This is a genomic window from Chloroflexus sp. MS-G (assembly GCF_000735195.1).
Taxonomy (GTDB): Bacteria; Chloroflexota; Chloroflexia; order Chloroflexales; family Chloroflexaceae; genus Chloroflexus.
Map to the genome: position 1 here is coordinate 1 of NZ_JPIM01000009.1, position 57671 is coordinate 57671.

The window sequence follows — 57671 nt, forward strand, 5'->3', positions numbered from 1 at the left end:
CAAGGCCCGCGCTACTCAGGCTCCGGCGGATGTCAAGACGCGGGCTAAAGCCCGCGCTACTCAGGTCCGCGGCCGATGTCAAGACGCGGGCTAAAGCCCGCGCTACAGGGTATAGAGCGGTATTTCCAGAAACTCTCTCAAACCATCCGCCGCCCCTTTACCACTTGATCGTCAGCAATCAGCCCGTCACGCACACTGATAATTCGCTCGGCGTATTGTGCAACATCATGCTCGTGTGTGACCAAAATGACAGTAATTCCCTGTTCGGCGTTAAGTCGCTGAAAAATACCCATAATCTCAGCGCCGGTACGGGTATCGAGCGCGCCCGTTGGCTCGTCAGCCATAATGATGCGCGGTTCATTCACCAATGCCCGCGCAATCGCGACGCGCTGCTGTTGCCCACCCGACAACTCATTCGGACGGTGATGCAGACGGTCTCCCATACCTACTGCTTCCAAAGCGCGCTGTGCTCGTTCCCGGCGATCAGGACGCCCTCTGCCATAGAGCATCGGTAATTCAACATTCCGCAACGCCGTTGTGCGTTGGAGCAACATATATTGCTGGAACACAAAGCCAATCTTCTCGTTACGAATAATTGCCAGTTCATCGTCACTCAGTTCGCCAACATTGACCCCTTCCAGCAAATACTCGCCTGACGTTGGTCGGTCAAGACAACCGATAATATTCATCAGTGTGCTCTTTCCACTGCCCGACGGTCCCATAATTGCGACCATCTCACCCTGTTGAATACTGAGCGAAATACCCCGCAGCGCGTGGACTTCGGTTTCGCCCATAATGTACACTTTTGTGATGTTGTGTAGTTGGATAAGTGGGATCATAGTTCCTCAAATGCTCATCAAGCCGTCTTGCAACATCGTCTGATCACATTGTACTTGAAATCATCTTGTGCCAATCTGCTAGGGATGCTAACTGCCAGTTCCCGATCCGGTCTCAGCCACCGTTACCACACCGTGTAATGATAGGTGAGACAGGTTCCTTCAATAGTACGGCCAACAACTGTCTGACACCGATTTGTCGCAAAGACTGGTATAATAATGTCAATAATATGACGTGATACAATTGCTTTTTGTTGAGGTATTTATGACCGATTCGACTGCTGCCCGTCCTTTAGAGATGGATAAAGCCTACGAACATCGTCTCGTCGAGCAGCGACTCTACGCATGGTGGGAACGGAGTGGTCTTTTTGCACCGCGTGACGATGCGCCGCGGCCACCGTTTGTTATTTCCATTCCTCCACCGAACGTTACCGGTGAGTTGCACCTCGGTCACGCGATGTTTGTGGCGATTGAAGACCTGCTGATCCGCTGGCGCCGTATGCAAGGCTACCAGACGCTCTGGGTACCTGGTACCGATCACGCCGGTATTGCTACCCAAACTCAGGTTGAGAAGTTGCTCGAACGTGAAGGTACCTCGCGCCAGGCAGTTGGACGTGAAGAGTTTCTGCGCCGTACCTGGGAATGGAAGGAAAAGTACGGCGGTGAGATTACTCGTCAGTTGCGCAGACTCGGTGCCTCGTGCGACTGGTCGCGTGAGCGGTTTACTCTCGATCCCGGTCTTTCGCGGGCAGTACACACCGCATTTAAGCGGCTCTACGATGATGGTCTGATTTACCGCGGTACCTATCTAGTCAACTGGTCACCGAAATTACAGACCGCAGTTAGCGACCTTGAGGTCGAATACGAAGAACGTCAAGTCTCGATCTGGTACGTGCGCTATCCAATTCGTACTGCGGATTGGTCTGGCCCAACAGTACCCTGGGGATCGGGACAATGGGCAGCCGGTGCAACCGAGTTTATCACCGTGGCGACGACACGCCCTGAAACGATTCTGGGTGATACAGCGGTAGCCGTTTCACCCGGTGATGCACGGTATGCTCACTTGGTTGGCAAGGAAGCTATTCTGCCGGCGTTAGGCCGTCCTATACCGATTATTGCCGATGAGTACGTCGATCCCGAATTCGGTTCTGGGGCGGTCAAGATTACGCCAGCCCACGATAAGAATGACTATGAAGTCGGTAAGCGCCACCACTTACCGATGATTAATATTTTCAATCCTGATGCCACGATCAATGAAGCGGGTGGACCTTACGTGGGCCTAGATCGCTTCGAATGTCGCAAGGCCATCCTGGCCGATCTCGAACGTGAGGGTCTCTTGGTTAAGACCGAACCGCATAAGATGAATGTTGGCATCAGTCAACGCGGTGGCGAAGTGATCGAACCACTCCTTTCTGAACAGTGGTTTGTGCGTACCCGTCCGCTAGCCGATCTGGCAATTGCCGCTGTGCGCGATGGGCGGGTGCGGATCGTACCTGAACGATTTGAGAAGGTCTACTTTCACTGGCTTGAAAACATTGAAGACTGGTGTATCTCGCGTCAGCTCTGGTGGGGGCATCGCATCCCGGTCTGGTATATGCCTGATGGCTCGATCGTCGTCCCCGACCCCGATGAGCCGCCACCGGCTGAAGGTGTGCAAGACCCCGACGTCCTCGATACCTGGTTCAGCTCTGGCCTTTGGCCCTTCAGCACGCTTGGCTGGCCCGATGATACTGAAGATTACCGTCGTTTCTATCCCACCAGCGTGATGGAAACCGGGTACGACATTCTCTTCTTCTGGGTAGCCCGGATGATGATGATGGGGTGCTATTTGACCGGTCAACCACCCTTCCACACGGTTTATCTCCATGGCCTGGTGCGCGACGAGCATGGCCGTAAGATGTCGAAGACGTTTGGCAATGTGATCAATCCTCTCGACATCATCGAGCAGTACGGTGCTGATGCGCTGCGTTATACCTTGGTCACCAGTGGTACACCTGGCCAGGATGTCAATCTCAACCCGCAACGGATCGAGTCGGCTCGTAATTTTGCTAACAAAATCTGGAATATCACTCGCTTTGTGATCGGTAAACTGGATGGTCTGCCGCGTGACGAATCGAGCAAGGTTAGTCTCGAGTCGTTGCAGACGGAACCCTATACCCTCGCCGACCGTTGGATTCTCTCACGCTACGCCCGCCTGGTGGCCGAAGTGGATCGCTTGCTGGAAGGGTACAATTTCGGTGAAGCTGGGCGACAAATTCACGATTTTCTCTGGGGTGAGTTTGCCGATTGGTACGTCGAGATTGCTAAAGTTCAGCTCGAAGGTGATGAGCAGCGTACCTTGTTGACCCGCAAGGTTCTCTATACCGTTCTCGACGGAAGCTTACGTTTGCTACATCCCTTTATGCCCTTCGTCACCGAAGAGGTTTGGCGGTATTTGACCGAGGCCTACCAACGCTCTGATCCAGAACCAACGATGCCGTTCAACGAACTTGGTCTACGTACCTTGAGCTACGCATCGTATCCGACACCGATGGTAGGTTTTCAGGAAGAGGCGGTTGAAGCCGATTGGAAGCTGGTGCAGGAACTCATTGTTGCCATTCGCAACGTGCGCAGTGAGTACAAGGTCGAACCGGCAAAATGGGTGGCAGCGACTATCGTAGCCGGTGAACGTACTGACCTCTTACAGTCACAGGCACCACTGATCAGTCGGTTGGCTCGCATAGCTATCAATGATCTGGTGATTGTTCCTGAACTCAACGAGCGTCCTGCGCAGGCAGCATCAATCGTGATCGGGGCGGTCGAATGTTTCCTCCCCCTGGCCGGTATGATCGATCTGGCTGCCGAACGGGCACGGCTGCAAAAAGAACTTGCTCAGGCTGAGGCTGATGTGGCTCGTCGCACTGCACGCCTGAATAACGAGAGCTTTACCAGTAAAGCCCCCGCACACGTTATTCAACGTGAACGTGAAGGACTGGAAGCAGCGCAAGCCGCTCTGGCCCGCCTCCGTGAGCGTCTTGCCGAACTTTCCTGAAAGGTGAGATTCCTCCGGTAGCTTTCTGCTCTCCCAGTTGCATTTGTAGGGGCGATGCGGTACATCGTCCCTACGATCCTTCAACGATAGTATCGGCTGTAATGTGCCATTCTGCCGGCGTATGAAGCCGGTAGAACAGCATACCGCACAGGATCGTGACTTCAACGACCCCACTGGCAACTGTGGCAATGGGAACGGCCAGAACACCGACTGTTGGCCACAACGCCATCGCTACCCCCAGCCGACTGAGCAATTGGGCAGCATTGGCCATCAGTGGTGTGCGGGCATCACCAAGCGCAACCATCGCCCGTCCGCTGATCTCAACAATGACGTAAATCGGTAGGCCAAGGGTAAATACCTGGAGAATAGCAAAGGTCAGATCGCCAGCCGCACTATCAAAGGCTCCACGCTCGAAGATCAGTCGGATCAACCAGCGACCGCCACCGATTAAGGCCAGCGCACTGAAGGTGGCGAGTATGACGGCGATCCCAACAGCAGTAAGCCAGCGCTGTCGAAACAGGGCACGATGACGGTTTACCGCAGCCGCAGCCAGATAGGGAAACGCAGCCTGACCAATTGCCATGCCACACAGCCGTTGCGGTAAGTTACCGAGCAAGAGGGCGTTGTGCATTGCGCCCAATCCAGTTGCCTGGCCGCCTAAACTGGCAATCGCAGTATCTACGATAGCGTTTCCATAGTTGATCGTCCCTGAAATCGCACCAGGTATCGCCAGGTGGAGAGTCCCTCGTACCAGTGGATCGCGCAGATGCCATGCCGGTCGCAGCTTGAGCCGATGATGCCAGAGGCCGGGGATCAAGATTACCAGTTGGATCACCGAATCTCCCAGCGAACCAATAGCCGCCGTCACGATGGTCGGTTCTGGCATAAGCAGAGTCAGAATAATCATCGTGTTACGTAAAGCAATTCCTGCTGCTGGTAAAAAGAACTGACCACGAGCAATCAATACCGCACTGAGAACACCTTCAGCAGTGAGGAGCACGATTTCGGCAATCAGGATGCGCGTCAGTAACGTCGCGAGTGCTTGTGTTTGCGGATCAAGACCCGGCGCAACAATCCAGCGCAGGAGTGACGGTGCACTGAGCCAGAGGGTAAAAGTAACCGGTATGGCGACCACCAGCATCAGGGTTAACATCCGGCTGACCAACAACGAGATGGCACGTCCATTCTTGCGCGCTGCGATCAGAAGGTGGGGAACAAGGGCATTGGTTAAGGCACCACCGGCAATCAATGTGCTAACCGTTTCCGAAAGTCGAAACGCCGCGTAGAGCGCTGCTGCTTCTTCACCTACTCCGAAATGAGCATTAAAGAGGATTTGCCGGACTACGCCTAGCGCTGCTGAAATGAGAAAGGCTGCCATGAAGATAAGCGAGCCTTCTGCCGTTGAAAGGCTAAGCGTTGGCCAGGCGTACCACGGCGTTGTTCTGAGACGTTGCCAGATCATAAATGAATGCAGTCCTGATGTAACACAATGGCTTTTCCTGACAATGACGGCTTTTGTTGCCGAGAATGAGCGATAGTCTGAACCGCTCTCTATCGTAAGGTTCGGGTAAGCGTCTCTTTCTGAACGAGGCAGTACAACCGCTCACGAAAGTGCCATTGGCTCTAGATGCGTACAATTTCCCCCTGCCAATATGCGTGCTGGTTGTCATCATAGCAGATATTTGATCCGTGTCGATTATAATAGAACCAAATCATACCTGACCGTATCTGTCAGAGTATCAGTGCGACGAACACAATTCTTTCAAGACTGCTATGATCTGCCATCGCATCGGTGAGCAGCAAAGGGCATCATGCACATGGGTTCTATCCTGCCAACCCCCCGACTCTTGTTTCTTGTCTTACTAGCGACCCCACTGATTGCCGGTGCAGCATTTGTCTCTTTTCTCAATTGGATAGCAGTGCTCTATTTGCTAGTGGTCGGCGGTATTCTGGTCAGCGATGTTCTGTTATCGCCACAACCCGATCAGATTGAAGCTGAGCGATTGCACGACACTCGCTTTTCACTGGGAGCCGACAATCTTATCACCATACTGGTAACCAACACCAGTGCTCAGCCACTACGGTTTACATTGCGTGATGAATACCCAGTTGAGCTGCCGGTTGATCGTGATCTGTTGTCGGGTGTTGCCGAACCCTTTGGTCTGTGCGAATTACGCTATCACGTGCGTCCACAACGGCGCGGTGATTATCAATTTGGCGACATTGTCATGCGCTACGAAGGCATACTCGGCTGTCACCAACGCCAGGTACGCTTTCCGGCCTCCCGACCGGTGCAGGTGTATCCGAATCTGCTTGAAGCGCGCAAGTACGATCTATTGGTGCGACGTGGTCAATTGCAGACCATAGGCTTGCGTTCGATCCGACAGTTAGGTCAGGGGGGTGAGTTCGAGCACTTACGTGACTACACAACTGATGATGAGTATCGTCGAATTAACTGGAAGGCAACCGCTCGTCGGGGCAAGCCGATTGTGGCCGAGATTGAAGCCGAACGCAGTCAACATATCATCTCGGTGATCGATGCCGGTCGATTAATGACTACTCCGGTTGCCGATCCGTTAAATCCAGCCGATCCCGGTTTAACCCGCCTCGATTACGTGGTCAACACAGCCCTGATGCTCAGCTTTGTGGTTCTCAGGAAGGGTGATCAGGCCGGGATGCTGACCTTTGCCGGTAAGGTTGAGCATTTCATTGCCCCACGTAAAGGCAAAGTACAATTTCAACGCCTGCTCGAAGCGCTCTACAATGTGCAATCACAGCCGGTTGAAGCTAACCTGAGCGCTGCCTTACATTACATCGAACAGCACCAACCACGGCGAGCATTGATTGTCATTTTTACCGATGTGACGAATCCATCGGTCGTCCAACCACTGATCACGCAAATTCGCCGCCTGGCGCGTCGTCATTTACCGCTTCTGGTTACGATCAGCGATCCCAACATAACCGGTGTAGCCGGACGTCCGGTACGTGATAGTCAGGGTCTGTTCCGCCGTTTGGTCGCTGAGCAGTTGGCCGATGAGCGCCGCACCCTTCTCGAGCAGATTCAGCGCAGTGGCGCGCTCACTCTTGATATACCGGCGACTGAGTTGACCGTTTCGGTCGTCAATACCTATCTGCGTCTGAAAGAAGAGGCACGGTTGTAAGGAATATGATTCATGTTGTTCTGATGTTGCTGCTTGTATTCAGTCATCTGTACCGTGTGGTGCCTGTGCAGGCGCCACCGGTACGAACCATCGAGATTGGTCGTTCCGCTGAAGGACGCCCAATCGAGGCGGTAGTGTTTGGTGATGGTTCCCGTAAACTGGTGGTCGTCGGCGCCACTCATGGCGCTCCTGAAGCCAATACCTATCGCTTAGCACTGGCCCTGATCGAGCACTTTCGCGCTCATCCCACTGAAATACCGCCAGACGTGCGGTTAGCGATCATTCCGGTGCTTAATCCTGATGGGCTGGCCCGTGGATGGCGTTTCGACGCGGCTGGAGTGGATTTGAACCGGAACATGGACACCTCTCACGATACCTGCCCAGAGAATGACTGGCGACCTCGGGTGCAGGGTGCACGCGGTATTGTCTCGGATACTGGTGGACCCTACCCAGATTCGCAGATTGAAAGTCGTATCATCCGGGCTTTTCTCCTCGATGCAGCAGGTGCCATCTTTCTCCACTCTAACGCAGGGCTGGTCTTTCCGGCCAGTTGTGAGCACTCACCTTCGATTGCGATGGCACAAATTTATGCCGCGGCAGCCGGTTATCAATACACCCGTTTCTGGGATCGGTACACGATCACCGGTGGAATGCACGATTGGGCTGCCGGTTTGGGAATTGCAGCGATTACTCCTGAACTGCTGACCGGCGACCAAATCGAGTTCACCGAGAATCTGGCCGGTTTGCGCGCCGTGCTGAGGCATTCCGCTGAAGTATTACCTTTGCCTGAAGCGGGAATGATTAACGAAATACCGGTACCGCCTGTCATCTACCGTTTCTGGCGAGCAATGGGTGGTGAAGACCGTTTTGGGGTACCGTTGGCTCCGGCGACGGAAACAACCACTGGTATGCGTCAACGCTTCACACGAGTAGTCATCGAAGTTGATGAAACCCAACGCGACACGATAACCTACGTTCGTCTGGCCGCAGTGGGTAAGGAGGCAATGATCGCGCTGGCCTACGGTGGTGCTGACGCCACAGCGCCACCCATCGACTGGTCATCAGGACCCTTCGCAGAGTTTTGGCAACGTGGCGGTGGCCAATTTGTATTCGGTGATCCACTCAGCACACCGTTCACAGGCCGGCTCAGCGATGGCACGAGTCGCCTGACCCAATATTTTACCCGTGCTGTGTTTCTCCTCGAACCGGCGAATGGTCGGATTGAGCTTGCTCCACTTGGACTGTGGGATGCTGCTCGCAACCAACTGGCAGTGCCGGTCGTGCAACATACTATTCGCTAGTTGTTTCACCAACAACTGTTACCCGCCCACATGCCGGACAGGTCCGCGCTTCAGGCTGCTGCACCGGTCCACCGGGTAATCGCACACCGCACGGGCACACATAGCCAACCAACCGGGCCGGGTTGCCCATCACTAGCCCGTAATCGGGAATGCTGCGCGTCACTACCGAACCGGCTGCGACCATGGCAAAACGCCCAATCGTGATACCACACACAATTGTTGCATTAGCACCAATGCTCGCTCCATACCGCACCAGCGTCGGCGTCACCGTCCAATCCTCTAACCCCTTGAGTGTGCCATCGGGATTAATCGCACGCGGTGTCTTATCGTTGGTAAAACAGGCGTGCGGGCCTACAAACACCCCATCTTCAATCGTTACCCCACGAAAGACGGAAACATTACTCTGAATCTTAACCCGACTACCGACTTTTACACCGGCATCGAAATAACAGCCTTTACCGATGATGGACTCACTCCCAATGCTCACATCCTCGCGAATCTGAGTCCAATGCCAGACACGGGTATTATCACCGATGGCGGCTTTCGGATCGACAGTTGCAGTTGAATGAATAATTGCCGGACTCATTATGCTTTCTCCTTAACAAATGCAATATTAGGACAACCGACTGCTAATTCTACTTTATCACAATGGAATCGATCCTGAACAGAACGATAGGAGCAGGTGTCTAACCCGCTCCATTGGAGTAAGGTTCAACCGAATTACCACGGTCAACTTTTCAGAGCCTGATCAAAAACCGGAATTTCTTATTGGGAACGTACCGTGCCCGTGTACCCATTGCGTGAGGGGCCAACGTTCTTCTTCTCCAGCCCCCACCTTCCCCCTTCCGCTTGCGACAGGGGACAACGGCGAACGGTGCGGCCCTACCATCCCCCCTTCCTCGCCCCGTGGCGAAACGACAGGAGACAACGGCGAACGGTGCGGCCCTACCATCCTTCCTCGCCCCGTCGAGAAACGGCAGGGGACAACGGCAAAAGGTACAGCCTCCTACCATCCCCCCTTCCTCGCCCGCAGCGCGGGAGAGGAAGGGGGGCTAGGGGGGAAGGTGAGGGCCGCCAAGCCCGCTCCGCAGCACCAGCGCTGACACCGGTTCCCCCCGTTCCATCCATCAGGATGCGGGCCAGCGGCACGCACTCCCAGCACGCAACCATTGCGTGAGGGGGCCAACGTTCTTCTTCTCCAGCCCCCACCTTCCCCCTTCCGCTTGCGACAGGGGACGAGGGGGAAGGTCAGAAGACACTATAGATACCCCCTTATCCAGTGCAAAATCGCCGGCACATCAACCTGTTCAGGAAACGTTGTATCTACCGTAAGGAGCGGTCCACCGAGTGGTAATGGCTCAATAGCACCCCGAGTTCGCACCAGCTCGAGATCGGTGGGAGAGCAATCGTCGCAGTGACCGGGATGCCGCTGCTGCTGTACAACGCGCCTGAGAATACGTTCAACTAACACTTCACCATCGGCAGTACAGCGAATTTGGATGGGCTTAAAAGGAGCAACAGCGTGCAAGTACAGCATCCGTGCTGTATCCAGATCAGCGCGAAAGTTGCTTTCTGCAATGAGCGATTGACCACTGCTCAGAATCGTTGCAGCCGTATGGTAAAGGATTGAAATCGCTGTAGCCCCAACGCTTCGTGACCATTCCCGATCCGACCAGCCCAGCCCATCAAACATCAACTCTTTGAACGTATCCTTGCTCAACAACGGCAGGCGCAGGCCACTGGCCAGCGCCCGTGAGAGCGTTGTCTTACCCGTTGCCGGATGACCGGTAACGATGATCAACGTTGGTGTCTGTACATGTTTCATCATCCGTAGGGGCAACGCACCGCGTTGCCCCACCATTGTCTGCGGAAAAGAACCTTCCCTTCCTGACAAGGAAGTAAGGGTAAGGTCAACCCGCTAACGATGGATAACCGGCACAAAAATTTCGTAACTAGATGGCAGTGGATTCGGCGGCGCGGTAATCGTAATCGTGCGAATAATCCCATTCGGCGGTGAGACATTTTCACCACGATTATTACTGCGTCCTTGTGCATCTTCACCCGCCATAGTGTTGTAGTCAACTACGATACCGATATCATACGTCCCCGGTTCACCGAATATCTCATTCCAATTAACCGCGCCACCACCCTGCGCCTTTATCCACTCGCTCAGCGCAATGGAGTATGTTGCACCCGGTTCCATCGCACTTTTCGGCACCTGGGCACTGACGGTCGCGCAGGAAGGTGTAGCACTATCCCCAGCATTCGGATCTGGCGCCGGTACGGCCGTTAGTGCTGGCGTGCTAGGATTGGTGCGACGTGCAATGCAGAGATCGACGAAGAAACTACCTCCACCACTCGCCGCAACGACACTGCGCGTTGCTGAAAGACTATTGTTACGCAAATTGCGCAACCTGAGCACAATGTTGGCAAATCCCCCACTGTTTGTTTGCACATCAAACTCGTCGATCAGAATATCGGGTTTGGCAGCAACTACCTTCTCGACCGCAAAGTAGCGCAAACGTGGCGTAAAGGTAGGTAGTCCAGGGTCCTGTAAAAATTGCGCCCGATACTGCATACAGGTTGCTTTGATCTCTTCATCAGGGAAAGCATTGATCAAGCGTACCTCGTTTTCACCATTCATTGAACGCAGAGGCGATGACGTATCACCATCAAGATCACGCCAGCGCGAGGGATTTGTTGATGACGTGGACGGATCAAAGTCACTCTCACGGCAGGTACCGCTGGTCACCACTGCCCGGAATTGTATCCGAATGTCAGCATCAGGGTTTTGTGTTGGCCGATTCAAGTCCGTAGCCCACTTGATCGCCAGCAATCGCGAGGTTTCGCCACTAGTCAGCACCGGAAACGGCTTCGAGTAGTACCAACCTTCCGAGACGCGGGTGGTACCGGTTGTCTCATTTGCACCGCCAACACCACCAACGAAAATGGTTTTGGTCGGTTGGTTACTTTCATTTGACCCACCAATGACGTACATCCATGCTGCATTGGCCTGAGTTGTGCCATTAGAAGGGGGAACCGCTGGCACCAGCGCAACTGCCGCATTAAGCCGCCTATTTGGTAATGGTAGGACATAGTCGCTGGTTTCATTGGTCCCAACGAAATAGTTGCCACTCGCAGTCAAATCCTCAAGCAAGAACTGGTCATTATAAATAGCGACCGGAATCGTGGCAGTAGCTCCAGAAGCACCTGGCGTACCGGTCGCAGTTGAGCCGGTAACATAGTAGAGCCGATTGTTAAAGCTGATACCAGTCACTCCTTGCCGGCCCTGAATATTGATCGGTTGCGTACCACCACCGCTCGTGCGAGCAACCTGATTGGTCCAGGTTAGCGTGCCGTCGGTCGGGTTCACATCGGCACGGCGTACTGACGTGTTGAGCGTATTACATTCAATATCAATGCATCCGCCCAGCAAGAAGATAGCATCTTTCTGTACCGGAACACCACTTTCAATGCGGGTGGTGCTAGTAGCAATTGCCGTGCCAGAGTGGATCGTAAATGGGAGATCGGGGAGTCTGGCCCATACGGTCGCCGCGCTAGCGTTGGTCGGATGGACGAGATTGCCGTTATTATCAACTTTTGTATAGAAGACGTGTGGATATATATCCTCCTGCAAAAATTGACTCGGGGCAATACTAAGGCCACCGATAGCATAGATGTAATCAGTACCATTGCTGGTGCGTACATGCACAACCTGTACGTTCTGAATGCCGCGCAGATCGGGTGAATCGGGATTAGTAATGATATTTCCGTTAATATCCAGCGTTGGGAAGCGCCAGTTATTGGGTGCGATCCAACTCACGATATTGCCACTTGCGTCAATAGTGGCCCGCTGCACGATGTTGGTGGAGAAATCGTAGGTTGCGCAACGCTGATCGTACATACTTCCGCCGATAATAAAGATATACCCCAAGTTGGAGCCGGTCGTCGCTGGAACGGCTACCGCTCCGGCCCGTGAACGTCCGGCCAGTGGTGTATCTGTAACACATTCAGGGCCGGGATCAACGGCGGGAATGGAAAATGCGGTGAAGGCATCATTACCTGGTGGAACTGGATCGCGAGTTTCCAGACTCCCAGTCTCTTGATTAACTACCCCACGGTAAACGTATCGAGAACGGTTTTCTTCTCCTGGATTCGGGCTGGTTGCGCCGCCAATCACAAACAAATATCTGCCAAGGCTCACCACCGACGCATCGCTGAGCGGCTGGGGTAACTGCGCCGCGGCGATTGACCATTTGTTGCGATTAAGCGCACCGGCTGGCGCTAGTTCAACTGCACCAACTACATCAGGGTTACTGGGCGATCCTGGCGATGCAGCAACAACAGTGCGCTGAAAAACGCCATCAGCAAAATCGGCCTGGGAGTTATCAATGATTTCCAGTGTTCCATTCTCGTCATCAAGGGCACGAACTGCCGGCGGCAGAGAGACCAGCAGCCAGACCATGACCATACCGATCACTGCAATAATGCATAGCGTGAGTGATCGCTGAAATTGCCGGGACATTCTCATAGGGTTCCTCCCCAGGAAGTCGTGGGAAATGTGAAGTTGAACTGGTTGAGATCAGGGTATCTGGACTTACCAGCCTCTGGCCAAGCTATGGCTTATACCAGATGTAAACCTTCAGCTCCTTGCAATAGAGTACTTTTCCGGTTTTCGATAAGATAATACCGCAGAGACGAAGGTCATCCGTCTCTGCGGTATGCGATCCTGGCCTAATTCACACTACAGACGTTCCCATCGAGGCGTAGGCGTAGATTCTGCTCGATGGTTGAGATGAAACCCACGCCCTGTCCATTAGGCTCAAGGACAACCACCATGTCAGACTGGCTCGAGCTACCATTGAAGAGCTGACTGTACATGCGCGGCAGCGCCGTAGGTGGATCGAGCGGATGGCGGTAGAAGAGGTAGGCTTGCAAGCGGTACGTACCCCGCGGGATCGACTCGAAGGTATACCGCACACGACCATCCGTACCGGCTACAATCGGTGCTCGATACACACTTCCGGTCGAGGAATCTTCCAGAATAACCTCGCCCACGTTCGGGTAACTGAGACCATTCACTGACTGGAAGTGGTTGCCTGGAATGGTTCCGCGCCACTCGCCATCGCTGCCACTAATACACGGGCCTCTTTCGACCTGATCATTGATTGCCAGCATGACCCGATCAACATTATTCAGGCCATCAGAACCACGTTCGAGTGTTGTTACCTGGTAATAGTGATTAGGTGTCGTTGCCACACCATCTTTGAGACCCGTTGCCGGAATGTCGGCAATAGCCAACACATATATATCAGTCTGTGCTGCTTGATCCGACTTGATGGTCATAGCCATGTTCACCATCTGAGTGATTGGGCGATCCATACCATTATATCTACCGCCCACCTCTGTCGTCTGACACGGTGCATCGTCAAGGACTGCATCATGATAACAGGGGCTATTAAGAGGATAGGTGTTTTTGTTACTTGATCCTCCTCTCAGGTTTGATTGACTCGCGGAGAAGAAGTTATTCGTTACACCATCCGTAATGTAGATAATAGCCCGCCGATACACCCATTCACGTCCCTGATGATTCGTCGTGCTAGCAGCGTTTTTGATAAGATTGTACGCCCGATAGAGACCTGCTGTTCCATTAGTACCCCCAGTCGGTTGATATGGCCCCCAGGCGCCATTGCCGTTAGCATTATGAATCGTATCTATAAGCGCGTTGACATTATCCGTGAATGACCGAACGTAACCTGTTGGCACCTCGTGCGTGAACCATACTACTGCCATCTGATCATTCGGAATGCGCGGATCATACCCCTGATTACCAGGCATGTTGGTCTGGCGGACAAGCAATTTCAGCGCCTCTTTCGCTACATATATGCGTCGCTCTTCTAGCGGGGTCCAGGCAAACCATGGTTGTCCTGAACACTGTGAAATACCTGGTGTGGGGGGGCCATCTATATTGCATACCTGATTACCATTCTTCCCCCACCCAGCGAAATTTGCATTCATCGAACCGGATACGTCGAGAACAATCACATATTGTACAGGCCGACGTTCATTATTCTGCACCATATACTCCGGCCAAAACTCCACGCTCCCCGTCAAACGAACGACACTCGTGTCTTCAGGTGGTGGCGGTGTAGCCGAACATGCCGTCCCCTGGCGATTCGGCGTGCCGAGGAAGATGAAATCCATGTAGGGGCGATTGCGCTCACGACCGTATTCGGTTAAGACAAACAGACCAAATCGAACGACGCGGTAGACTGCATTCGACCCTTGACCGGCGGCGACATCGTAAATTGGTAGCACCATTCTTGTCTGGTTGCTGATATGGGCATCCAGGGCAGCGCGCCGATCATTACTTGCAGTGAAACCTGAACTGCCGTACACCCAATCACCGACGTTCAGCTCACCGGGACGCTCGGGGTAGTTTTCCGGTCGTGGAAGATTGATGTTCGGCCACGGTGCTTCCATGAAGCCCTTCGAGAGCGTACCGGTACCGGAAAGCGCCATCTCTAACTCTTGGGCGCTATTAGCATTGGCGCCACTGGCACCCCGGCCATCAAGCCAGCGCAACCAGCCAAACTGGCCTGGTTGATTGTTGTCGGCCAGGTAGAGCCGCATTTTGGTAAAGCCTTTAAAGGGACCGCTCGTCAACCTTGTCCAGTTGTTGTCAGGCCGACCATCACCATCTGCATCGCCGGGATTGCGGAATTCGTTACCACTGATATAGTCATTATTGATACCGATGGGGTACACACCATCAGTTGGCGGGCAGGTACCGGCGTAAGCGGTAGCTGCAATCGGCAACTGATTTTGATTAACGACCCGTGCAAAGAAGGTGTCAACGTTGCCGCTCAGATTAACCTGAATGTAGGCAACGTTATCCGGTGCGACAGTACTATCACTGGTGATACGGGCGCCACCCTCGATCGGTTCACCGCGTGCGTTCAAATAGAAGGCTTCCAGGCGAATATTTGGATTGTTATCTACCTCAATTCCATTGGAACGCAGTGAGTTGACGATTGAGTTGTAGATAACCGTGTTCGTAGTGTTGACTGTTCGGCGGATGTAGGTGTTCATCGCTGCAAGTGAAGCTGCATTGGCCGCAGCAACAGCGCGACGTTCTTCGGCAAAGGTACGCCCTACATCGACCGAAAGTGCCACCATTCCGATCAGGACGACGATCATAAGGGCCAGCAATGGAATACTCTGCCCCCGTATTCGCCGTAATGAACGGTGTGTACTCCATCCCTTTTTCATACATTTCCTCCATGTGCTGCATTGACGCTATAACGCACGGTGACATTCAACAAAACGTTACATCTTAACCAACAAATTGACTACGGATGGGCATTGTGTGCGTTACTCGCAAGATAATCTCTTGCCCAAAAGCTGGTGCAAATGGGAAGAAGAGCCGGTAACGGTAACGAATAGTGACCCTGATCCAACAATTCTGACCCGCATTGCGCATATCAGTACGTGGGGTAGTTGTTGAACAAGTACCGCTTAAATCAGCCGGATTGGGTCCTTTGGGATTTTCAATAATGACAAACCCGTTAGGATTGGTTGGATTGTTAGGGTTAAAAACGGCTGTTTGATTCGCATCATCAATCCCATCACCGTTGAGATCAAGAAGGTTTGCTACACCTGTCGGACGGGTGCCACCAGCGGTGCGGATACGATTGAAGATTTCGCGATAGTTGAGACGTACTTCAGTGACCTGGCCGCTGCTGTTGGTAACTACTAGTGGGTAACTACCGTAAGTAGCCCCTTCTTGCGCGGCAGCCCGCAATGCCTGCATCGTGAAGAAGATGAGACCAAGATCAACCGCTGCCGAAAGTAAGAGAAAAATCACCGTTGCCGAGAGGGCAAATTCGACGATTGCCTGACCAGTTGTTTTGCGTCGTTGTTTCATAGCATCACCCCCTCTCTACTTACGGTTGCCTGAAGTTCTGATTCCAGTCGTTAATATCACGAGCACAGGCTACTCCACGTGGGCGCGTTGGGTCAACGCCCAGGTTTTCAATGGACCGGCGCTGAACAACGCGCAGATTGAGAGTTCCATTTGGAAGACCGATCATATCAAAGAGTGGTGTAATACTGCGTACCGGGTAGTTGATTTCAATTTCAATTGGACCTCGATCACTAAGGTTTCGGGTTTGACTGCCATTTGGATAACGAATGGTGACATAATCTTCGATTCGTCGCCCTTCATTAGCAGTACCATCAAACAAGACAATATCCGAGCGAATTGCTTCCATAATTCCGCGAGTGCAGGGATCGGCGGTAAAGCCAGGATAGTTGGCCGGTGGATTATTCCGTAAGTCCAACCAGGTCTGATAGGGTGGGAGCTGGGCTGCTGCCTCGGCGCCGTTACGTGCCGCTTGCGATACCATTGAGTAAGCAAAGATTAGATAGCCAAACTCAATGATACCAAAGAGCACCATCAACATCACCGGCAGCAAGAGTGCCATTTCGACAATCGATTGTCCAGATTTGGTCTCCATCGCACACACTCCTGCAAAAGCTTTTGCTCTGCTTATCAGTATATGGCAATCGGCAGAACGGCAAAATAGTCCGAAGGTACCGGATTTCAGATGCGCTTGCGTATTTCTTAGTGATTCGGGTTGTGCCCAACTACGTACCACTGATGCCGCATTGCCCGCATCAACAATTTGACGGTCAACGTCATCGCCGATATGGACGGTCAATAGGCGGTAAGAGCGAATTTTCCGCTCCTACCTGCCGTCGGCCTCGACCACACCCCCGTCACAGCTTGTAGGGGCACAGCGGCGCTGTGCCCTGCCGCTGTGCCCTGAAGCGCTATCGTCGTGGATAGCGGTAGGAGCGAGGCGGCGCCTCACCCCTCCTCGTGAATCGTCTTGCCTCCATCAACGGGGCCGCATCGCATGCATCAACAATTTGATGGTCAACGTCGTCGACGATATGGACGGTCAATAGGCGGTAGGAACGATTTTTTTGCCCCTACCTGCCGCACCACCCGTCACAGCACGATGGGGCACGGCAGGTAGTTCTGTAGGGGCACAGCGCCGCTGTGCCCCTAATCTAATCGTGACCACCAATGTATTGCACGATCATGCGTTGCCAGTACGGCCAATCGTGGCACCACCCATCCCACATCCGCAGGGCATTGCCAATGCCTTTGCCCCACAATTGGCTCGACAGCAGCTCATTAGACCAGGCAGCAGGGTCTTCACGGCCGATTGCCAGGATAATGTCAGTCTCGCGCAACCGATCAATTGTCCATTGGTCGCTCAAGTTGGGCACAAAATCTACCGGATTGTGAAAATAGACTCCCTGGGTGTAGTGAGTGAAAAAGCGCTTCAGATCGTATAACCCTGATAGACCGATCACCCGCCGTACCAACCCTGGATGGCGTAAGGTAAAGATGACTGCCTCGCTGGCGCCGAACGAACAGCCGGTTGCAATCAGAAATGGGTTAGGATTGAGATGGCGAACCAGTGGTAAGACTTCGGTGATCAGGTAGTGTTCGTATTGTTCTTCTCGCCACATACGGGCATCCGTATCGGCCGCGTAGTTATACCAGCTTTCGCTGTACACACTATCAACGCAGATCAATTGAATCCAGCCCTGATCTACATGATGGCTCAGCACTCCGACCATCCCACGGTCTTCGTACTCGTAGAAGCGTCCGTGCGAGGTGGGAAAGACCAAAACGGGGGCACCGGAATGACCGAAAATGAGGAGTTCCATCGTTCGATTGAGGGCAGGGCTGTGCCATGCGTGGTATTGGCGTTGCATAATTACACGGTATTCATTACAACATTGGCGATTGCAGTACGTAAAATGATAGCCTGCTGAAGTCGGCCTGTCAACCGAGGAGTATCTTTCGTTATGACCACACTTTCGACAACATCATCTCAAACATTATCCTGGCCTCATATAGCAATTCTGGTCTGGATGCGATGGCTGATCAGTCTGGTCTTTCGTCTGGTGTATCCCTTATTGACATTTCTTGCGACCAGTTTCGCGGTCAATCTAAGCACAGCCAGCTTACTCATCACCATTCAGGTGGGAGCATCATTGCTGAGTCCGCTGGGTGGTATGCTGAGCGACCGGTTTGGCGATCGGAGTACCATTTTCTGGAGTGGGGTACTGTTCGCAATCGGCACAGTTGTTTGTGCATGGAGTCAGCACTTTGAGTTGTTTCTATTCGGATACGGCATTATTGGGTTGGCGGTTGCCATTGCAATGCCGGCATTGCAAAGTTATGTGAGCGCACGTAGTCATTATACGCAGCGCGGACGTATGCTCGGTATTCTGGAATTGAGTTGGGCGTTGTCGGCTCTGATCGGCGTACCCTTGGTGACGTGGACGGCCGATCATTTCGGTCTGGCAACGGTCTTTTTTGCATTAGCTGTTGTTGGAGCAGTAAATGTTGCGCTTACAATGACGCTCCCGAATGACGAACAGATTCACGCGCCACACATTCGTTCCGCTTCTGAGCATCGTTTGTGGCTTCTGGTGCGTCAACCGGTGATCCTGTCTGCACTGGGGTTTATCTTTGTTCAGATGGCAGCGGTTGAACTGATCTTTGTGAGCTATGCCGGTTGGTTAAGCAGTACGTTTGGTGCAACAACAACCGAATTGGGGTTCGTCTTTGGCTTATTGGGAATCGTTGAGCTGGCCGGGTCTCTCATGGCAACCCTCTTCACCGATCAGATAGGCAAACGACGAGCGGTGTTGGGTGGTTTTGCCCTGGTCGGTGTATGGTTACTGCTGTTACCACACAGCACATCCTGGTTCCTCTTTCTTACGCTCCTCCTAGCGTTTGATCTTTGCTTTGAGTTTGCGATTGTCTCTACCTTTCCGCTGGTCAGCGGCCTGAGCGCTCAGGGACGTGGGACGGTACTCGCCGCGATGACAGCCTCTATTGGAGGTGGCCGTATTCTAGGCTCGTTGATCGCGCCATGGCTGAGTATCACAATTGGCTATGGATTCAATAGTATATTGGCCGGAATCCTGGTGCTCGGTGCAGTCGGTTTTGGTATCATGACAATACGCGAAGGCCGTGCATAAGATCGGCAATGTAACCAAACGCACCGGCTTTGCATCTTGTTAGCAGCAACGGTAATTATCTTGATGGCGTGAAAGGAATGAAACAATGGCGCTCATGCAGGAAAAAGATCGCAAGGCGGTGCGGGAAGCATTTGCCGGACTGAATCGACCGGTAGAGATCGTGCTCTTTACCTCGGCTGAGAGTGGGGAATATAGCGAGGTAACGCACGAGCTGTTACAAGAGGTTGTGGCCCTCAATCCGCTGTTGAGCCTGCGGGTATTCGATCTTGAACAGGATCAAGCATATGCTACCGAACTGGGTGTCGATAAAGCGCCCGGAATCGTCTTTCTCATCGGTGAAGAACGAAAGAATCACGGGTTGCGCTTTGCCGGGTTACCTAGTGGCTATGAATTTGCTTCCCTTATTGAGGCGATTCGCCTGGCCGGTGGGGCTGCTCAACCCGATCTCCAACCGGCAACGATGGCCATGCTCGAAACGATTCAGGCCCCTATGCACCTCCAGGTCTTCGTCACCCCTACCTGCCCTTATTGCCCACGGGCGGTGGTTATGGCCTACCGGTTAGCGTTGGCGAACCCATACATTTCTGCCGAAGGAATTGAGGTGACCGAATTTCCTGAATTGGGCGATCGCTATGCAGTGATGGGAGTTCCTAAGACCGTAATCGACGATCTGGTACATGTTGAAGGAGCGGTACCGGAAGGGATGATGGTCAACAAGCTCCGTGAAGCCATCGCTGCGGCGGCCTAGATTGGCAGCCTGACAGACACTCCACCGTAGGCGTGCTATACTATCCTCTGAAAGTGTCTGAACAACGGTGTTGCTAGCGGTTCTGTGCCTCCCTCTCCCCTCTCCCGCTACGTGACGCGGGAGAGGGAACATGAGCAGAGCCAGGCTTGCGTCGGGAAAGAACTGTTCAGACGAACGTTCCCATCTGTCTGCTGTCTGCGATGGAGACACTGCTGTGCCGGGACCAATCATTGATCTTTCCCTGTATGACGATGAGCAGGCACTCCTCGAAGGATTGCGTCGTGGCGATCCTGATGCCTGTACATGCTTTGTCAAACGGTTTGCTCCCTTCGTCTACGCACGCGCTCTTAACCTGCTAGGTGATGCCGATGAGGCCGAGAATGTCTTGCAGACAACCTTTATCAAAGCCTGTGCTGCTCTATCTGAATTCAACGGTACCGGGAGTTTGCGAAGTTGGCTTTACCGGATAGCCTCGAATGAAGGGTTGATGCTGTTGCGACAGAAACGACCACAGGTCGATCTTGATGACGTAGGCGACATCAATGTTGAGACAACGTCACCGCAGCCCGCGCAGCGCTGGAGTATCGATCCGGCACGGAGCGTGCTTGATGACGAATTACGGCAAGAAATTGCCCAGGCTATCGCTGCTTTACCTGATGCATTGCGGGCGGTGATTGTATTGCGCGACATCGAACATTTGAGTACCGAGGAGACAGCAGCTCAGTTGGGGATTAGCCCTGGTGCAGTAAAGGTACGCCTGCATCGCGCCCGCCTACGCCTGCGTGAGCTGTTGGCTCGTTATGTCGAGCCGACTGAGGAGGGTCACGATGATACCGAATGATCATTATCATTGTGAAGATCTCATTGATCTCCTGAATGACTATCTTGATGGCGAATTGAGCCTTACTGAATGCAGCGAACTGGAAGCGCACCTGCGCGAATGTCCAGAGTGTCAATCGCTGCTCGCCTCGTTACGGCAGACGCTCTCTCTCCTTCATCAGTTTGAAGAAGCCCCTCCGTCACTCCCGCCTGGTTTAGAAGAACGACTAATTACCCGAATGCAGCGCCTTCTGGTAGAACGCCACTAGCGTCCATAGTGCGCCATCAAGAGCTGACGGAAAGCGTAGGCTACTGGTGAGAGTGGTCGGGTCGCCCGCCACAACAAACGTAGGGTGCGTCGTAGCGGCCGACCTTGAATCGGGATTGGATGTAACGCGCCTACTTCTTGCTCGGCTGTAATAGCGTAGAGGGGAAGAATTGTCAGACCGGTACCGATCATCACCATTCGCTTGATCGATTCGAGGTTATCAAGCTCGGCGATAATCCGCGGTGTCAATGATTGCTCGCGTAAAGCCTGATCTAGCCATACGCGCGTCTGGCTGCTCGCTTGGCGCATGATCATCGGCTGATCGGCCAGTTCGCTCAGATGTACTTCACTGCGTCCCCACCACGGATGCCGTCGTCCGACAACCACATACTGATCAAATTCACGGAGGGACTGTTGTTGCACATCCGTTATCGTATGATCAAGCTCGCCTTCGATAGCGCCCAGATCGAGGCCACCACTACGCAATTCGTTCACAATCGCAAATGTGGTACCGGTCTGGGCGCTCACTGCGAGGTTGGGATAGCGTTGTCTGAACATCTGCACCCATTCGGGTAGCAGGTAGGCGCTCACGCCAGGCGTCACACCAATCAGCAACTGACCATCACGTAGTCCGGCAACATTGGTAACGGCCAGTTCGGCTTCAGCCACCAGCCGAAAAATCCCCTCGCAATAGGCGAGTAATCGCTGACCAGCCGGAGTCAGCTCAACGCCACGGCGGCCACGCACGAACAGCTCTGTCCCCAGGCTATCTTCGAGCGCCCGAATGTGCTGACTGACCCCCGATTGAGTCATATGTAACTGCTCAGCAGCTTTACTGAGACTTCCCGCAGCAACCACCCGCGTGAAGATATCGAGTTTGTAGAGATCGAGCATCGTTGCTCCTGTATGGATGCATCATTGGTATCGCAGCACGGGTTCATCCTTATTCTTCGCCAAACCCGCGCCAGGCTGTATCCAGATCGGTGTTCACCGATCAGCGAATACTGCTCCGACGCCCAAAAGTATTTATTACTGGATGCAATAGACGACATACTCCCAAGCTATAAGTTGTCACTTAGAGATAGTATAAGCATGTTTCGGCTTCTGGCAAGTGGCATTTCTGCGTACCATATAAGTACGAAAACTCCCAACACTCTCAATAAGCAGTTGGCGCCAATGCTGCGATGTACGAGGGAAGCTGCTGATTAACGGGACAAATGAAGAAAGGGACGTAGAGCAATGTTGCTGAAGTATTTCTACGACGAGATGCTAGCCCAGGCTTCGTATCTGATCGGTTGCGCCAAGACTGGCGAAGCGATGGTTATTGATCCGATGCGAGACGTTGAGCCGTATTTGCGGGTCGCAGCCAAGGAAGGATTGCGCATCACTCACGTGACCGAGACCCACATTCATGCCGATTTCGTAAGCGGTGTTCGTGAACTGGCATCGCGTACCGGTGCCCAAATGTATTTGAGCGACATGGGCGACGCCAACTGGAAGTACGCTTACCCCGAAATTGAGAAGGCAATTCTGGTTAAAGATGGTGACACCTGGATGGTTGGGAATATTAAGGTGCAGGTGATTGCCACTCCAGGACACACGCCAGAGCATATCGCATTCATGATCACCGACACTGCCGCTGCCGATCAACCAATGGGTGTATTCACCGGTGATTTCCTGTTTGTGGGTGATGTAGGCCGACCTGACCTGCTGGAAGAGGCTGCTGGGATTGCCGGAACCAAAGAACCCGGTGCGCGCAAGCAATTTCAATCGGTACAGCGCTTTAAGGCATTGCCCGACTATTTGCAAGTCTGGCCGGCCCACGGCGCCGGTAGTGCCTGTGGCAAGGCTTTAGGCGCAATTCCGTCGAGTACGCTGGGGTACGAGAAGCGCTTTAATCCGGCGTTCCAGTTTGATGATGAAGATGCGTTTGTGCACTGGCTGCTGAAAGGCCAACCAGAACCACCACGCTACTTTGCCCGCATGAAGTATGTGAACAAGGTCGGACCGGCTCTGTTGCACGATCTGGCAACACCGGTTGAGATCGAACGTCCGCTGCTCGACCAGGCGCTGGCGGAAGGTGCGCTCGTTTTCGATCTGCGGAGTGCCGCCGAGTTTGTTGCCGGTCATATACCGGGGAGCATCAGTGTCCCGATTCGGAAGATGTACAGCACCTATGTTGGCTGGTTTGTCGATTTCACCAAGCCAACTTACCTCGTGGTACCTGATGATGCTGACATAGAGCAGATTCTGAAAGACCTGCGGGCAATCGGTGTCGATGATATTCCGGGGTACCTGCCAGCATCGGCGCTTGGTGATAACCTTGTGAAATTGCCGACCGCTACTGTGAAAGACCTTAGTGCAGCATTAGCCGACCGTTCGGCAGTGATCCTCGATATGCGCAATCTGACCGAGTACGAGGAGATTCACCTGCCCGGTGCACTTCACATCCCGCTCGGTTATCTGCCACGCCACCTCGACGAGATTCCACGTGATACGCCAATCATTGCCCACTGTGCAACCGGGTATCGCTCGCAGGTTGGTACAAGCCTGCTGCGCCGATTTGGTTTTACCAATGTTGCAACCCTGGTTGATCCGCAGGGTACCTGGCGTGAATTAGCTTCGGCGGTTGCGGTATAGCTTCTGGGTTCCCTCACCCCACAGCAGAAGTGGCCGTGCCTGCTGTGGGGTGAATGGCATCGAATGAATGGTTTTTGCCCGACACCTGCCGGGCGCAACACGTAAGGAGAGCTATGACATACGCGCATACCAACAGTGGAACAACGAGCGAGGTGCATGCCCTTGAGGCCGGTCACGTTGCTGAACTTCTCGGTCAGTTGCTCGAACGAATGGATCGGATCGAACAGCACCTCGCGAAAGCTGATGCGCTGGCCAGTGAGGCGCCAGCGCTGCTGGCCATGGCAACCGATACGGTCGATGGATTGTATCGGGATGCGGCGAAGGCGGGTACCGACATCGACGAGCGATTGAAGGTTGGCTTGCATGCCCTTGAGCGCTTGACCGAGCCGGCGACTCTCCGCGCCCTGGCCGGACTGAGTGAGCAGTTGGTAACTCTCGAACAACTGGCTCGCCAGGCCCCCGGCTTTGCTGCAATGACCGTCGATATGATTGATGAACTGTACGCTGCGGCCAATCGACAAGGTGTCGATATCGAGGGTACTGTTCGCCAGGGATTGACTGCACTACGCAATCTCCTCATCTTGATGCAGTCAGATGAAATGAAGGCATTGATGAGTTCAGGCGTGCTTGATCCGAAGACGCTTCAGGTGATGGGGGCGGCAGCACATGCGCTGGTGAGCGCCCAACGAGAGCCACGACGGGCCGGTCCAATGGCATTGTTGGGAGCACTCTTCAACCGTGATGTGCAACGTTCGCTTGGCTTTGCCCTCAATTTTGCCGAACGATTCGGGCAAAAACTGCCGGGCTAGGATGGTAACGTGCCGGAGAACAGGTTGTAAACAGGGAGTATCACGACTAGAGAGGAACACACTATGGCAAAGAGCCACTATCAGGTTGTCATTGCTGGCGGCGGTACGGGTGGTCTGACCGTTGCTGCCCAACTTATGGGTCAGCCAAATCCGCCGGAGGTTGCGCTGATCGAACCGTCAACTGTACACTACTATCAGCCCTTGTGGACGCTGGTTGGGGGCGGAGTCTTTCCTCGTGAGCAATCGGCACGCCCAGAAGCTGATTACATCCCACCAGGAGTCACGTGGTTGAAGGAGGCGGTAAAGGCATTTGACCCCGATAATAACAGTCTGACCTTGAGCAACGGTGAGACGATCACCTACGACTATCTGGTTGTGGCGCTGGGCATTCAGATTGACTGGCATAAGGTGAAGGGACTGCCAGAAACGTTGGGTAAGAATGGGGTCTGCTCGAATTACTCGTATGACACGGTGGAGTATACTTGGCAGAACATTCGCACCTTCCGGGGCGGAAATGCTGTCTTCACCCATCCAAGCACGCCGATCAAGTGTGGTGGTGCGCCGCAGAAGATTGTCTATCTGGCCGACGATTATTTCCGCCGCTCCGGGGTACGACAGCAGAGCCAGCTCAATTTCTATCACGCAGGTGCGGCTATCTTTGCCGTGAAGAAGTATGCTGATGCGTTGAATCGTGTGGTCGCACGCAAGGGGATTAACGTTCATTTCCAGCACGATTTGATCGAGGTACGCGGTGAGGCGCGTGAGGCCGTCTTCCTCAATCTGGCTACCCGCGAGACGGTGACGGTTCACTTCGATATGTTGCATGTATCACCGCCAATGAGTGCGCCCGACGTGATCAAGAGCAGCACGCTGGCTAATACCGGCGGTTGGGTCGATGTCGATCAATATACCCTTCAGCATAAACGCTATCCCAACGTATTTAGTCTCGGTGATTGCTCGAGCTTGCCCACCTCGAAAACGGGAGCTGCCATTCGTAAGCAAGCGCCGGTGCTGGTAGCAAACCTGATGGCGGCAATGGCTAAAGAGACGTTACCGGCCACTTACGATGGCTACACCTCTTGCCCATTGGTGACCGGCTACGGCAGCCTGATTCTGGCAGAATTTGATTATACCAATCAACCAAAGGAGAGCTTCCCCTTCGATCAGTCGCAGGAGCGCTACAGCATGTATGCGCTAAAAGCCTACGGGTTACCGGCGATGTATTGGAACGGGATGCTACGCGGTCGGATGTAACGTCTATTCCCTCTTCACCGCCAGACATGAAGCAGGGGCGACCAGTTTGTCGCCCCTGCGCTTTACTACGAACGATTAGTATCGTTGATCGCTCACCGAAATTCGCAAGAGCAACGCTACAATCAAAAAGTTAATGACAATTGATGAGCCACCATACGAGATAAACGGCAGTGTGATGCCCGTCAGGGGAATGAGGCGTAGATTACCGCCTAGAATAATGAGCGTCTGCACAGCAATGATTGAGGTCAGGCCGATCACCAGGAGTTGTTCAAAGCCGCGAAAACGACCGGGTATTGCCAGCGCCAGATGGTAACCTCGAAAGATGAGTAACATATAAGCGATGAGTACCGCTAAGGTTCCGGCCAGGCCCATCTCTTCACCAATAGCGACGAAGATAAAATCGGTGTGCACCGCCGGAACGTACTCTGGTACACCTCTCCCCAATCCTGCCCCAAAGACGCCGCCTGAAGCGAGAGCGTAGATAGCCTGAACGATCTGGTACCCTGAACCCTGAGCGGTAGCCCATGGATCGAGCCAAACCGATACGCGCAGGCCAACAATTGGTAAGAGACGGTAGAGTATATAGGCGCCACCGGCAAAGGCAGTGACACCTGCAATAACATAGAGACTACGCCTGGTGGCAGCGTAGAGCATAATTAAGAAAACCCCGAAGAGTAACAGTGCCGCACCCAGATCGCGTTGAAAGACGATTGTCATCATTGCAATGCCCCACATCCCTATCAGTGGCACAAGGTAGGGGAGAGGGGGTAATGTAAAAGGGCCAAGTCGGTAACTTGATTGTACCGCCTCGCGATATTCGTTGAGGTAGGAAGCCATAAAGATAACCAGAATAATTTTGAGCAATTCTGAGGGCTGAAAGTAGAAGAATCCCAGGTTGAACCAGACCCGTACCCCACTGGCGTTTGGATCAACGCCGAAAATAAATGTTGCCAGGATAAGGATCATACCGAGGGCCAACCACATGTAGCGATAGTGATCGAGCACATCGATAAATGAATGGCGAAACCAGCGGATGCAAATCTGGTCGAGTGGTGTAAAGAGGATGGCGGCCATGATCAGCGTACCAAGCGTAACCCACAGGGTCTGTTTGGTGGCAATGCCTTCATAGCACGGAAACCGCTCGCCGGCAGCATTACTGCAAAACGCGATCTGGTTCAGCCCTGGCTCAAGACGGGCAGTCATCATGAGGCTCAGGCCGCCAAGGAGCGCAACCAGCGGTAAAATTAACTGATCGGCAGTTGGGCTGCGGAGCGAAAGACCCAGGGAAATGGCGAGAAAGAGCACGAGTGGTAGGCTTGATGGCCAGAGAATGTGCAACAGGCCCTGGAAGGTGGTCTGGAGTTCACTCTGCCCAGTCGCTACCACAACGAGGAGATAGCCCGCGGCGAAGAAAAGGAGCACCGTGATCAGAAGCTGCAATTCTACCAGACGCAGACGCCGAAGCTGACCAAAGGCGTCACGTAATGTTGTCATGGCGTATTCCTCTGTGCGCGTAAGGGCAACGCATACATCGCCCTTCCTCAAGTGCCTGTGCATACTCGGCATGTACAAGCATGTGAACAGGCGTCAAATCGGCCAATTCGGCTCACGTTCGCAGTGATAACCGGCCCGCTCAAGCGATTGAATGACCATCTGAGCATGTTCTTCGTCACGCACTTCCAGAATTAACTCTACACCGGCCCGGTCAATCGGCACACGCCACATGCCTCGTCGGTGGAATAAATCCATAACGCTGGCACCGGTAGACGCAACATGATTGACCAGCCCGGCCAACCCTCCCGGACGATCATCAACACTGGTGCGCAACAAGAGATAACGCCCCTGACGCACCAGCGCATATTCGATAACGCGCATCAGCAAATTGGCATCAATATTGCCACCACAGAGGATCGTGGCCGTTACCTGCTGTGGTTTGACCGGTACTTTGCCGCTCAGGAGAGCAGCAACACCAGCAGCACCAGCGCCTTCAACGACCAGCCGACTGTACTGCAAGACGTGGGCAATAGCCATAACGATCTCGTCATCATCAACCGTCACCACCTCATCGACCAATGCCTGGATCATTGGCAAGGTCAGATCGCCAGGACGCTTGACCGCAATTCCATCAGCGATAGTACGAGCGGTTGGTGCGGTAACCGGATGACCAGCAGCGAGCGAGGCCGGTACCGGTGCACAACCAGCCGCCTGAACACCTACGATCCGCACGTGGGGCAGGAGAGTCTTAACTGCCAGGGCAATTCCGCTGATCAAGCCTCCGCCACCGATCGGAACAACCAGTTGCTGGAGATCAGGCAATGCCTCTACCAGCTCCAGCCCAATCGTCCCCTGACCAGCGATCACCCGTGGGTGATCAAAGGCGTGTACGTAGGTCAACCCGCGCTCTTCTTTGAGGGCGTGGGCATAAGTAACTGCATCATCGAAAGTTGCGCCGTACAAAATCACTTCAGCGCCCAAACGTCGGGTTGCTACAACCTTAGTCAGTGGCGCCCGTTCGGGCATCACGATGGTTGCTTTGACACCCAACAATTGCGCTGCCTGCGCCACACCCTGCGCGTGGTTTCCAGCAGATGGCGCAATCACCCCTCGTTGCTTTTCTTCAGGTGAAAGGTGAACAATCGTGTTATATGCACCGCGAATCTTAAACGATCCACTCTGCTGGGTATTTTCTGCCTTGTAAAAGATCGGCCCGCTTAGCTCAGCGCTCAGACGGGTCGCTGGGAGCACCGGCGTTGGGAGAATAATGTCACGCAGTGCCCGCCGTGCCGACTGAATATCAGCCAGTTCAATTGCAAATCGACTCATGGAACGTCATTGCTCCCCAGACTTATGGCCAACGTTGGCCTAATCTTCACCAGCGATAAGTTCTTGGGCATTGGCGGCGCGTGCAGCGAGAATCCGAAAGCGCATTGCCGTTTCACGGTCGCGGGCGTGCTCGGCAGCCCGCATCAACACCCCAATTGCCAGTTGCAGGTGCCGCAACTCTTCGCGATCACCGGCCAGTTGTAAACGGGCAATTTCGTGTTCGCAATATTGGGCAATTTGTTCGACGGTTACCATGCTCGTCCTCCTTCGGCACGCCCGGCAAAACCCGTGTATTCTCAGATATTGTACCATTCTTGCTCTACAATGAAACAACATGATCGTGATGAAAGGAGATAGTAGCGATGGCAATGAGTATTGCAGAACTGACCGATGCAATCAACCGATTTGTGACCGACAAGGGGTGGTACGCACCTGACAGTATCTTCCCGCAAACACCGCGTAATATCGCGATTTCGGTTGCGGTGGAAGCGGCAGAGATACTCGAACATTTTCAGTTCCACGAAGAGCCGCGTGATCGCGAGGCGCTGGCCGGTGAACTGGCAGATGTCGCCAATTATCTCTTCCAGTTGGCGTATCTGTTAGGGATTGACCTTGAGCAGGCGATCCTGAACAAACTCACCGAGAATTATGGTCGAACGTGGGAAGGGTAATCTGTTCTTCGCGTCACATTTCACAAGCATGTAACTACAGCGTAACGCAAGGTGTTATACTGCTCACTATCAGTAGATTTTTGACCACGTTTGTCATGTTCAGTGGAGAAACTGGAGAACGCACATGGATCGTGCCGCACAAATCAAACAGATTGCCGACAGTTGGAATACGCCGCGCTTTGCCGGTATCGTGCGTCCGTACACACCCGAGGATGTCTATCGCTTGCGTGGTTCGGTGCAGATTGAGTACACGCTGGCCCGGATGGGGGCTGAGCGATTGTGGAATCTGTTGCATACCGAGCCATACATCAATGCGCTTGGCGCATTAACCGGTAATCAGGCAATGCAGCAGGTCAAAGCTGGCTTGAAAGCAATTTATCTGAGCGGCTGGCAGGTAGCGGCTGACGCCAACCTGGCTGGACAGATGTATCCAGATCAGAGCCTCTATCCGGCCAACTCCGGGCCGCAGTTGGTACGCAATATCAACAATGCGCTCCGCCGGGCCGATCAGATTTATCACAGTGAAGGACGCAATGATATTTACTGGTTTGCGCCGATTGTTGCCGATGCCGAAGCAGGCTTTGGTGGCCCACTGAATGTCTTCGAGATTATGAAGGCGTACATCGAAGCCGGTGCAGCAGGGGTACACTTTGAAGATCAGCTCGCCTCAGAGAAGAAATGCGGTCACATGGGTGGTAAGGTCTTGATCCCAACCCAGTCCGCGATTCGTAATCTGGTCGCGGCGCGTCTGGCAGCCGACGTTATGGGAGTGCCGACTATTATTATCGCCCGCACCGATGCCAATGCGGCGACACTGCTGACCAGTGATATTGATGAACGCGACCGACCCTTCTGCACCGGTGAACGAACCAGTGAGGGTTTCTACCGGGTACGAGCCGGGCTAGATCAGGCCATTGCCCGTGGCCTGGCGTATGCGCCCTACGCCGATATGATCTGGTGTGAGACAAGTGAACCCAATCTTGAAGAGGCTCGTCGCTTTGCCGAGGCGATTCATGCCCAATTCCCTGGTAAGCTGCTGGCCTACAATTGTTCGCCCTCGTTCAACTGGAAGAAGAAGCTCGACGATGCCACCATTGCTGCATTCCAGCGCGAATTGGGCGCGATGGGGTATAAGTTCCAGTTTGTGACGCTGGCCGGTTTCCATACGTTGAACTACAGCATGTTTGAACTGGCACGTAATTATCGTGATCGAGGGATGGCTGCCTACAGCGAGTTACAGCAGGCTGAGTTTGCCGCAGAAGCCTACGGCTATACGGCGACTCGCCATCAACGCGAAGTTGGGACCGGTTACTTCGATGAAGTGGCTCAGGTGATTGCTGGTGGTGAGATCAGCACCACGGCACTGACCGGAAGTACCGAAGAGGAGCAATTCCATTAAAGCACGCCTGGCCATTTCTTCCCCCTTCCTCTCTCAACATGGGAGAGGAAGGGGAAAACGTTACAGAGGCTGCATCATCACGTGGTAATGAGCGTGAGCACATGTCAACCTATCATCGTACCTGAACCTACGCAACACCGACTGCGCAAACATCTTTCACCATCCACACACAAAACGATGGTGTAACCAACCAGCGAACGTCGTCGCGTGCGTAGCGCGCATCTCAACCGGCCACTTCTGTCCGGCGGGAATCTGACCTTTCAGCGCTTCGGCCAGAAATGCGCGCAACACCTGCCAGGCATCACCGGCTGCACCACCGGCGTTAATCGAATCGATACCACCAACAAAGGCATGCGGCTGATCGGGAAAAATCACAAAGCGAGTTGAAACCCCCGCCGCCCGTAAATTGCGCTCAAGCTGTTCTACTTCGCTCAGCGGAATAGACGCATCGGCTCCGCCAAAGATACCGAGAACCGGCCCCCGAATCTGACGCAGTGCCGATGGCTCAACCGCTGCCATTCCGTAGAAGATACCGGTAGCAGCAACCGCCGGATTGTGTAACGTATAGAGCAGAGAAGTTCGTCCACCATAACAAAAACCGATGATCGCAATCCGGTCGGCTATCACATCAGCGCGTGCGATCAGCCAACTAAAGACAGCATCGAGATCGGCCTGTACCTGCTCTGGCGGGGTCGTAGAAACCTGATAGATTGCCCTTGGAATCCAGGTGGTGCTGGCACCACGAAAGGTATCAGGGGCAACGACCAGATAACCATCAGCGGCCAGCGCAGTAGCCTTTTCGATAATATCCGGGCGCAAACCCCACCACTCGTGAATCATGATGACTGCTGGATGGGGGCCGGGCGTAGTCGGTTCGACAACGAAGGCCCGTATCGGGCCAGCCGGTCCTGGTATCGTTGTATTGGTGAGCGCTTCTACCCGTCCCCTGCCAATCAAGGCATCGATCGGAATGCTTAGCCCTAACCCCAGTATGCCAACCCCGATAACGATGACAATCCAACCTACTACTCGCTTCAGGAGTTGCACAACCTTCCTCCTCACATTGACAGGGAACAGACTATCGAGTATACTTTAGGACGAAATGACTCCGTAGCTCAACTGGATAGAGCGTCAGCCTCCGGAGCTGAAGGTTGGTGGTTCGAGCCCACTCGGAGTCGCCATTTTACCACCCGCTCTGCCAGGAGCGGGTTTTTCATCGCTCGTATCTCCTGTTTCAACTCTGAATGTCACCCGCCGGATGAAATATCAGCAGAATTGCGGCAGAAGGTTTTTGCGCAGAGTATTCCACCTCTGCTCACTTATCGCTATAACGTCCCTGTCAAAATAACCTCAACCGCATCCGGTGTCGGATTAGTTACCGGCTCTACCGTAACCATAACTTCGGTGAAAGCATTCACCTCGCGGGGTGCGGTAATGATCAATGTCGCGAGTCCGGTTGCATCAACCTGAAACGAACCGGCTGCAATTCGCTGGACTCCATCACTTAACCAGAAACGATACACGCGATCAGGTTCCAGCGCAGGCAAGCCACTGAATATCACGACCGCCTGTGTTTCGCCGGGGTACATATACATCTCACCTCGCGCAGCAAGATCACCACGGGTTGGACGCAGCTCGCGGGTTGCCACGCCAGGGGCACTCACGAACGAAACTAATAGCCGTTCCTGAGCGATCTGTTCGTTCAAACGCGCCAACTGCTGTTCGTAAGAAGCAAGTTGTGTTGTCAGTTGGGACTGGCGTTCCTCGCTGGCGGTCACAGAGGCCTGGAGCTGTTCTATTGCTACTAGCAATCGCTGATTCGTTTCGTTTATCGCTGTTACCTGCTGTTGTAAGGTAAATGTGAACCATCCCAATAACACAATGACTACCGTCAGGCTGAACAGTGACGCCAACATTGGCCGGCTGGTGCGACTGGGAGAAGATGCAGATTTTGACGACCGGCGAGCGGCCTGATCGGCTGCGATCCGCTCCATCAACAAGGCGCGCACATGGGCCGGAGGTGTTATCAGTGGTGCGGCATACGGCAGTAAGGCCACAACCTCACGTAGCTGATCCAGTTCAGCTCGTGCGGTAGGCGATCTGACCAGCACCTGCTCTAAGGCTGCCAGATCGGTCTGATCGAGGCTCCCGAGCGCGGCTGCCGCAAGGAGCGATTGTTCTTGCTCTGTGTCGGAGTCGTGCATGCAACTACTCTTCTAGTGATCGTTTGCATCAATGCCGTAGTGAAGCAACGCCTGCTTGAGTTTCTGTAATCCCAGTCGAATACGTGTTTTAATCGTTCCTAGCGGACTTTGCAAATGATCAGCGATTTCACGCTGGGATAACCCCCCAAAATAAGCCAACTCAATCACTTCACGCTGGTCTTGTGGCAGATCGGCTAATGCACTGGTGATCAGCCGGCGCCGTTCAGCCTCAAGGGTTGATTGCTCGACGTTTTGCTGCTGATCGGTCAGCACTGACAGGATTTCTTCATCATCCCCGATGGCTACGGGACGTACCTGTCGCCGACGTAGCTCATCGATACACAGATTACGGGTAATCCCGAACATCCAGGGTAAGAAGGAACTGTTGCGCTGATAGGTAGCTGCTCGCTTCCAAATGCGCCAAAAGGTCTCTTGTACTACCTCTTCAGCCGGTTCAGCCGCCGCTAACATCCTGAGAGCCAACCCATATACAGCGCGTGCGTGGCGGTCGTAGAGTTGTGCAAGTGCTGCACTATCACCGGCAGCCACCAACTCCATTAACGCTTCGTCGCTCAGTCGCTTCAGATTAACCGAATTATCCGGTTGGGCCACAGCCAACCCTCTCGTAATAATACGCACATCACGATCCGTTGGATGCCTATCAATGCTGTGATGTGCGAAGATTCCCAATGACTATTATACACATATCTTCCGTAACATGACGACATTCGACAATCTGTTCTAACCTGTCCTATCACCCCCAGGGATGACGTAATAAGATAATGTCATTTTTGTATTCCGGCGAATGTCTGATATTGTTCCCCCATTCACACTCAATCTGTGGTACATTTATATTGAAATACATTTCACTTGACAGCCGCAGTGAATATGTTATAGTTCAGATTGTGGTGAATATCACAAGGCGAGAATATCTCGTCTTACCTCTGGCAAGATGCGCCACAATCGCCGGATCGTCGTCGCCTCCGGCGCCAGACCGGCTCGGCGATCCTAGGAAGGAACAGCCGCATGGCCGGCTACCAGCTACCGTTCAATCAGTCAGAGACACTCATCTCTCAGGTTCATACCGTACCGACATCGAGTCATCGCATTGCCGGTGACCTTGCGCCACAAATAGCCGGTGGACTGGCCGGTATCTTTCACCGAGCCGACATCCTGGCCGATCTCGGTGCTATCGAACAGCGGTTACTCGAATGTACTCATTCGCGTGTTGCAGTGATCAGTGCTGCTGGCGCCCACACTGTTCGTTCTGGCGGGAAACGGCTACGAGCAGCACTCGCCATCCTGGCTGCACGACTGGGGCAGTATCAGTTGGAACGGGTTATTCATCCTGCTGCGGCTGCCGAACTGATCCATGCTGCTTCGCTTGTGCACGACGACCTGGTCGATCGAGCTAATCGTCGCCGTGGGCAGATTACCGTTCACGCCCGTTGGGATAACGACGTAGCCTTGATGGTGGGTGACTACTTTTTCGCGCTGGCTGCGGCTGAAATGGCACGCGGTCCTGATCCACGTATTATTACCTTCTACGCTGAAGCTGTGCAAACCATTTGCGAAGGTGAACTCAGTCCGGTTACGGTTGCTGAACCGTTTGACCGTGCATTGCGCCAGTATCTCTACAAAACCGGCGCCAAAACCGCAGCACTGTTTGAGGCTTCCTGCAAGGCAGGGATGGTAGCCGGAGGTGGTAATGACGAGCAGATCGCGGCTCTAGGACGCTACGGCTACGATTTGGGCATGGCTTTCCAGATCATCGATGATGTTCTCGACTTTATCGGCGACGAACGCACTCTTGGGAAGCCAGCGGGGAATGACTTACGCCAGGGAACCATTACATTGCCACTCATCTATGCCACTGCTGCCTCCTCCAGTCAACGGTTGCGTGATGTATTAAACTACTCACCACCGCCAGACGCATTAGTAGCAGATGTCATCCAGGAGGTGATTGAAGTCGGTGGTGTGGCTGCTGCCCAGGCTGAAGCGGCGCGTTATATTGAGCAGGCAATCGCCCATCTCAACATCTTTCCCCCAGGACCGGCCCGCCAGGCGTTGATCGAGATTGCACATTTTGTGCTTGAACGGTCAGTATAGCCCTCACCTTCCCCCTAACACCCTTCCTCTCTTCCACGGGGAGAGGAAGGGGGAGGAGGTGTGGTCGGGCGCCACCTTACCCGTCACGTACATCGCCTGACGGTGCTTTACTGAAAGGAAGGCACGGCGGCTATAGAAACAGAACGCTGGTCCATCCTAACGCAATGGTCGCATATGCACGGTACGAGCCTCATGAGAAAGCCGGGGTTTTGAACAAGCTCTCTTTTCCCACTTCCTACCACTCACTTCGCTTCTCGACCTCCTGTCGCATTCGCCGCAGCGCATACTGAATACCATCACGCAAATCAGCGCGTGTAATGATAGTGCTCAGATCAACACCAAGTGCGACTAACGTTTGGGCAACATCAGGCCGAATGCCGGTAATGATGAGTTGGGCGCCAAGCAGACGCAACGAAACTGCACATTGTAGTATCCCATGGGCAACCTGCGTGTCGATCACCGGCACACCGGTAACATCAAGCACGACAAGCCGGGCCTGACGTTGTTGCACCTTCTGCAAAAGTGACTCGATCAGCGTCGCCGCTCGTGAGCTGTCGAAAGCACCTACCATTGGCACCAGCAATACTCGCGATTCCACTTCAAGAAGTGGCGTCGACAACTCGGCCAATAGGGCGGCCTGCGCGGCAATAATCTCTTCGCGTACCGCAAGCTGGCGACGCAGCTCTTCTGCTTTCTTGAGTTCTGTTATGTCAATTCGTAATCCAACTGCGCCACCATCAGGAGTACGTCGTTCGACGATACGAATCCAGCGTCCATCGGCCAGATGCTGCTCGATGGGGGCAAGCTCAGCGTGTTTCTGCAATCGCTCGGCAACCCACTCATCCACACGCCCAATGGCTTCCGCGTATTGACCCCGCTCGGCGCCGATCCGAATCAGCTCGGCAAAAGGCCGACCAGGCGTAACCAGATCGGCGCTGACTGAGTACAATTCACGGTAGCGCCGATTACAAAAGACGATCCGGTCGTCAGCATCAAGAAGTAGAAACCCTTCTTCCAGACTATCGAGTGCGCTCATAATGACTTCAAGCTGCTGTTGGGCGACCCGCTGCGCTGTCAGCAGACCGGTAACCTCCATCGCTTGCGCTGTCAGCGCCGTCTTACTGCGGCGAATAACAACCTGCATATGCCGTGACTGATCACGTCGCAATGGTGCTGCTAATTGCAGCGGCGGATCATCGGGTGAGAGGAGATCAACCCATTGGCGAGCGGCTCTAATCGCTTGCTCATCCCAGGCCAGAATCTGTGCGCAGGCATCAATCAGATCGGTCAAATCAGTCGGTTGTTCAGAGCCATCGCATAGCTCTAACCACAAACGATTACACTGCACCAGGCCACCCTCCGGCGCATAGGCGGTTGGCAATGGCAGCACATCTAGCATAGTTCGTCTCTCGTAAACATGTTGTGTACCATCAAGAACGGAAACTCGCAGTGCATTATAACTCATCTTCTCTTCGCGATTTTCCAACCCCCCATGCCCCCGCAAGCGGGGGGTAGGCGGGTAGAGTAGAACTCACTACCTACTGCTCCGCACGCGCTGCCAATGGGTTAAGGATCCGCCTCTCCTCCGCTCACCTGGCTTTCCCACATACTTTCTTTTCCATCATCTCCACCAGGCAGGTAAACTTTTTGAAAATCCCTACCTCGCTCACTGTTCACTCCTCACGCTCCTCCAAAGTGTGGTATAACCATAGTGTACTGTGCAAAACATTTGCAAATACTCGACGAAAGGACAACTGTGATGACACTAACCGGCATTCATGCACTGGTCACCGGCGGTGGACGTGGTCTTGGACGGGCAAGCGCATTAGCGTTGGCCCGTGCCGGTGCGATGGTCTCAGTTCTGGCACGTAGTGCCGATGAAGTGGCCGAAACGGTGTGGCTGATCGAAGAAAACGGACAGCGAGCCTTGGGATTAACGGCTGACGTGCGTGCGAGTGACCAGCTTGATCGTGCGGTGAGTCAGGCCCGCGATCACTTTGGGCCAATTCGTGTCCTGGTTGCTGCGGCGGGGATTGGGTTACGTGCTCCTATTCAGGAAACGACCGAAGAACAATGGGATGCTGTAGTGGATACGCTGTTGAAGGGCGTGTTTCTCAGCGCAAAGGCAGTGATCCCGCAGATGATTGAAGGAGGTGGAGGCAATATCATCGTGATCGGAGCACCACTCGACCGCATTGCAGTTCCCGGTTTTGCCACATACTACGCTGCAAAAGCCGGTGTTGACGGTCTGGCCCGCGTTATGGCCAAAGACCTGCGTCGGTTTGGGATCAACGTCAACATCGTCCATCCAGGAGGCTTTGCCGATACCCTTATGGTTCGCACGACTGTACCAGAGGTACGTACTGGTCTGCTCAGCCCTGACGAGATCGGACCGGCGGTTGTTGAGCTGGCCGCCCTACCGCCACGAAGTCAGACTGGGCAGACAATAGACGCCCACGCCCGAAAATTGGCGCAAAATTAGCCTGTTCATACCCTTGACAAAATCTGTGCAAAGATCGAAAATATACACATCCGAAATCTTTGAGGAGGCGTATATCCAGATAGAAAACTATTAACGCCTCGCAAGGAATGTTAAGAACATCGTTGCCGCTAACCGGAAGATGTTAAGGAGTACTACCGTGAAAGCCTTCCCTCAGAAGCACGCAGCCGACAGTGAAATTGAACCGGAATTGTCCGCTGAGGCCACCGAACTCGATGCTGAGTGGGATGGCGAAGTCGAACTCACTCCCGAAGACCTCGAGCTTGAAAACCTTGAACAGCTCGATGATCTCGTGGAAGAGGGCGATATTGAGCCGGTCGAAGACTCGGTACAGCTTTATCTGCAAGAGATTGGGCAGGTACCGCTACTTACTGCCGAAGAAGAAGTTGAACTGGCCCGGCAGTACAGTCGTGGTAAAGAGGCGCGGCAACGTTTGAAAGCTGAACAGTTTGCTAACGACCGCGAGCGCATGCGGCTTGAAATGGAGATGGCCCGTGGTGAAGAGGCACGTCGTCGCCTGATCCAGGCCAATTTGCGGCTGGTGGTAAGCGTGGCTAAGAAGTATATCGGCAGCCCGATGGCCTTCATGGATCTCGTTCAAGAGGGCAATATCGGCCTGATGCGTGCGGTCGAGAAGTTTGATTACACGAAAGGTAATCGGTTTAGCACTTACGCTACATGGTGGATCCGCCAGGCGGTCACGAGGGCAATTGCCGAGCAAAGCCGACTGATTCGCCTTCCGGTGCATCTGAGTGAGTCGATTGTTCATCTGCGCCGTGCCATCTACCGTCTGGAACAGGAGCTAGAGCGTGAGCCAACCGCCGAAGAGTTGGCGCATGCCCTGAATATGAGCGTGCGCAAAGTAAAGCGTCTGCTGCGGGCCTCAACCCAGCCTATTTCACTGGAACAACCGCTTAACAGCGAGCAAGAAGGCCGGGTCAGCGAAACACTAGCCGATGAAACAGTGGCTTCGCCAATCGAGATCGCCGAGCAGAAAATGCTGCACGCCGAGTTAACGGCTGCGCTCAATGAATTGCCTGAACGTGAACGCAAGATTCTTCAGTTACGTTATGGCTTGCTCGATGGGCAACGGCGCACGCTCGAGGAGGTAGGGGCAGCGTTCGGTATTACCCGTGAGCGTACTCGCCAAATCGAGGCTGAGGCATTACGCCGCCTGCGTCATCCAAGCGTTGGACAGCGACTACACGCTTATCTAGATTAAAAGAACCTTCTGGATCAAGTGCTCTGTTTCTACACGGGGCGGCTTTTCAAGCCGTCCCGTAACGCTTTTCAACGGCGCAGGCACGGTTCGCGAACCGCACCTGTGTGCCGTACAAAGCCGTGTTACCCTCGCCCATAAAGTGCGGTCAGATAGCCTAAACGATAAGCCAGATCACTATTGATCTGGTCAGGACGCATTCGCCACGCCCAATTTCCTTCGGCTCGCCCCGGCAAATTGAGACGCGCCCACGAACCCAACCCCAATATATCTTGCATTGGAATAATCGCCGTATCAGCAACCGACATCAACGCCGCCCGGATAAAATCCCACGCGATATGTTCATCACGTGCTCCCAGGTAATCCCGCACGTGCTGTCGGGTGCGTTCATCGAGGATTGCCCACCAACCAACTGTCGTATCGTTATCGTGGGTTCCGGTATAGACGACCAAATCACGACTGTAGTTGTGCGGTAGATAGCTGCTTGTGGCATCGCCACCCCAGGCAAACTGAAGCACTGCCATACCGGGGAAGCCAAGCTGCTGACGTAATGCCTCGACATCGGGGGTAATCAGACCCAGGTCTTCGACAATAATCGGTAATGCGCCTAACTGTGATTGCACTGTTGCAAAGAGATCCGCACCAGGGCCAGGCGACCAGCGCCCCTCAAGTGCTGTTTCGGCTTGGGCCGGTACTTCCCAGCAGGCGGCAAAACCGCGAAAATGATCGATCCGTACAATATCAACCAGGCTAAAAAGGATGCGGAAACGCTCGACCCACCAGTCATACTGACGCTCGGCCAACCGATCCCAGCGGTAGAGCGGATTTCCCCAGCGCTGACCAGTAGGACTGAAGTAGTCTGGCGGCACCCCAGCAACAACGGTCGGATTTCCGCTATCATCGAGGTAAAATAGTTCGGGATTGGCCCACACATCAGCGCTATCAAAGGCGACAAAAATTGGTAAGTCGCCGATGATCTGAATACCTCGCTCGTTCGCATACTGGCGCAATTCCATCCACTGGCGGAAAAAGACCCACTGCAAGAACTGCTGGAAGCGAATCCGGTCGGCCAACATCTGCTGCACCTCGGCCAATGCCGCCGGATCACGTCGCGCCAACCCTTCATCCCACCGATTCCACGGCTCGCCGCGGTAGGCCTCCTTCAAAGCGGCAAAGAGGGCAAACGTATCTAACCATGACCGCTGTTCCGCGCAGAAGCGTGCAAAGTCGGCCCGCTGCCCGGCACCAGCGTGGGCAAGAAATCCGGCAAATGCCCATTCCAGGCGGATCTTCTTCCAGGGAATAATTGCTCCGTAATCGATCCAATCACCATCGCCACCCGGAGCACCATCGAGTGCTCCTTCATCAAGCCATCCATTGCGTACTAGTTGTTCGAGCGAAATCAAGAGCGGATTCCCGGCCAGCGCCGATAAACCGGCATACGGTGAATCGCCATAACTGGTTGGCCCCAGGGGCATAATCTGCCAGCGTCGCTGTTTTGCCATTACCAGCCAATCGACAAACCGGTATGCTGCATCCCCAATATCACCAATCCCACCCCGTCCTGGCAATGAGGATGGATGGAGCAAAACCCCACTGACCCGCCGATGATCCATGATGCACCTCAGCGCTACTCAATCATTCATTTTGTTGTAATCGCAATTATAACACAAGAAACTATCTACGAGATCGTCAACCCAGCGCCTGATCAAAAATCCGGAATTTCCGATCAGGCTCGTCTGTGTACAAAGTGGTCATTCCAAATGCGCAACCATTCGGATACTTCACAATGCGGGCCAGTGGCCCGCGCTCCCAGGCCCTGCACGATGCGGGCCAGTGGCCCGCGCACTCAGGCCCTGCACGATGCGGGTCAGAGGCCCGCGCACTCAGGCGCTGTACGATGCGGGCTCGTGGCCCGCGCATCCAGGCGCTGTACGATGCGGGTCAGTGGCCCGCGCACCCAGACACTGCACGATGCGGGCCAGGGGCCCGCGCACCCAGGCCCTGCACGATGCGGGCCAGAGGCCCGCGCTCCCAGGCCCTGCACGATGCGGGCCAGTGGCCCGCGCACTCAGGCCCTGCACGATGCGGGCCAGTGGCCCGCGCACTCAGGCCCTGCACGATGCGGGTCAGAGGCCCGCGCACCCAGACACTGCACAATGCGGGCCAGAGGCCCGCGCACCCAGGCGCTGCACGATGCGGGCCAGGGGCCCGCGCACCCAGGCCCTGCACGATGCGGGCCAGTGGCCCGCGCTCCCAGGCCCTGCACGATGCGGGTCAGAGGCCCGCGCACTCAGGCGCTGTACGATGCGGGCTCGTGGCCCGCGCATCCAGGCGCTGTACGATGCGGGTCAGTGGCCCGCGCACCCAGACACTGCACGATGCGGGCAAGGGGCCCGCGCTCCCAGGCCCTGCACGATGCGGGCCAGAGGCCCGCGCTCCCAGGCCCTGCACGATGCGGGCCAGTGGCCCGCGCACTCAGGCCCTGCACGATGCGGGCCAGTGGCCCGCGCACTCAGGCCCTGCACGATGCGGGTCAGAGGCCCGCGCACTCAGGCGCTGTACGATGCGGGCTCGTGGCCCGCGCACTCAGGCGCTGTGCAATGCGGGCCAGAGGCCCGCGCACCCAGACACTGCACGATGCGGGTCAGTGGCCCGCGCACCCAGGCACTGCACGATGCGGGCCAGAGGCCCGCGTACTCAGGTGACTGTGTGGCCGGAGACGACCATCGCTCGTGTTTCTTCGCTACCATTGTGATACAATTGATGCAGATACATTATCCACTAGTGGTTCTGTCATGAACACAACTCGACCACTGCTCGTTTTATTGCTTGCTGGCGCCAGCTTTCTCGCCGCTCAGAGCACCGGTCAACGTCTCTTCTTTCATCTCAGCTACATCCTCGCCGCTCTACCGCTGGTTGCGCTAGCGTGGACCTGGCTGAATCTGTACGGACTGAGTATCGAGCGCGAACACAAAAGCCTGCGCGCCAGCGTCGGGGAATACACACGCGAACGGTTGACTATTCGTAACCAATGGTGGTTACCCAAACTATGGATCGAAGTACAGGATGAGTCGGACTTGCCCAACCACGAACCCGGTTTTGTGGCGTATCTAGGTGCTCGCGAGACAACCCGCTGGACGACCCGCACACTCTGTACCCACCGTGGACGCTTTCGACTTGGGCCAACCCGCATTATCAGCAGTGATCCGTTTGGTCTCTTCCGCTTTTCCCGCCTGATCGCTGGCAGTGGCGAAATTATTGTCTACCCGCCAACCGACCTCGTGACCGGTTTTCGACTACCGGGCACCGAACTGGCCGGTGGATCGTCGAGTCTGGTACGAACATACACCACGACGCCCAATGTAGCGACCATCCGCGATTATCAACCCGGTGATAGCCTGAACCGCATCCACTGGCGCAGCACAGCGCGCCAGGGTCGGCTGATGGTCAAAGAATTTGATCTCGATCCGGCAGCGGACATCTATCTCATCCTTGATTGTAATGAGCGCACGGTCGTGCGTATGCCACCTGCTCGACCACCAACCGATGAACGACAGATCGCTCCATGGTGGCAACGTCAACCATCGCTGCGCCAGCGCCCCGCCCTCGACTCAACGGAAGAGCATGCCGTGTACGTGGCTGCTTCCCTTGCCCGCACGCTCCTTTCACAAAACCGGGTTGTTGGTTTACTGGCCTGGAGTGAACGGCTTGAAGTTATTCCTGCCGAGCGTGAAGAGCGGCAACTCTGGAAGATGCTTGAGCTGTTGGCCGTATTGCGTGCGTCTGGTCAACATTCATTGACCGAGTTGTTACTGGCCGAAGGCCAGCGTTTCAGCCGCGCTACAACCCTGGTCATTATCACATCAGATGTTGATCCGCGTTGGGTGACTGCGCTCCAGCAACACATCTATCGTGGTGCACGAGCGGTAATCGTCTTCATTGATCCGCTGAGTTATGGCGGCTGGAACGATCCAACTACACTTCTCCAACATTTAGTCGGGTTGGGTATCGATGTCTACCGTTTACAACGCGATCAAGTCCTTGACGAGGCGCTGCGCCATCCGCTGCAATCGCCAGCTTGAGAGAACACCCACCGTTGAACTCTCTGATAAGGGGAAGTAGCAAGAGAGATAACGTTTACCTAAACGAAAGACGGTACTAATCGTAATCAGGAGTATTGAGCTATTGCCTGCTGAAACTACGTAGTTGTACAATAGACTTGCTATACTATAGGTTGTAACGAAAAAGCACTTGTTGTTAAATGGAAGCACACGCTATGGCTCAACCACCTTTTGTCTTCAAGCGAGGCCCTGCTCAGCGTTCCTACTTCTTCACAGGTTTCATTGTTACCCTCATCCTCAGCCTCCTTTTCAGCGCAGTCATGTCGGTGTTTGCGGCAGGAACTCTCACCGTTCAGGTATATCTTGACAGTAATCGCAACGGCACCTTCGACAGTGGTGAAACTGGGATCGGCGGTATCTTGGTCTCGGTCTATTCTGCTGAAAGCGTGATCGTTGGTCTGAATACAACCGACAGCAGTGGGCAAGTGGTCTTTCCCTCATTACCCGACGGCAACTATCGCATTGAAATAAGTAACCTCGGCGCCCGTGTTGTCTCTGTACCAGGAAATGATAATCCTGGCCTCCTCTCATTTGTGACTATTTCGGGAGGCGCTGTCACCCAACGAATTGGCCTGCGTGAGCTTGACGGTGGTTCGGTAGATACCGGTGCTCCCGCTGGGACTCGTAGTATCTCGGTGCGAGTCTGGGATGACAGTGACGCCGATGGGATTCAGGATGCTGGCGAACCGTCATTCAGTGGTCTGCCGGTACGCCTGGTTGATAGCCTGGGCAATACTGTTGCCGGGCCGGTGAACACCGACGCTCTTGGGCGTGCAATCTTCAACACTGCCCCCACTGGCGCCGGCTACCGTGTGCGTATTCTGGCGACTAACATTCCAGCCGGCTACATTCTAACCCAAGCCTTTGTGAACGATGGCGATCCAAACCCAACCATTCGCGACTCGAATGCAGTATTGGTCGGCGGGAATGTCGAAGCAACGCTGCCCAATACCGGACGCGGGGTCAACATTGACAGTGTTGATATCGGTTTCACCCGCGGGGCAGTAAGTGGCTTCATCTGGCGCGACAACAACCGCAACGGCCTCTGGGAAAGTGGTGAACCAAGATTGAATGGGATCACAGTTCAGTTAGTAGATACGAATACCTCTACAGTAATCAGTACCACTACCACGCGCCAGCGGATCGGATCGACCCAGCCTGAAGAGGGTGGTATTTTTGTCTTCCCCAGTTTGCCGCTGACGACAACCTACCAGGTTGTGATACCCAATAGCCAGTTTGCCAGCGGTGCCCCGCTCTTCGGCGCGGCGAATTCAACGAATGCTTCAGGTGGTGATGTGGGTTCACCAGATGGAATACCCGGTTCAAGTAATGTAACCGGGCCGGTTCTCACTGTAAATGCCACGACGAATGTCTATTCCAACCAACGTTTTGGCTTCTATAAGGGCGTCGTGGGCGACTTCGTCTGGCTTGACGATGATAGTGATGGAAATCAAGACCCTGGTGAACTTGGGGTGAACGGTGTCATTGTCTTTGTTGATAGCAACAGTAATGGCATCCGAGACAGCGGCGAACTCTTTACCGTTACTATCAATAACCCAAACAATGGTCAACCTGGCTACTACCTGTTCGATGATTTACCCCTAGGCAGTAGCTATCGTATTGCCCTTGATCCGGACAACTTCAAACCCGGTGGTGCATTGGTCGGTTTGGGCAATTCGACCGGAACTGCGGCTACGAACGTCAACGGTGACCGCTATGTCTATCGTAACTCGAGCTCACTAAGTGCAGGTTCACCAGAAGATACTGGGGTTGATTTTGGTATGACACGAGCCAGTATCGGTAATCTAGTTTTTGAAGACGCAAATGGCAACGGTGTTTACGATACTGGTGAGCCAACTATTTCAGGTGTTACCGTCAGAGCGTACCGGGCAAGTAATGACACTCTGCTTGGCACAACAACCAGCGGTGCAGGCGGAATATACACTCTCCCTGGAATACCTGCTGAAGAAATCTACGTGACGTTCGATCTCGCAACTGCCGGTGCGGGTTATATTGGATTTGTCGGTAGTCTGCGTCCAACCGGTACTACCGTTGATCCAACTGAAGCAACGTACACCAACTACAGTGATTTGACAGCCAACGTCGGTGGTGATGTCTGGCGTACCGATACTTTTACACCAGTTCTGAATACACCTAACAACGGTATTGATGCTGGATTCTACCGACCGGTGCGTATCGTTGTGCGGGTCTTCGGCGAGACGGTGACGATCAACAATACACGAGATGGTGGCGAACCCGGAATTAGTGGCGTCACCGTTCAGGTCACAGGCACTGAATCCCAGACTCTAACGACGAATGTTGGTGGAGAAGCCATCTTTAATCTGCGCCCCGGTTCATACACAGTGACGGTGACGACACCTGCAGGGTATCAGCGTTCGCCTGGCAATAGTGGTAGTCTGAGCTTCACTAATCTGGCCAGCCAGGCGGTACAAAATGCCGAATTTGGCTACTACCGACCAGGAAGCATTAGCGGTATCGCCTTCTTCGATGCGAATGGTGATGGTCTGGCCAACAGTGGTGAACCACGAATGCGTAACGTGACGGTTGAGTTGATCGACTCTTCAAACACTGTCGTTGACACCAGAACCACAAATACCAGTGGTGCCTATACCTTCACCGGTATTCTACCTAGTAACTATACAGTACGGTTTACGAATCCCGATACGACGAATTATGAATTTATCACCGGCGGTGATAGCGATGTTACGACCGCAGGGAATGTAGCTACCAGTAGCACAGGCACCTTAACGGTACCTTACAACGGTTCACTTACCAACATTGATGCCGGCTTCCGCGGTCGGACAACGGTCAGTGGTCGAATTTTTGAGGATAACAATGCCGACAATCTGCAAGATGCAGGTGATACTAACTTGAGCGGTGCAACCGTTACTCTAACGGTCACTGCTAATCTGACGAACCTGGTAGCGACCTACCAGGCCACTATAAGTACGCCAGCACCTAATTATGCCTTCAACAACCTGCCCGGTGGCAACGGTGTAACCTATACTGTCAGCTTTGCACCACCTTCTACAGCTTATATCGCCAGTGATGCAAATGTGGGCAGCGATGATACTATCGATAGTGATGGCCCGATCGTCACAATCACTAATCCGACTGCTGGTGGAACGATTACTAATGTTGATCAGGGTTACTTCCGGAACGTCACCATTACAGCCCGTGTTTTCCGAGAACTCTCAGCCGGGCGTAACAATCAGTGGGATAGCGGTGAAAATGGGATTGTCGGTGTCCGTGTGTTCCTGGAACAAGGTGGAACACCCGTGCTTACTGGAACAACGACGACTGGTGGCCTGGTCACTTTCACTGCTCGTCCCGGCTCCTACTTCCTCAATGTTGACGAAAGCTCAACCCCGCTCAGTGGTTTGTTGCCTTCTTCGGGGTCAACCGCCGCAATTCCGGTAGTCGGCTCACCTCTCACCAGTGGGGGCAGTTCACTGACCCAAACTAGCCCGCCCGGAACAACCAATGTGTTTGGCTTCTACACTTTTGGAACGGTTAGCGGACGGGTATTCTTCGATGGCAAGAATGCACCGGCTGATAATTCAGCCAGTGGTGAGCCGGGGATCATTGGGGTCACAGTACGCCTGCTGAACACATCAGATGTGCAAGTCGGTATAGCCACAACCGATACCAACGGTAATTTCACCATTAACAACGTTGAAGGTGGAAGTTACCGGCTGGAGTTTGTCAACCCCAATGCAGCTAATTTCAGCTTTGTGGCCGCTAATACGGGTGATAACAACGTTGCCAGCATTGTGAGCAATAATGGTCGAACTGATCTATTTACCGTTACCGACGGCCAAACAACGAGCCGGTCGGCCGCGCTGATTGGGAATAGCACAGTCAACGGGATCACCTTCGTTGACCAGGCCTATGACGGCCAGCGCACCGGCGATCCGGCGCTCGCCAACGTAACCGTCACGCTGACGGCGACGGTCGCGCTGCCTAATCTGAATACCACCATCACGCGCAGCGCCACCACTAACAGTACCGGCAATTACAGCTTTGGCGGGCTACCCGGTGGAACGGGGGCGGTCACCTTCACGCTGAGCTTCACCCCACCTGCGGCAACGCCACCCTACCAGGTAACGCAGGCCGATGTGGGAGATGATGCGACCGACAGTGATAGCCCTGCCGCCCTGACCGATCAGGCGCTCGGCGTGGGAACAACCGAAAGCCGTGACCAGGGCTACTACCAGAACGTGACGGTACAGGCACGGGTGTTCCACGAGACGGTGACGATTAACAATACCTTTGAGACCGGTGAAGCTGGTCTGCGGGCGGTCACCGTGAACGTGAGTGGGCCGGTGTCAGGTTCGCAGGCAACCGACCTCTCAGGTCTAGTGACCTTCAGTGGCCCGCCCGGCATCTACACGTTCAGCGTTCCTACCGACCCATCTGGGTATACCCGTTCGCCGGGGAACAGCGGCACGGCAGCCACGGCGTTGGTGCTCAGTGGTGCAACTGCACCAGCAGTCCCGTTTGGCTACTACCGCCGGGCACAGATCAACGGTACCGTCTGGTTCGACACCAACAGCAACGGCATTTTTGATAGCGGTGAGCCGGGGATGGAGAATGTTTCGGTGCGCCTCGTTGGGAATAATAGCGGCCCCGGCACTCCGGTGACGACCAACAGTAGTGGAGCATTCACTATCACCGGTATTGAGCCGACCGGTTTGACCAATACCAGCTATCAGCTCTGCTTTACTGCACCAACAGGATTTGTCTTCACTACTAAAGGTAGTACGCTGACGACCGATAACAATAGTGATGCCAACCCTAGCGGTTGCACCGATAGCTTTACCATCGCTTCAGATGCGAACATCACTTACATTGATGCCGGTCTGCGTGGCGCCCTATCAATTGGTGATCTCGTTTGGGAAGACACCAATGGCAACGGCATTCAAGATACCGGCGAACAGGCGCTGGAGAATGTGACGATTGTCATCCAGGTTCAAACCAACAGCGGTGTCATCAACAGTACTAATCCATCGTTCACCTTTACGACCACCTCAACCAGTGCCAGTGGCCTATCTCCAAACTATTCAATCGGCAACATTCCACCTGGTAGTACGGTTACTATTCAGTCGGTAAGCCGCTTCGGATATCTCTTAACCACGGCCAATCAAGGTGGGAACCCGGCAACTGATAGTAACGCCGTTGGTTCGTCATTGACGCTTACGGCCAATGATGCAACCATTGACTTCGGTTTGTACCGGACAACGGCGATTGGGAATCTGGTCTGGTATGACGTGAACGGGAATGGAGTGCGTGATACCGGTGAGCCTGGTATTCCGAATTTGACCATCGCTCTGCGCGATGCGGCCGGAAATACGATCACGTCAACGCAGACGCTAGGCGATGGCAGCTATGCCTTTAGTAACCTGGCACCGGGTAGTTACTCGTTGCGTCTGACCATACCTGCCGGTTACGCCACCACTAATAACGGGAGCGGTTCGATCAGTGTTGACGACGACAATGACTTCCGCACCGATGGCACAACTGTCAACTTTACCGTTGCCAGTGGTCAGGCCCTCGGTAGTGTTGATGCCGGACTACGCGGGACTGGGAGCGTGAGCGGTATCGCATGGTTTGACACTAATGAAAATAACGTTCGCGATCCTGGAGAAACGGATCGCGTGAGCGGGGTTCGCGTGACGGTGACCTTCACACCAACCTTGTTACCAGCTTTCCCGCAGACAATTCAGGTCGCGACTGATACGAATGGCGCTTACAATGTAACCAATCTGCCACCCGGTGAGGTTACTGTGACCTTTACCAACCTGGCTGGTTACCTACCGGCGCAGCCAAATGTCGGCGGTGATGATACCATCGACAGTGATGGCCCGGTAGTATCCTTCACGTTGGGAGCTGGACAGAATGCGGTTGTGGACATGGGTTATTACCGACGGGTTCTGGTCTATCTCCCATTAACGATGGTACAGGTACCGCCAGATTTGATCGTGAGCATCCAGGCCACACCGGCCAATCCGAATCTCAACACGCCGGTTACGTATCAGATCACGGTTACCAACGTTGGTCGCGAACCGGCCAGCAACTTCTGGGTAGACCTCTATGTCAATCCGCGACGCCCACCAGAGGTCAACGAGCGCTGGAATGATCTGTCACGGCAAGGATTGGCCTGGTTCTTCGATGGCACGCTCCAGCCTGGCGAAAGTGTGACGTTGAACAGTCGGCCACGGAGTTCGACCAACCCATTCGGCTACGATCCAGCCACCAGTTCGCCAACCTGGAACGGGCGGCTGCCTCCGGGACGCAATACTATCTATGTATACGTAGATAGCTGGAACCGTGACGAGTCTGGTAACGTGCGTTCGCCATTTGGCGCTGTAGAAGAAGTCAACGAGACCAATAATCGGGCCGAAATAACCATCGTTGTTTCAGAGTAGCGCTGCAATAGTGGAAAAACCTGCAATGTAACTTGGTGCAGGTTTTTCCACCTGGACAAGTAAAGGAATTCGCGATATTGTTGTCATACAAGACGTGGCGATGACTGCCTGCGCCAGCCACACCGACAATACTATGAATGGGTAAGGAGTTGCTTATGCAACGACGAATGATCAGCTACAGCATGATGATCAGCGGCCTGATCGCAATGGTGATAGGATTTACCCTCCTGCCGCTCCCGGCTCAATCAACCGCTGCTCCGGCGCTGCAACCGTCGCCACGCCCAACATTGCCACCGCCGGTTCTTGTTCCGGCAACACCAACACCACTGCCGATGGGTCGGGTAACCGGAACAATTATTGATCTGCGAACCAATGCTCCAGCAGCCGGTATTGCTGTTCAGATTGGTGAGGCGTTAGTTTACAGTGATGGCAATGGTAATTATGACCGCTGGGTAGAATCGGGGTATTATCGGCTTGCTCTTAACTTGAACCCAGACCAGGGTTCGCCCGCTCAGCCGCCATTGGAGATTGCAGTCGGGCCTGGCGATACGGTTGTGGTACACCTCTTTTTCACCAGCCCGGCGCCAAATACGGCAGTTTTGCCCGACCTGACAATCGAAGCACCGACCGCAGAACCGGCACCACAACCAGTCGTTGTTCCGGCTTTGCCTGAGCCTGTGCCTGAAACGATGCCACCAAAGTTACCGTACACCGGTATCGCTACAGATGCTGATACTGTACCGGCAACGGCTATCGATCAGCAGCCGACACGGCTGCCGCGCACCGCAGCAACCGCACCATTCAATGCCCAGTTCTGGTTTATCCTTAGCATTATCTTGCTAGCAGGTGGCCTGGGCCTACAGTTCTGGCCAGCACGCCGATCATCACAGCCGGTATCTACTAACGACCGTCTCTTATCAACACTACTGATTACACCTCCGTCTGAGTCTCGTGAAGAGCTGTTGCGTAAACTCCTAACCGCTCCAGAAGATCACTAAGCGGTTACAGGTATTGAATACGAATGAGCCATCGCACGCAGCAATAGAACCTTATGGGGGCAGGTTTTGAACTCGCTCCTATTGGTGCGGCAATAAATAAATGAGGGAAGAGACCGTTGCAGTCTCTTCCCTCACTCCATATCCGCTCATTCCTTATGGTACAATCACCGCCCTGCCAGCAATTCGTCGATGCTTGAAATCGTCAATTGCCTGGTTGATCTGCTCAAGGCGGTATTGTTGACCATAGAGCTTTACTCGTCCTTCTGCATTAAGCTCCATCAGTTCAACCAGCTCGACGTAATTACCGACCAGACTTCCCTCAATTGCAATCTCGGTGATGATCATATGGACAGTAGGTACGTGGATCGCACCGCCATACCCAACGACAAAATGGGTTCCACCCTGACGCAGCATCTGCCATGAGATCTGCTCAGCACCCAATTCGCCGACAAAATCAATTACCACATGGGCGCCACCGTGTGTTAAGTCCTTGACCTCCTGTACGACTGTATCAGTCCCATCGAGGACGTAGTGCGCTCCCAAATCACGGGCTAGTTTACGGGCCGCCTCCGAGCGATCAACAGCGATAATTCGCGCTCCACATAGTTCTCGTACTGATTGCAAGGCAATGTGACCGAGGCCGCCAACGCCAAGGATCACACAGTACTGACCGGGATTCAACTTGCGTGCCGCTTTTTTAGCCACGCGATAAGCAGTGATCCCGGCATCAGCCAACGGTGCTACATCGACCGGAGCGACATTTGGATTGAGTTTGATGAGCGCTCGTTCGTTCGTCAACATGTACTCGGCGAAACCACCATCGCAGTTGAGGCCAGGGAAGCTGCCATGTTCGCAGTACATATCTTCGCCGCGCCGACAGCCAAGGCAGATACCGCATGACCGCAAGGGATGACAAATGACCGGATCACCGACTTTGACCGAGGTCACACCAGGACCAACTTCCTCGACCCACCCTGCATTCTCGTGACCGAGAATGTAAGGCAGCAAAGTTCGTTGTGGATCCTGTATATCCTTCCAGACCCCCTCAATGATGTGAAGATCGGTACGACAGAGACCGGCTGCGCCGATACGGACAATCACCTCACCGGGCTTTGTAATCTGGGGTGGCGGTACCTCTTCGAGCTGAAGTTGGACGTTGAGATGTTCATCGTACTCGTGCAGACGGGCAGCACGCATAGGAATATCCTCTCTATTCAATCATCAGGCGATCACCAACGCTGGAATAGTCGTATTGCCGTTCCGGGAAGAACTGTGTCCTCAGCAGTCCTTCGCAGAGGCTGGTGTTGAAGGCAATATTAAGACGAGCCGAACGTGAGTAGCGCAGGTAAGCCGGCAGATCGGCTTCTGCGATTGGTTGATCTGTGACAGTTGTGAATAGTCGTACATCAACATTCATTGCCAGATGCAGTCGGCGCCGCTTGTGGAGATACCGTTGTAAATCAGCCGCGGCCAATGGAATACGCTGAGGAGGTGTCGCCTGCACAAGCAAGTCTTCCCCAGCTACCATTACATCACCAATACGCAAACCGAGAATGGTTGCATCGCTTAAGCCGACCTGTCGCATTCGACGGATTAAGACATCCTGGCGTGCTAGAAAACCTTTGACGATGAATGTGTAGCGCAACGCCTCAAGATCAGCCTGGTGATCGACATCGTCCGGAAACGTTTCAACAAAACTTCGTCCAGTATTAATCCCGCTGTTTATCTCATCAGCGAGGCAATTGTTGCGAACGAGAACCGTGACCTGATGTACCCCTGGGATCTGCCCGACCTCGTGGCGGATGTCTTGTGACATCATAAAAACGAAGTTGGGCGCGCACCAGAAGGTTGGTACTGTATAGATCACAGTTACATGTCCTTCTGCGATATGCACTTCGTTGACGAACCCCAATTCGGTGATCGGGGTGTCGAGTTCGGGATCATAGACCTCTGACAGGGCGTGATAAATCTCGGCAACCGTCGGCATCTGCAACCCCCTTTCACACCACGGCAGGGGTAGCACCATCGAGCATTACCGGCATGTTCCGAAGCTGCTCCTTCTTTGCTTCGACATCAATGCCATAGAGGCGTGCTGCATTCAGTCCGAGAATCTTCTCTTTGGTCTCGATGGTCAATTTCACACCGAACTCAGCCTCGAGATCAGGCGGGAGTTCAAAGGCCATGAACTTCTCGATCAACCATCCCGGAGTCCAGAGAGCATAGTCACTGGCGAAGGTCAGCTTATCAGGCCCGAGCCAGTAGAGGAGATTGGCCATCACTTCGGCAAAGTAGCGAGGACGCGAGTGAATGAAGGGCATCACTACTGCCAGACCACCCCAAACGTTTGTTTCCTGAGTCGCGATCCAGCAGAAGTCTTCCAGGCGTGGTAGACCACAATGCTCAACAATAAACGTTAGTCCGGGAAAATCGGTTGCCACATAGTCAACATCAGCCACATCAAACGCATCGCGGTCGAGGGGCCAGATGGTAGGACCCTTGTGGACGTGAATGTTGGTAATTCCAAGCCGCTCACACTCTTCAAAGAAGGGATAAGCCGCCGGATCGCTCAATTTCCAACCACGAGAACCCTTGTCCCATTCCGCAGTATACAGCTTCACACCTTTAATATCGTATTGAGCCTTCGCTCGCCGTAATGCGTTCAGACCAAGTGGCCCATCTTCACCGTGACGCGGATCGAATGAACCGTTCAGGATAACGCGCTCTGGGAAGGCTTCCTTTAACTGCGCATTGCGCTCGATAGGATTGAAGCCAGTATGGTAGAACTCAAAAAGGTTCGTTGATTGCAGAATGCACATATCAACATAGCCTTCAACGAACAGGTCGCGGGCCATGTCTGTGACTGAGTAGCGCTCATAATGTTCGAGTGTCCAAACCTTATCGGCTGGCGACAGGTTCTTATGGTATGCGTAGAAACAATCGATCCAGCCTTTGCCGAGCTTCCCGCGCTGATTTTCCGGACTAGCATCCCATAAATGGGTATGTGCATCAATGACGAAGATTTCGCGACCATCATCGGTACGATACATACGAGCCTCCTGTCTACAATGACAACGACCACCAACACCGTGACAGATTGAGAGTGGGATGTATGTATCGTAACGGTTCAGCAATAAGGTGACGGTGAAAAAGCGGTGAAAAAATTGGCAGGGATAGTAGACGACCCTCATTGAGGTATGGTATAACCAGATTACCGCAGTTCAACAGGTGTATGAATATCACGCGCAGGGAGGCGCTATGAATGAATCAGCGCTGGGAATAGCCACTATGGCAGATCTCGACACGCTGGTATGGCGGATTGCCACACTGCGCGAAAAGTTTCTGAGCAATGCCGACGTCGATCTTTCCTCAATGCGCGCTGTCATCCGCGATTCGTGGCAACGCTGCCGGGAATTAGCCGTAAATGCTGATCTCAATCTGGCACGTTTTGCGACAACCAATGATCAGCAGCTTCGCGATCTGTATGAGCTAAATGTAGCATTTCTACGCGCCGCCGGTCCTGTTCTTCTTCGCTTACGAGCGACGCTCGGTAACGTTGGTTACGTCGTTGCAGTAAGTGACGCCGAAGGTACGCTGCTCGATGTCGACGGCGATCCGGAATGCCGACACAAACTAGCACGCAAGGGATTGCTACCGGGGAGTAACTGGAGTGAGGCCGTCGCAGGAACGAACGCGATCGGAGTCGCCCTGGCGACAGGACAGGTTGTACAACTGGTCGGCGCCGAACACTACTGTACCGGTTGGCAAGATGTAACATGCACTGCTGCACCGGTATTCCATCCCGATGATGGTCATCTGTTGGGGGTACTCGACATCACCGGGGATTACCGACTTGTTCGGCCTTTTCTCGCCGGAATTATGGCTGCTGCAGCCGCTGAAGTGCAACGACGTTACCGGTTGGAGCGCGTCACACAACCGGCTCGATCACGGATTTTCAGCGGTTGGACACCACCAGTACCAAGTAATAATGCATCTCCGGTCGCCGGTGACCAACTGGTGCGTTTCGAGCGTCTAGCTGATGTTATGCGCATCGTGAGCAGTGTTCTCGATCCGGTACGTACTCCTTTCGTAATCGCTGAACAAATGGGCCGTCTGCTCGATGCCAGTGGTACCGTACTCGCAGAAGGAACAACTGCTGGCCCGCCGCGTACATATTTCTGGACGGTGTCAGGTGAAGCAGGTCAAAAGGCGTCAGAAATTCTACAGCACGCTATCCATGATCCGACAATTCTCACCTGGCGTTTCTGTGATCGTCCATTTATTATAAGCGGCACCACCATAACCAACTACAAAGAAGAATTGGCAGGCTTTCCACTGCCCGACATTAGCGGTATGATTTTGGTGGTACGTATACCGGCTCGCCCCTGGACGATTGCCGATCAACAAAGTGGTGCGACTCTGGCCGCCCACGGTGCAGCAATACTACGTCATGCTCGCCTCTACACCGATTTGCAGGCATATGCTGCCCAAACTGAAGTTCTCAACACGTTAGCTCTCTTTCTCAGTACACTGATCGATCCAATTCGCCAGATCGATGTGGTTTTGCAGCGTATTCTCGCGCTTACCCACCTTGATATTGGGATGATGGTGTTAAAAGAGGATCGACACCTAGCAATCACTGCGGTGCCTGAAATTGCAATCGATCAAGAGCAGATCCTGGCTCTGGTGGAAACGGTAATGAGTACCGGTCAGCCGATCTGGCTCTGTCGTGAACATGCTGTTGCTCATGAAGGGACGTTACTTCCGTTACACGATTGCTGTGATCTGGTTGTGCTCCCGATCATCCTCCATGCTACAAATGCAGGGGCCTTATTAATTGGTAGCCGTGCCCATCGCCATATCAGTGGTGAAGATTTGACTCTTTTACTAACAATTACGCAGCAATTAGGCCTAACTCTGAGTAATGCCCGTTTGCGACAGGTAGCCAGTGAAAATGATGCGCTGCGGCAAGCCAATCATCTAAAGAGTGTGTTTTTGGCGAGTGTATCCCATGATCTTCGCTCGCCGTTAACCGCTATTCGGGCTTCAGTCGAAGACTTGTTGGAACGTCAACATGAGGTGTCACCCATCGATCATCGAGCGCTCTTGTCGAATATCGCACGTGAAACAGCGCGTTTAAGCCGTTTTGTTGATCAGCTACTCGATCTTTCGCGGATTGAAGCCGGTACACTCCCAATTGATCGTGAGTGGGTTGAATTACACGCATTAGTGCACGATGTTATCACCAACTTCCAGCAACAATACCCTGTATGTCGGATCGAAATCTTCCTGTCGCCAACGTTGCCGCCGTTATATATTGACCCGACGCTCATTACTCAAGTGCTGTGGAATATTCTTGAAAACGCTCAGAAGTACGGTCCGCCCGAAGGTCCTATCACCATAGAAGCATTCTGCACGAATACCGATCTGGTGATAAGTATTAGTGATCGCGGTCCGGGCATCCCCATCAATGAACGACATCGCATCTTTGATCGGTTTTACCGTCTGGAACGTGACCGTCGTAGTCATCGTAATGGGAGTGGGTTGGGGCTCGCAATCTGCCACGGCATTGTTTCCGCACATCAGGGGAATATCTGGGTTGATGAACGACCTGGTGGTGGCAGTATCTTTCGGATTATCTTGCCGTTGCTCAACGAACAACCAACTACCTGGTGTCCGGTAGAGCATTCCAGCAGAGAGTCAGTATGAAGCAGCGTATCCTTATTGTTGATGACGATCCGGGGATTGTGGCCGCAATCACACCCTCGTTAAAAGCGCAGGGGTATGATATTGCGGTTGCGCATGATGGTGATCGCGCTCTAGCCTTGTTCACACAGTTTGCACCTGATCTGGTATTGCTCGATCTCGTTATGCCATCAGTGCATGGTATAGCCGTTTGTCAACAAATCCGGCAGCAAAGCTCAACTCCAATCATTGTCGTCAGTGTGAAAGGTGCTGAAGCCGACATCGTGACTGCTCTCGATAACGGCGCTGACGATTATCTGGTAAAACCATTTCGATTGCGTGAGCTACTTGCACGGATTCGGGCTGTTTTGCGTCGTGGACGGAGTGAGCAGACCGTGATTCAATGTGCTGATTTGGTGATTGATACAAGCCGTCGCCTGGTACAACGGCAGGGGCAAATAGTTAGCTTAACGCCAATTGAATATGCAGTGTTGGCCGAATTAGTGACTCACCGCAATGGTGTAGTTACAGCACGCCAGATCGTACAACGGGTGTGGGGTCCTCAGTATATCGACTCAACTGACTATGTCAAAGGCGTCATTCGACGTTTACGAGTCAAATTAGAGCCAGATCCCTCGCACCCGCGTTATATCCTTACCGAACCACATGTTGGATACCGGTTTAATCACAGTGAATAGTGGGTCGGCTCTCACTATTGTCGCGATGAACTTCTCCTTCCACGATGGCAGGTGGGGAACCTGCTTCTGCTGCGTCAAAACTACTTCGCTCCACTTACGACCTCATGGCACAAAAGGAAAGGGCAAGTTGGGAACCCACCATACTGTCGATTCGCTGCTCACTCCCCGCCTCTGACTCCTCTCCCCTCACTTGTCAATAACACATGCAACGCCGAGTGATCCAGTTCACCAAGACCGCGTTCGACTAGAAGTTCGTAACGAGCAATGGTGTCGGTCAGATGCGGTAACTCAACCCCTGCGGCCTGTGCCATCGCTGCTGCTAACCGCAAATCTTTGAGCTGTGTCGTGACCTTACCGCCCGGAACATAGCGCCGCTCCGCCATCCGTGCGCCGTGAATTTGCAGTATCTTCGAATCGGCAAAACCGCCAGCTAACGCTGTGCGCAAGAGTGCCGGATCGACTCCGTAGGCTTCGGCCAGTACGATCGCTTCGGCGACGGCTTGAATGGTTAGTCCGACGATCAGTTGATTAATCACTTTCGCAGTATGACCGGCACCCGGTGGGCCAACGTGGGTTGGTCGCCCCAATGCCCGCAATATCGGCTGCGCACGACTAACATCCTCAGTCATGCCGCCGACCATAATTGCCAACGTTCCTGCTGCTGCCCCTTCGGGCCCACCTGATACTGGCGCATCGACCCAGCCAACACCTCGTTCGGCCAGCCTTGCTGCGTGCGCTTTGGAGTGCAGCGGATCAGAGCTACCCATATCGATGACCAGTTGTCCTGGCTGTAACAATGGATCGAGGCGGCGCAACATCTCGTCAACCGCAGCCGAGTCACTCAACATCAGAATC

42 protein-coding genes and 1 tRNA gene (1 of these 43 running past the window's edge) are annotated in these 57671 nt (G+C 53.9%); 21 read left to right on the forward strand and 22 right to left on the reverse strand.

Annotated features, from left to right (window positions below; translation table 11 throughout):
- Nucleotides 1–137 precede the first annotated feature (137 nt).
- Nucleotides 138–839, reverse strand: a complete 702-nt coding sequence (locus tag JE47_RS0102805; RefSeq protein WP_031458292.1) for an ABC transporter ATP-binding protein — start codon at nucleotides 837–839, stop codon at nucleotides 138–140.
- Between the two features lie 262 nt (nucleotides 840–1101).
- Here JE47_RS0102805 and JE47_RS0102810 point away from each other — a divergent pair, with 262 nt between their 5' ends.
- Nucleotides 1102–3867 (forward strand): valine--tRNA ligase, encoded by a 2766-nt coding sequence (locus JE47_RS0102810; RefSeq protein ID WP_031458293.1) that lies wholly within the window; start codon nucleotides 1102–1104, stop codon nucleotides 3865–3867.
- A 70-nt stretch (nucleotides 3868–3937) separates the two neighbouring features.
- Here the strand turns inward: JE47_RS0102810 and murJ are convergent, their stop codons facing one another.
- On the reverse strand, nucleotides 3938–5329 hold the full coding sequence (gene murJ / locus JE47_RS0102815; RefSeq protein WP_031458294.1) for a murein biosynthesis integral membrane protein MurJ: 1392 nt from the start codon (nucleotides 5327–5329) through the stop codon (nucleotides 3938–3940).
- Nucleotides 5330–5678: 349 nt separating this feature from the next.
- On the opposite strand from murJ, the gene JE47_RS0102820 reads away from it, so the two are divergent.
- Nucleotides 5679–7028 (forward strand): DUF58 domain-containing protein, encoded by a 1350-nt coding sequence (locus JE47_RS0102820; protein ID WP_236631113.1) that lies wholly within the window; start codon nucleotides 5679–5681, stop codon nucleotides 7026–7028.
- 5 nt (nucleotides 7029–7033) lie between these two features.
- Complete coding sequence (locus tag JE47_RS0102825) at nucleotides 7034–8329, forward strand: M14 family metallopeptidase (protein WP_031458296.1); 1296 nt, start codon at nucleotides 7034–7036, stop codon at nucleotides 8327–8329.
- Here JE47_RS0102825 and JE47_RS0102830 read toward each other — a convergent pair.
- The 7 genes from JE47_RS0102830 to JE47_RS0102860 form a co-directional block, all read right to left on the reverse strand.
- Nucleotides 8319–8915, reverse strand: coding sequence for an acyltransferase (locus tag JE47_RS0102830; protein WP_031458297.1), 597 nt, complete (start codon nucleotides 8913–8915; stop codon nucleotides 8319–8321). The genes JE47_RS0102825 and JE47_RS0102830 overlap by 11 nt on opposite strands.
- Nucleotides 8916–9587: 672 nt before the next feature.
- On the reverse strand, nucleotides 9588–10154 hold the full coding sequence (locus JE47_RS0102835) for an AAA family ATPase (protein ID WP_031458298.1): 567 nt from the start codon (nucleotides 10152–10154) through the stop codon (nucleotides 9588–9590).
- Between the two features lie 93 nt (nucleotides 10155–10247).
- The gene (locus JE47_RS0102840; protein ID WP_236631114.1) at nucleotides 10248–12854 is read right to left on the reverse strand and encodes a hypothetical protein; all 2607 of its coding nucleotides are present in this window, start codon (nucleotides 12852–12854) and stop codon (nucleotides 10248–10250) included.
- Between the two features lie 209 nt (nucleotides 12855–13063).
- The gene (locus JE47_RS0102845; protein WP_031458300.1) at nucleotides 13064–15601 is read right to left on the reverse strand and encodes a pilus assembly protein TadG-related protein; all 2538 of its coding nucleotides are present in this window, start codon (nucleotides 15599–15601) and stop codon (nucleotides 13064–13066) included.
- 64 nt (nucleotides 15602–15665) lie between these two features.
- On the reverse strand, nucleotides 15666–16256 hold the full coding sequence (locus tag JE47_RS0102850) for a TadE/TadG family type IV pilus assembly protein (RefSeq protein WP_031458301.1): 591 nt from the start codon (nucleotides 16254–16256) through the stop codon (nucleotides 15666–15668).
- Nucleotides 16257–16275: 19 nt separating this feature from the next.
- Nucleotides 16276–16848 (reverse strand): TadE/TadG family type IV pilus assembly protein, encoded by a 573-nt coding sequence (locus tag JE47_RS0102855; RefSeq protein ID WP_031458302.1) that lies wholly within the window; start codon nucleotides 16846–16848, stop codon nucleotides 16276–16278.
- 559 nt (nucleotides 16849–17407) lie between these two features.
- Nucleotides 17408–18124: an esterase family protein gene (locus JE47_RS0102860; RefSeq protein ID WP_031458303.1), complete on the reverse strand. Its 717-nt coding sequence runs from the start codon at nucleotides 18122–18124 to the stop codon at nucleotides 17408–17410.
- A gap of 93 nt (nucleotides 18125–18217) precedes the next feature.
- On the opposite strand from JE47_RS0102860, the gene JE47_RS0102865 reads away from it, so the two are divergent.
- From JE47_RS0102865 to JE47_RS0102880, 4 genes are all read left to right on the forward strand, one after another.
- Entirely contained in the window at nucleotides 18218–19402 is a 1185-nt protein-coding gene (locus JE47_RS0102865) for an MFS transporter (RefSeq protein WP_031458304.1), read from the forward strand.
- An 85-nt stretch (nucleotides 19403–19487) separates the two neighbouring features.
- A complete protein-coding gene (gene pdo / locus JE47_RS0102870) occupies nucleotides 19488–20150 on the forward strand; it encodes a protein disulfide oxidoreductase (protein WP_031458305.1) in 663 nt (220 codons plus the stop codon).
- 214 nt (nucleotides 20151–20364) lie between these two features.
- The gene (locus tag JE47_RS0102875; RefSeq protein WP_031458306.1) at nucleotides 20365–20991 is read left to right on the forward strand and encodes an RNA polymerase sigma factor; all 627 of its coding nucleotides are present in this window, start codon (nucleotides 20365–20367) and stop codon (nucleotides 20989–20991) included.
- Entirely contained in the window at nucleotides 20978–21238 is a 261-nt protein-coding gene (locus tag JE47_RS0102880) for an anti-sigma factor family protein (RefSeq protein ID WP_031458307.1), read from the forward strand. The genes JE47_RS0102875 and JE47_RS0102880 overlap by 14 nt, the downstream gene beginning before the upstream one ends.
- Here the strand turns inward: JE47_RS0102880 and JE47_RS0102885 are convergent.
- The gene (locus JE47_RS0102885; RefSeq protein ID WP_031458308.1) at nucleotides 21235–22131 is read right to left on the reverse strand and encodes a LysR family transcriptional regulator; all 897 of its coding nucleotides are present in this window, start codon (nucleotides 22129–22131) and stop codon (nucleotides 21235–21237) included. The two genes, JE47_RS0102880 and JE47_RS0102885, sit on opposite strands and share 4 nt — an antisense overlap.
- Before the next feature lie 345 nt (nucleotides 22132–22476).
- Between JE47_RS0102885 and JE47_RS0102890 the strand changes: the two genes are divergently transcribed.
- The 3 genes from JE47_RS0102890 (at nucleotide 22477) to JE47_RS0102900 (ending at nucleotide 25940) form a co-directional block, all read left to right on the forward strand.
- The gene (locus tag JE47_RS0102890; RefSeq protein ID WP_031458309.1) at nucleotides 22477–23877 is read left to right on the forward strand and encodes a rhodanese-like domain-containing protein; all 1401 of its coding nucleotides are present in this window, start codon (nucleotides 22477–22479) and stop codon (nucleotides 23875–23877) included.
- Between the two features lie 113 nt (nucleotides 23878–23990).
- A complete protein-coding gene (locus tag JE47_RS0102895) occupies nucleotides 23991–24686 on the forward strand; it encodes a DUF1641 domain-containing protein (protein ID WP_031458310.1) in 696 nt (231 codons plus the stop codon).
- A gap of 63 nt (nucleotides 24687–24749) precedes the next feature.
- On the forward strand, nucleotides 24750–25940 hold the full coding sequence (locus tag JE47_RS0102900; protein ID WP_031458311.1) for an NAD(P)/FAD-dependent oxidoreductase: 1191 nt from the start codon (nucleotides 24750–24752) through the stop codon (nucleotides 25938–25940).
- Nucleotides 25941–26015: 75 nt separating this feature from the next.
- Here the strand turns inward: JE47_RS0102900 and JE47_RS0102905 are convergent, their stop codons facing one another.
- The 3 genes from JE47_RS0102905 to JE47_RS0102915 form a co-directional block, all read right to left on the reverse strand.
- Complete coding sequence (locus JE47_RS0102905) at nucleotides 26016–27434, reverse strand: FtsW/RodA/SpoVE family cell cycle protein (protein ID WP_031458312.1); 1419 nt, start codon at nucleotides 27432–27434, stop codon at nucleotides 26016–26018.
- Between the two features lie 93 nt (nucleotides 27435–27527).
- Nucleotides 27528–28763: a threonine ammonia-lyase gene (ilvA, locus tag JE47_RS0102910; protein WP_031458313.1), complete on the reverse strand. Its 1236-nt coding sequence runs from the start codon at nucleotides 28761–28763 to the stop codon at nucleotides 27528–27530.
- 39 nt (nucleotides 28764–28802) lie between these two features.
- Nucleotides 28803–29018: a hypothetical protein gene (locus JE47_RS0102915; RefSeq protein WP_031458314.1), complete on the reverse strand. Its 216-nt coding sequence runs from the start codon at nucleotides 29016–29018 to the stop codon at nucleotides 28803–28805.
- Nucleotides 29019–29125: 107 nt separating this feature from the next.
- On the opposite strand from JE47_RS0102915, the gene JE47_RS0102920 reads away from it, so the two are divergent.
- On the forward strand, nucleotides 29126–29434 hold the full coding sequence (locus tag JE47_RS0102920) for a nucleotide pyrophosphohydrolase (RefSeq protein ID WP_031458315.1): 309 nt from the start codon (nucleotides 29126–29128) through the stop codon (nucleotides 29432–29434).
- 124 nt (nucleotides 29435–29558) lie between these two features.
- Nucleotides 29559–30833 carry an isocitrate lyase gene (gene aceA, locus JE47_RS0102925; protein ID WP_028460191.1) on the forward strand — a complete coding sequence of 425 codons (1275 nt, stop codon included), beginning with the start codon at nucleotides 29559–29561 and terminating at the stop codon, nucleotides 30831–30833.
- A 156-nt stretch (nucleotides 30834–30989) separates the two neighbouring features.
- Here the strand turns inward: aceA and JE47_RS0102930 are convergent, their stop codons facing one another.
- Nucleotides 30990–31880: a dienelactone hydrolase family protein gene (locus JE47_RS0102930; protein WP_035418896.1), complete on the reverse strand. Its 891-nt coding sequence runs from the start codon at nucleotides 31878–31880 to the stop codon at nucleotides 30990–30992.
- 57 nt (nucleotides 31881–31937) lie between these two features.
- Here JE47_RS0102930 and JE47_RS0102935 point away from each other — a divergent pair.
- A tRNA-Arg gene (locus tag JE47_RS0102935) sits at nucleotides 31938–32014 on the forward strand.
- Between the two features lie 144 nt (nucleotides 32015–32158).
- Here the strand turns inward: JE47_RS0102935 and JE47_RS0102940 are convergent.
- Both JE47_RS0102940 and JE47_RS0102945 read right to left on the reverse strand, forming a co-directional pair.
- Nucleotides 32159–33037, reverse strand: coding sequence for an anti-sigma factor (locus JE47_RS0102940; RefSeq protein WP_031458317.1), 879 nt, complete (start codon nucleotides 33035–33037; stop codon nucleotides 32159–32161).
- Between the two features lie 12 nt (nucleotides 33038–33049).
- Nucleotides 33050–33676: an RNA polymerase sigma factor gene (locus tag JE47_RS0102945; protein WP_236631115.1), complete on the reverse strand. Its 627-nt coding sequence runs from the start codon at nucleotides 33674–33676 to the stop codon at nucleotides 33050–33052.
- Nucleotides 33677–34063: 387 nt separating this feature from the next.
- Between JE47_RS0102945 and JE47_RS0102950 the strand changes: the two genes are divergently transcribed.
- Nucleotides 34064–35146 carry a polyprenyl synthetase family protein gene (locus JE47_RS0102950; RefSeq protein WP_031458319.1) on the forward strand — a complete coding sequence of 361 codons (1083 nt, stop codon included), beginning with the start codon at nucleotides 34064–34066 and terminating at the stop codon, nucleotides 35144–35146.
- A 235-nt stretch (nucleotides 35147–35381) separates the two neighbouring features.
- Here the strand turns inward: JE47_RS0102950 and JE47_RS0102955 are convergent, their stop codons facing one another.
- Nucleotides 35382–36545 (reverse strand): PAS-domain containing protein, encoded by a 1164-nt coding sequence (locus tag JE47_RS0102955; protein WP_031458320.1) that lies wholly within the window; start codon nucleotides 36543–36545, stop codon nucleotides 35382–35384.
- A gap of 360 nt (nucleotides 36546–36905) precedes the next feature.
- Here JE47_RS0102955 and JE47_RS0102965 point away from each other — a divergent pair, with 360 nt between their 5' ends.
- Together JE47_RS0102965 and JE47_RS0102970 are read left to right on the forward strand one after the other, a co-directional pair.
- Entirely contained in the window at nucleotides 36906–37628 is a 723-nt protein-coding gene (locus JE47_RS0102965; RefSeq protein ID WP_031458321.1) for an SDR family NAD(P)-dependent oxidoreductase, read from the forward strand.
- Between the two features lie 157 nt (nucleotides 37629–37785).
- Nucleotides 37786–38868, forward strand: coding sequence for a sigma-70 family RNA polymerase sigma factor (locus JE47_RS0102970; RefSeq protein WP_031458322.1), 1083 nt, complete (start codon nucleotides 37786–37788; stop codon nucleotides 38866–38868).
- Nucleotides 38869–38990: 122 nt separating this feature from the next.
- On the opposite strand, the gene malQ is transcribed toward JE47_RS0102970, so the two are convergent.
- Entirely contained in the window at nucleotides 38991–40481 is a 1491-nt protein-coding gene (malQ, locus tag JE47_RS0102975) for a 4-alpha-glucanotransferase (RefSeq protein ID WP_031458323.1), read from the reverse strand.
- A gap of 1182 nt (nucleotides 40482–41663) precedes the next feature.
- Here malQ and JE47_RS0102980 point away from each other — a divergent pair.
- The 3 genes from JE47_RS0102980 (at nucleotide 41664) to JE47_RS0102990 (ending at nucleotide 50436) form a co-directional block, all read left to right on the forward strand.
- Nucleotides 41664–42950, forward strand: coding sequence for a DUF58 domain-containing protein (locus tag JE47_RS0102980; RefSeq protein ID WP_031458324.1), 1287 nt, complete (start codon nucleotides 41664–41666; stop codon nucleotides 42948–42950).
- 194 nt (nucleotides 42951–43144) lie between these two features.
- Complete coding sequence (locus JE47_RS0102985; protein ID WP_031458325.1) at nucleotides 43145–49438, forward strand: SdrD B-like domain-containing protein; 6294 nt, start codon at nucleotides 43145–43147, stop codon at nucleotides 49436–49438.
- Between the two features lie 155 nt (nucleotides 49439–49593).
- Nucleotides 49594–50436 (forward strand): hypothetical protein, encoded by an 843-nt coding sequence (locus tag JE47_RS0102990; protein WP_031458326.1) that lies wholly within the window; start codon nucleotides 49594–49596, stop codon nucleotides 50434–50436.
- A gap of 153 nt (nucleotides 50437–50589) precedes the next feature.
- Here the strand turns inward: JE47_RS0102990 and JE47_RS0102995 are convergent, their stop codons facing one another.
- The 3 genes from JE47_RS0102995 to JE47_RS0103005 are packed head-to-tail and all read right to left on the reverse strand — an operon-like array spanning nucleotide 50590 to nucleotide 53483.
- On the reverse strand, nucleotides 50590–51633 hold the full coding sequence (locus JE47_RS0102995; protein ID WP_031458327.1) for an NAD(P)-dependent alcohol dehydrogenase: 1044 nt from the start codon (nucleotides 51631–51633) through the stop codon (nucleotides 50590–50592).
- 13 nt (nucleotides 51634–51646) lie between these two features.
- On the reverse strand, nucleotides 51647–52423 hold the full coding sequence (locus JE47_RS0103000; protein ID WP_031458328.1) for a metal-sulfur cluster assembly factor: 777 nt from the start codon (nucleotides 52421–52423) through the stop codon (nucleotides 51647–51649).
- A 13-nt stretch (nucleotides 52424–52436) separates the two neighbouring features.
- Entirely contained in the window at nucleotides 52437–53483 is a 1047-nt protein-coding gene (locus JE47_RS0103005) for an amidohydrolase family protein (protein ID WP_031458329.1), read from the reverse strand.
- Between the two features lie 208 nt (nucleotides 53484–53691).
- On the opposite strand from JE47_RS0103005, the gene JE47_RS20295 reads away from it, so the two are divergent.
- Nucleotides 53692–56142 (forward strand): ATP-binding protein, encoded by a 2451-nt coding sequence (locus JE47_RS20295; protein WP_236631116.1) that lies wholly within the window; start codon nucleotides 53692–53694, stop codon nucleotides 56140–56142.
- A complete protein-coding gene (locus tag JE47_RS0103015) occupies nucleotides 56139–56816 on the forward strand; it encodes a response regulator transcription factor (RefSeq protein WP_031458330.1) in 678 nt (225 codons plus the stop codon). The genes JE47_RS20295 and JE47_RS0103015 overlap by 4 nt, the downstream gene beginning before the upstream one ends.
- A 158-nt stretch (nucleotides 56817–56974) precedes the next feature.
- Here the strand turns inward: JE47_RS0103015 and JE47_RS0103020 are convergent, their stop codons facing one another.
- On the reverse strand, nucleotides 56975–57671 hold the 3' portion of the coding sequence (locus tag JE47_RS0103020; protein ID WP_031458331.1) for an NAD(P)-dependent oxidoreductase. It continues 170 nt past the right edge of the window; only the last 697 of its 867 coding nucleotides appear in the window; its start codon lies off the right edge, out of view; the stop codon is at nucleotides 56975–56977.

What these genes read in the sequence shown, in the direction of transcription:
- JE47_RS0102980 (WP_031458324.1), top strand. Translation starts at nt 41,664, where the DNA reads ATGAACACAACTCGACCACTGCTCGTTTTATTGCTTGCTGGCGCCAGC.
- JE47_RS0102860 (WP_031458303.1), bottom strand. Translation starts at nt 18,124, where the DNA reads ATGCAACGCCAATACCACGCATGGCACAGCCCTGCCCTCAATCGAACG.
- aceA (WP_028460191.1), top strand. Translation starts at nt 29,559, where the DNA reads ATGGATCGTGCCGCACAAATCAAACAGATTGCCGACAGTTGGAATACG.
- JE47_RS0102965 (WP_031458321.1), top strand. Translation starts at nt 36,906, where the DNA reads ATGACACTAACCGGCATTCATGCACTGGTCACCGGCGGTGGACGTGGT.
- malQ (WP_031458323.1), bottom strand. Translation starts at nt 40,481, where the DNA reads ATGGATCATCGGCGGGTCAGTGGGGTTTTGCTCCATCCATCCTCATTG.
- JE47_RS20295 (WP_236631116.1), top strand. Translation starts at nt 53,692, where the DNA reads ATGAATGAATCAGCGCTGGGAATAGCCACTATGGCAGATCTCGACACG.
- JE47_RS0102810 (WP_031458293.1), top strand. Translation starts at nt 1,102, where the DNA reads ATGACCGATTCGACTGCTGCCCGTCCTTTAGAGATGGATAAAGCCTAC.
- JE47_RS0102845 (WP_031458300.1), bottom strand. Translation starts at nt 15,601, where the DNA reads ATGAAAAAGGGATGGAGTACACACCGTTCATTACGGCGAATACGGGGG.
- JE47_RS0102820 (WP_236631113.1), top strand. Translation starts at nt 5,679, where the DNA reads ATGCACATGGGTTCTATCCTGCCAACCCCCCGACTCTTGTTTCTTGTC.
- JE47_RS0102895 (WP_031458310.1), top strand. Translation starts at nt 23,991, where the DNA reads ATGACATACGCGCATACCAACAGTGGAACAACGAGCGAGGTGCATGCC.
- JE47_RS0102985 (WP_031458325.1), top strand. Translation starts at nt 43,145, where the DNA reads ATGGCTCAACCACCTTTTGTCTTCAAGCGAGGCCCTGCTCAGCGTTCC.
- JE47_RS0102955 (WP_031458320.1), bottom strand. Translation starts at nt 36,545, where the DNA reads ATGCTAGATGTGCTGCCATTGCCAACCGCCTATGCGCCGGAGGGTGGC.
- JE47_RS0103000 (WP_031458328.1), bottom strand. Translation starts at nt 52,423, where the DNA reads ATGCCGACGGTTGCCGAGATTTATCACGCCCTGTCAGAGGTCTATGAT.
- JE47_RS0102990 (WP_031458326.1), top strand. Translation starts at nt 49,594, where the DNA reads ATGCAACGACGAATGATCAGCTACAGCATGATGATCAGCGGCCTGATC.
- JE47_RS0102835 (WP_031458298.1), bottom strand. Translation starts at nt 10,154, where the DNA reads ATGAAACATGTACAGACACCAACGTTGATCATCGTTACCGGTCATCCG.
- JE47_RS0102940 (WP_031458317.1), bottom strand. Translation starts at nt 33,037, where the DNA reads ATGCACGACTCCGACACAGAGCAAGAACAATCGCTCCTTGCGGCAGCC.
- JE47_RS0103015 (WP_031458330.1), top strand. Translation starts at nt 56,139, where the DNA reads ATGAAGCAGCGTATCCTTATTGTTGATGACGATCCGGGGATTGTGGCC.
- JE47_RS0102950 (WP_031458319.1), top strand. Translation starts at nt 34,064, where the DNA reads ATGGCCGGCTACCAGCTACCGTTCAATCAGTCAGAGACACTCATCTCT.
- murJ (WP_031458294.1), bottom strand. Translation starts at nt 5,329, where the DNA reads ATGATCTGGCAACGTCTCAGAACAACGCCGTGGTACGCCTGGCCAACG.
- JE47_RS0102865 (WP_031458304.1), top strand. Translation starts at nt 18,218, where the DNA reads ATGACCACACTTTCGACAACATCATCTCAAACATTATCCTGGCCTCAT.
- JE47_RS0103005 (WP_031458329.1), bottom strand. Translation starts at nt 53,483, where the DNA reads ATGTATCGTACCGATGATGGTCGCGAAATCTTCGTCATTGATGCACAT.
- JE47_RS0102850 (WP_031458301.1), bottom strand. Translation starts at nt 16,256, where the DNA reads ATGAAACAACGACGCAAAACAACTGGTCAGGCAATCGTCGAATTTGCC.
- JE47_RS0102880 (WP_031458307.1), top strand. Translation starts at nt 20,978, where the DNA reads ATGATACCGAATGATCATTATCATTGTGAAGATCTCATTGATCTCCTG.
- JE47_RS0102830 (WP_031458297.1), bottom strand. Translation starts at nt 8,915, where the DNA reads ATGAGTCCGGCAATTATTCATTCAACTGCAACTGTCGATCCGAAAGCC.
- JE47_RS0102885 (WP_031458308.1), bottom strand. Translation starts at nt 22,131, where the DNA reads ATGCTCGATCTCTACAAACTCGATATCTTCACGCGGGTGGTTGCTGCG.
- JE47_RS0102900 (WP_031458311.1), top strand. Translation starts at nt 24,750, where the DNA reads ATGGCAAAGAGCCACTATCAGGTTGTCATTGCTGGCGGCGGTACGGGT.
- JE47_RS0102855 (WP_031458302.1), bottom strand. Translation starts at nt 16,848, where the DNA reads ATGGAGACCAAATCTGGACAATCGATTGTCGAAATGGCACTCTTGCTG.
- JE47_RS0102825 (WP_031458296.1), top strand. Translation starts at nt 7,034, where the DNA reads ATGATTCATGTTGTTCTGATGTTGCTGCTTGTATTCAGTCATCTGTAC.
- pdo (WP_031458305.1), top strand. Translation starts at nt 19,488, where the DNA reads ATGGCGCTCATGCAGGAAAAAGATCGCAAGGCGGTGCGGGAAGCATTT.
- JE47_RS0102805 (WP_031458292.1), bottom strand. Translation starts at nt 839, where the DNA reads ATGATCCCACTTATCCAACTACACAACATCACAAAAGTGTACATTATG.
- JE47_RS0102920 (WP_031458315.1), top strand. Translation starts at nt 29,126, where the DNA reads ATGGCAATGAGTATTGCAGAACTGACCGATGCAATCAACCGATTTGTG.
- JE47_RS0102840 (WP_236631114.1), bottom strand. Translation starts at nt 12,854, where the DNA reads ATGTCCCGGCAATTTCAGCGATCACTCACGCTATGCATTATTGCAGTG.
- JE47_RS0102915 (WP_031458314.1), bottom strand. Translation starts at nt 29,018, where the DNA reads ATGGTAACCGTCGAACAAATTGCCCAATATTGCGAACACGAAATTGCC.
- ilvA (WP_031458313.1), bottom strand. Translation starts at nt 28,763, where the DNA reads ATGAGTCGATTTGCAATTGAACTGGCTGATATTCAGTCGGCACGGCGG.
- JE47_RS0102995 (WP_031458327.1), bottom strand. Translation starts at nt 51,633, where the DNA reads ATGCGTGCTGCCCGTCTGCACGAGTACGATGAACATCTCAACGTCCAA.
- JE47_RS0102905 (WP_031458312.1), bottom strand. Translation starts at nt 27,434, where the DNA reads ATGACAACATTACGTGACGCCTTTGGTCAGCTTCGGCGTCTGCGTCTG.
- JE47_RS0102890 (WP_031458309.1), top strand. Translation starts at nt 22,477, where the DNA reads ATGTTGCTGAAGTATTTCTACGACGAGATGCTAGCCCAGGCTTCGTAT.